Genomic DNA, 53,957 nt, shown 5'->3' with positions numbered 1-53,957 from the left:
CTGGCCGATGATCGTCTGGTGGAGGCAGACGTGGTTGAGGACGGAGCCGAGCGCGTAGTTGGTGTTCTCGTGGCTCGCGGCGTCCTCGACCGCCTCGGAGATCGCGATCCCGAGGGAACCCGGCGTATCCGGGTCGCGATCCAGTATCGCCTGGCCGGACCGGGTCTTCTCCGACGGGCTCGGGATGCACTCGGCGCCGTAGACCTGCATCATGCTTTTGCGGTAGGGCTTCTGGTCGTAGGAGCTCCGGACCATGTAGACAGTGCACTCCATATCAAAGAGGCCTGTTGCAAACGCAAGCGACGAGCCCCACTGCCCGGCACCGGTCTCGGTCGCGAGCCGCTCAATCCCTTCTTCGCGGTTGTAGTAGGCCTGGGGAATGGCGGTGTTGGGCTTGTGCGAACCCGGCGGGCTCACGCCCTCCCACTTGAAGTAGATCTTTGCCGGGGTCTTCAAGGCCGCTTCGAGCCGTCTCGCCCGGTAGAGCGGGCTCGGCCTCCACAAGGTGAGAATGTCGCGGACTTCCTCAGGGATGTCGATGTAGCGCTCGGTGCTCATCTCCTGCCGGATCAGTTCCATCGGGAAGATATGGCGGAGGTCGTCGGGAACCGCCGGTTTTCCGGTACCCGGGTGAAGGGGCGGATCCATGGGCGTCGGGAGGTCTGCCTGGATGTTGTACCACCGTTTTGGCATCTCCCCCTCGTCAAGGAGGATCTTCGTCTGCATGCATCACGGTGTACCTTGCACACATATATACATTATTCAACATTATTGATCACTTTAGATCTCTCTGGTGCTCCACGGACCCGGTCTCTGCCCGATCCGCACTGGAAAAGAGTATATGCATGCTCCGCCACGGAATAGCGATGTACCTCCTCGCCCACGCCATGGTCGGTCTCCTCATAGGCGTCGTGCTCGCGGCGATCGCCAGCGATCGGCGGGTTATCGCGCTCACCGTGCTGGGCGCCGTGCTCCCCGACCTGATCGACAAGCCGCTCGGGCACATCATCCTCGCCGGAACCCTGGGCTACGGCAGAATCTATTTCCACGGCCTCACCGTCCTCTTCCTGGTCGTCATCGCCGGGCTCATCCTCTACCACTACCGCCGACGGATCGGCCTCTTCGCCGTTGCCGCCGGGATGGCGAGCCACCAGTTCCTCGACGGGATGTGGTGGCACCCGGTCGAGTGGTTCTGGCCGTTCCTCGGCCCTCTTCAAAATCACGGCTACTCGGAAGACTACTTCTGGGAGTCGGTTCTCCGGGAGCTCGCCCAGCCGAGCGAGTGGCTCTTTTTCCTCCTGATAACAGGGTTGTTCGCCTACATCTACCGCCAGGAACTCACGACCGTCCTCACGCGGCTCGCAAATCCATCCTTCCGCCTGGCGCTCGTCGCCGCACTCGGCCTCGCCGTCCTCGCTGCGCTGGCTGTGGGTGGGCGACTCCTGTTGTGAGGCCGTCACCCCCGCTTCCGCCACCAGATCGTGGCGTAGGTCGAAGAACCGGTGAGAACAAGCCCACCATCGCGCCGGACGAGATGCTTTTCAAAATAGTTGTACAGGATAGCCCGCTGTCGCGGAGTCTCTGCACTCATCCGGGGTGCGAAATGCTCGACCGCACCCTCAACGGTCGCAAACGTGGTCGCCCCCTCGAGCGGGCGCATCAGGACGTTCGGGTAGATCCCCATACCAAAGAGGACGTTGAAGAGACAATCGGCCTTTGGCTTCGGGTGATAGGGTGCCCTGTGCAGATCCTCCCAGAGCGCAAGGTAGATCCGTTCCCAGAGTGGCTCGTCGGCGAACCAGTAGAGGTGAACCGAACCGGAGGCGGCCGCATCCATCGCGGCAAGTGCCGACCGGATATCGGGCATGCCAAGGGAGAACGAGGCAACCACCCGGTCGTAAGGCGGGTCAAGGTCGCGGTCAGGATTAATCTCCTCCCAGAGGCCCGGGAAGGTGGTGATGTCAGTAATCCTCTCGCGCTTCGCGGCGGCCCGGAGCGCGGCGAGCATCCCTTCCGCCGGGTCGACCGCCGTTACCGATGCCCCGGCCCGGGCAAGCGGCAGGGCGAGGGTCCCAGGACCCGACCCGATATCCAGCACCCGATCACCGGGAGCGACGGCGAGATCCGCCAGGGCCTCCGCGACCCGGGCGTGCCGGCCGGCCTCCGACCGGTCTGCATACCGCCGGGCCTGCTCCCGTCCGCTCCAGAGGTCGGCTCCTTCCCGGAACGCCGGAGTCGAGCGGTTCAGGGCGAGCCTCGTTTTCCAGACCTCGTTCCAATCCTGGACAATAACATCCTCCATCAGCCGTTCGGTCGCCCCGTGAGGGTAAGTAGGTATCCGTCCGCATCCGGAGAGGCATCTGCGGGTGCAAGAAAACCCCAACAATTATATACGTGGCCGAAGAGTGGATTACCTGTGGTGAATAGTATGACTGGCGAATCAATGCTCCAGATAACCGTCGATCAACTTGCACGCACACTCTGCGCGAGTGCGATCCTCGGTGCCCCGATCGAGGCCGGCGAGCGGGTAATCATCCCGGTCGCCGAGTTCGGGTTCGGGTTCGGCGGCGGGGAAGGTACAGGAGGGCTTAAGGAAGGCAGCCAGCACGGCGGCTCCGGGACCGGTGGCGCAGGCGGCATATCGGCCGTCGCCCTGATCATCATCACCAGGGGTGTCGCCGGTCCCGAGGGTATCCAGGTGGTGTCGCTGAAGAAGAAGAGCGAGATCGCCGAGGTGATCTCAACGATCGGAGAGGCGGTCGGCCCCCACGTCGAGAGGGTGCTCGAGAAGGGCTCCGAGATGGTGCAGCAGCGCAAGAGCGGCAAAACGCCCCCGGCACCGGAAGGTGGAACGGAGATCCCGATCGGCGGTGAAGGAGAGGCCTAGGGTTCTCTTCTCCTCCATTCCATGGCCGCGACCCTTCTCTTCTTCGTCATCCTTGTCGTCGCCGTCATCCTCCTCGCGCTCCTGCTTGCCCTGTACCTGGTCCCGGTGACCGTCGAGACGGTCGCTGACTGCAGACAGGAGGGTGCGCGGGCGACGGCAACCGTAGCCTGGGGCATCGCGGCTGCAAGGGTCCGGGTCGCCGACGGGGTGCAGGTGCTCGATATCCTCCTCGCCGGCCGGCGGGTCATGACCAGAGACCTCCGGGAGATGGCGGCACCGGAACCGGAGGAAGAAAAAAAGAAGAAGGTGGAGGAGCCAAAACCGGCTCTTCCGTTGAGAGAATACCTCGATGCCGCCGGCGATCTCTGGCCCCATCTCCAGAGAATCCTCGCCGCCTTTGTCCGATCGCTCTGCCTCGAGACGCTCCGGGGGGACGTCACCCTCGGCCTCGAGAGCCCCGCCGACACCGGTGTCGTCTACGGCTACTGCACCGCCGTCCGCTACGCCCTCTGGCCGGCCGAGGCGATCGATTTCGTGATGACCCCCGTCTTCGACCGCGAGGTCTTCGAAGGCACGTTCACGCTTAAGATGCAGATCCGCCGCCCGCTCCTGATCCTCATACCGGTGGTGCGGGCTCTTTTGCAGAAACAGGTACGGCAGCGGCTCCGCCAGGTACCGGGAAGAGGTGCTCCGGGTGCATAAAGAGCCTGATCTTGTCGTCGGCGGCGCCCGCAGGGTAGATGGTCGGTGCATCATCCCCATCGTCAGGGCGTTCACGCTCTGCATGGGAGGGGTCGCCACAGTCAGCCTGACGCCGGTTGCGCTCCTCATCGCTGAAGGGGAGCACGAATACCTCGCCCTCCTCCCGGGCGCGCCCCCGAAGGCCGGCGATCTCATCGACACGCTTCGCGACGAGATCGAACGGGAAAAAGAGAAGTGCTCGGGGTAACCCGTCACTCGTGGCGCAATGCCTGGATCGGGTTCAACTGCGCCGCCTTCCAGGCCGGGTAGAGGCCGGAGGCCACGCTCGTGATGACACCGAACGCCATCCCGAAGACGATGTAGAGAAGGCTCATCGGGTGGAAGAGGTAGTCCGCGTTCCCGGCGAAGACCACGGTCACCAGATACCCGGTGCAGAAACTGAGCACCCCCCCGATGGCGGCGCCCGCAAGGCCGAGGACAAGCGCCTCATAGATGAACATCCGCATCACCTCGCCCCGCCGGGTGCCGATACTCCGGAGGACGCCAATCTCCTTGATCCGCTCGGTGACAGACATCAGCATCACGTTCAGGATGGAGACACCGGCGACGAGGAGCGATATCGCGCCGATACCCGCCAAAAAGACCGTGATCGACTCGGTTGCCGCAAAGACGCTCTCGAGGATCCCGCGGGTGTCCATGACGTTGACGACGTCCTCCCGCCGGTTCATCCTCTGCTCGATCGACTCCTTGACCGCGTCGATATCGTTGACGTCCCTGACCTTCACGATCACCTGGTCGTAATCGTCCTCGTCGTAATGGCTCGAGTACCAGGAGTAAGGCACGATGATGGCGTAGTCGGGGTTGATGTCGAACCCCATCCCCCGCTCCTTGAGCACGCCCACAACACGCAGGGTCTCGCCGCCCACCCTGACCCGGGCACCGAGCTTCAGGCCGTTCTCCCTGCTGTTCGCGGCAAGCTGGCTCCCGATCAGGCATCCGGCGCCGGTTTCCTTTGGGTAGCTCCCCGACTCCACATCGAGCAGAGCGGGGATATCCCCGGCGGGGATCGCGTAGATCATTGCGGCGCTCTCCTTATCGCCGACAGATATCCTGTCGCCGGTGCTCGAGAACGGTATGACCACGTTGGATCCGACCGCCCGGGTGATATCGGTCACCTGCCGGTCGGTGAGTTTCCCGCCGCCTACACCCGTCGCCGGGGAGACGATGAGGGTGTCGCCGACGTCGCTGACCATGTCGCCAAACATCAGGCCGATACTGTTGCCCATGATGCCGAGAGAGGCGATCGCGATGACGCCGATGACGATCCCGATGACCGCAAGGGACGAACGGAGCCAGTGGCGGGTGACGTTTCGGCGGGCGAGGTCGAAGAAGGTCATTCAGCCACCCTCCCGTCGACGAGGCGGATCGTGCGGTCGGCGTATTCGGTCATCCGGGGGTCGTGGGTGACCATGACGACGGTCTTGCCCTCCTCGCGGTTCATCTTATCGAGGAGGGTCATGATGGCGGTGCCGGTCTTCGAGTCCAGGTTCCCGGTCGGTTCGTCGCAGAGGAGGAAGTCGGGGTCGTTCACGAGCGCCCGGGCGATGGCGACCCGCTGCTGCTGCCCGCCGGAGATTTCACCCGGCTTGTGGGTGAAATGGGTCTTCTCGATTCCGACTGCTTTGAGTACTTCTTCTGCTCGTTCCCGGGTGCCGTTCTGCCGGCCCTTCAGAATGAGCGGGTATTCGACGTTCTCGACGATCGAGAGCAGCGGGATCAGGTTGAACTGCTGGAAGACGAACCCGATATGGTCACGCCGCAGAAGGGTCAGGTCGTCGTCGTCCATCCCGCCGATGCGCTTTTCGGCGATCGTGACCTCGCCCGAGGTCGGGACGTCGAGCGACCCCATGATGTTTAAGAGCGTCGACTTCCCCGACCCCGAGGGCCCCATGATCAGGACGAACTCGCCCTGCTCGATGGCGAGATCGACGCCGTCGAGTGCCACGACGTCGCCCGCCGGAAGGGGGTAGACCTTGCTCACGTTCTCGAAACTGATGACCGGCATCGTCGTTACGTCCGCTTCCACGAGTAGTAGATTGCTCCGGCGATCCCGAGCGCGACGAGCGCAACGATCACGATCCCGACAACCGGGAACCCGCCGTCTTCCCGCTCCTCGAGCGGGGCGGCCATCGTGCCGCCGAGCCCGACCATCCGCGTCGACGTGTAGCGGTTCCCGTCGTCGTCCCGGTACTCGACGACGACCGGGATCTCCTCCACGGTTCCGTCGGTCGTAAACGTCACCTCAAACGACGAGATGTCGTCGGAATCAAGCGTCCCGACGACGTAGACCCGGAACGGGTCGATGGGCGTCGCGGGCGCCCCGGGGGTGACGAGCACCGACCGGGCGGACTCGAGGCCGGCGTTCATGACGTCGCCCACGATCCGGTAGCCCCCGGCGATCGGCGTGACCTCGACGTTGGTGATGACGGGGTCGGCCTGTTTCTTGTCCTCGCCGAACGCGACCGGCAGCACGAGGTCGGCGGTGTGGGTGTTGATCCCGTTGCGCCAGACCACCTGGAATGTGACATCCGTTTCCGCAGTGGGCGTCAGGTTGAACGTGACCGTCCCGGACGCATCAGGGGCGAGCGCCCCGATGAACCCGCCGGTCGGGGTGACCGAGAAGCCGGTCCCCTGCGGGACGACCTGGACGCCCGAGGCGGCGTTCGGCCGCGGGTTGCCCACCCGGACGGTGATGTCGGCCGTCCGCGACGCGGAGAAGGCGTCCGGCTTCTCGATCACCGACGCGCTGAGCGGGGTGTCCTCGACCTGGACCGGAACCGGGTAGCGCAGGCTGCCGGCACCGTCGCGGAAGTCGAGCACGAATGTCGGGTAGAACGTCCCTTCGCCCCCGTCCGCCCGGACGGTGAAGGTGAACGTCTTGCTGTTCCCGGCGCCGAGCTCCCCGACCGAGGGGTAGGGGTCGCTCAGCGGCACGACCCCGCTGCCGTAGAGCCGGGCGTTCCGGATCGCGACCGGGACGGCGCCGTTGTTCTGGAGCACCACCGTCAGCGTCCCGGTGTCGCCCTTCATCAGGACCGGCGGGTCCAGCGACGAGGAGACGACGGTGATGTCTGCAGGGGCAGCGCTGGCCGGTGCGGCGAACGCTATCACGGCGCAGAGGAGGGTTATGATTGCAAGGTAGATTGGTTTCATGTTACAGCCATCCGGCAAGTGTGATGAGCCTATAAAGGATGTAGAGGCCCACGGGTATCCCGACGGTGAGAACCGCGTCCCGCGTGGAGAGGTTCCGCGCGTACTTCATACCGAAGACCCATATGTTCGCGCTCCAGATCACGAAGAAGATGCTCACGATCCCGGCGATCTGTGCCAGGGGATCGGTCGAGAGAATGGTCACCAGGTTCTCGGAGAACTCCACCATCTGCTCGGGGTTCGTCATGGGCGGGATGTTCAGGCCCGAGAGGAGCTGGAAGGAGAAGTACGTCCCGATGATACCCCCAAAAACCTGAGGGAGGAGACCGTAGCCGGTGAACTCCATCGTCCGCTCGAGATCGCCCTGACCCTTGAAGATCATCGAGACGAGGTAGAAGACGAAGCCGTAGATGACCCAGGCCAGGAACCCGCCGACGAAGGCAAAGGCTGCGGAGATGATCGTCATGAGCACCCCGAGACCCTGCATCTCCGCGGGAAGCATGGCCATGGTAATATCCGTCATCGGTATGACCGAGACCGCACCGATCAGCCCCATGACGACCGCGATCAGCGCCGGAATCTTCAGGCTCGGCTTTTCCTGCATGCGCGCTTCAAAGAAACGCCCGGGATCAAGCAACACCCGGAGAAATCCAGTATCCATATAGGTATGCCTCTCATACTCTTGGCAGAGGAGATGAGATAAACTTTTTCAGGATCTCGGGGCGAATGTCGGGGAATTTACGGGATTTACGGGATCCTTCGGAGGCGTTCAGCCCGAACCAGGGGAGAAGGCCGGCCCGTCACGGAACCCCCGGTGCCCCACGACAACCGCCGCGGGGAGCACCGCGCCGATCTCCCGGGGGTCGAGAAGCGCACCTCTGTCCCGCCAGCAAGAGACAGGAGGAAGATGCCTGTAGCGCCGAGAACCACTCCCCGGGAGTTAAAGATGCCCGAGCTCCTTTAAGCTCACGTAACTCTTCTTCGTGACGATGATATGGTCGAGCACCCGGATGCCGAGGATCGACCCGGCCTCGACGAGCTGCCGGGTGATGCCGATATCCTGGGTGGAGGGCTCGAGCGTGCCCGAGGGGTGGTTGTGGACCAGGATGACCGAGGCGGCACGGTCGGTGATCGCCTCGGAAAAGACCTCCCGGGGATGGACGAGACTCTGGTTCAGGATCCCGACGGTGACGGTCCGCCGCTCGATCACCTCGCCGGCACCGTTCAGCGTTATACAGAAGAAATACTCCTGCTTCTTATCCCGCCACTCCGCGACCAGCGGGAGCACGTCCTCAGGGCGGGTGACCCGGTGCCCCGAGACGCCGTCGCCCTCGAGATACCGGCGCCCGAGTTCGAAGCAGGCCATGATCTCGCAGGCTTTCGCCGAACCGATACCATCTATTTCCAGGAGAGTGTCATAAGAAGGGCAACCTTTAGCACTCTTCAGATAGTGTTCGACGTCGCTCGCGACCTGCCTGACGTCCCGTTCTTTTGTGCCGCGTCCGAGAAGGAGAGCAATCAGTTCGGCATTGGAAAGTGCCTGTGGTCCCCGTGTTGCCAGTTTCTCACGCGGACGATCGTGATTCGGGGTATCGCGCATCTTCTTCATGCTCATCCAACCCGATCGGGTACCCTGATTTCGGTTTTGCCCTCAGAGCATGTATACGTTACCAATCGGCCCCGCATCCCGAACGCAGCCGGTTCCGGAAAGGAAGATCTGCAGAGAGCGGCTTTTCTTCCGGCCGGAGAAATCTCCCAGTGCGTAATCGAAATCCTTTTTACCAGAGGACCGCTATCAATCACAAAATGGAACTCCCCTGGAAGAGCGTCGAGTCCTGGTGCAGGAAGGGACGGTCATACGCCGAGCAGGGGCAGTACAACCGGGCCATCGAGTGTTACGATCAGGCGATTGCTCTGAACGCCAACGTCGCCGACGCCTGGCATCACAAGGGGCTCGCACTCACTACCGCCCGGCGCTACCGCGAGGCAGCCGAGTGTTTCGACCAGGCCGTCAGCATCGACCCGACCTCTGCAGACTTCTGGCACGCCCGGGGGCAGGTGCTCTACGACCTTGGGGAGTACCGGGAGGCGGCTGGCTCCTGCGGCCAGGCGGTAAAACTTGCACCGGAAACCGTGAACGCCTGGCTCACCAGAGGCCACGCCTTCCGAAAGATGGGACGAGGCCATGACGCAGTAGCCTGCTACGACCGGGTTGTCATGCTCGAGCCGGGCCGGATCGATGCCTGGCTCGCCCGCGGAACGGCACTTGCTGCAGAGCGCCGGTACGATGCGGCAATCGACTGTTACGACCGGGTCATCGCGCTCGATCCCGAGAACGCAAACGCCTGGTACGCCAGGGGAACGATCCAGATCCTCCTCTCCCACTACGAGGACGCGCTCGCCTCCTATGACCGGGCCGTCGCCATCAACCCGAATCACGCCGACACCTGGTACACCAAAGGATGCACGCTTTCTGCGCTTCACCGCTATGACGAGGCTATCGGGTGCTTCGACCGGGTGCTCGTCCTCAGTCCCGACAATGCCAATGCCTGGTACAACCGGGGACGGGCACTGCAGAATCTGGAACGTTACGAGGAGGCGCTCGACTGCTACGACCGGGCATTCCGGATCAGTCCCGATCATTCCGGGATCTGGTTTCAGAAGGCTCTGGTGCTGAAGAAACTGAAGCGCTACGACCTCGCACTTGCCTGCTTCGACCGGGCGCTCAGAGAGAACGCTGTCAATGCAGATATCTGGCACCAGAAGGGTTCCCTCTTCTTTATCATGAAGCGCTATGGGGAGGCGATAGAATGTTTCGACCAGGCGCTCAGGATCCAGTCCGACCACACGGATGCACGCTACTACCGGGGCGAAAGTTACTACGCCCTTCGGAACTACGCAGCGGCAATCCCCTGCTACCAGGCTATAGTCCGCACGGACCCCAGGAATGTGGTCGCCTGGAACAACTACGGCAACGCACTCTACCAGCTCGAACGCTACGAAGAGGCGCTCGTCTGCTACGAGCGGGCGCTTGAGATCGACCCGGAGAACCGCCAGATCTGGAACAACAAAGCAAGTGTCCTCTCTGTTCTTTCGCACTATGACAAGGCGCTCGTCTGCTATGACCAGGAACTTCGGACCCATCCGGAGAATGCGGACGCCTGGTGCAGCAAAGGCCTTGCACTCTTCATTCTTGGGCGATATGGCGAAGCCGTCACCTGTTATTCGCACGCACTCGAGATCAACCCCGCGAAACCTGAGGTCTGGAGCACGAAGGGGAACGCTCTCGTGATTCTGGAGCGCTGTGAGGAGGCCCTCGACTGCTACGACCGGGCGCTCGCCATCGACCCCGAAAACGGTGAAGCGCTCAAAGGGAAGGCAATGGCGCTCATGTATCTCGACCGCCATGACGAGGCAGCGAGATATTACGAGAGAGCGCAACGGTCGTTTAACAGGATTTGAGGGAAAAACGGTGGTTTAAACCCGTGCAATCCGCCCGACAGCTTCCTCGAGGTTCTCCATCGAGGTCGCATACGATACGCGGAGCCAGCCGGGAGTGCCGAACGCGGTTCCCGGGGTGACCGCCAGATGAGCGTCCCTGAGCCACGAGCGGGCAATCGCCATGTCGTCACCGTCGACCCGCACGTAGGCGTAGAACGCGCCGTCCGCCGGTGCGGTGGTGTAGCCGAGACCCTTGAGCGCCGGAATGAGGTAGTCGCGCCGGCGCTCGAACTCACGGCGCATTGCTTCGACGCAGTCCTGGCCGCCCCGGAGCGCGGCGAGGGCACCGAACATAGCAAACGTCGTCGGGTGCGATATGGTGTGCTGCTGCACCTTCTCCATCTGCCGGATGATCGGCCGGGGAGCAACCGCGTAGCCGATCCGCCACCCGGTCATCGCGTAGGCCTTCGAGAACCCGTTGATGGTGATCGTCCGCTCCGCCATCTCCGGAAGAGAGGCAAGGGAGATGTGCTCCTTGCCGTAGACCAGCTTCTCGTAAATCTCATCAGAGAGCACGTAGAGGTCGTGGTCACGGCAGATATCGGCGATGAGCCGGAGCGAGGCCGCATCCAGCACCGCGCCGGAAGGGTTCGAGGGGGAGTTGACCACGACCATCTTCGTCCGGGAGCTGACGGCCTCAAGAAGAGTGTCGTCGACCTGGAAGGTCTCGGGAGAGAGGGGGTGGTGCCGGGCGACGGCGCCTGCAAGCTGAGCGCAGGGTTCGTAGGAGACCCACGCCGGATCGAGGATAAGCACCTCATCGGTGGGGTTCAGGACGGCCTCCATCGCCTCGTAGATGGCGTCTTTCGCCCCGCAGGTGACGATCACCTCGTCGGGCTGCACGGCAAAACCGTTTTCTCCGGCGATCTTTTCCGCGATCGCGGACGCCAGCGCGGGTATCCCGGCGCTCGGGGCGTAATGGGTCTCCCCACGGCGGAGGGCGTCAATGCAGGCATCCTTGATGTGGGCCGGGGTATCGAAGTCCGGCTCCCCGATGGAGAGGCTGATGACGTCGACCCCCTCCTGCGCCATCCGCTTTGCGGCGTTCGAGATCTCGATCGTCGCGGAGGGGGCGATGGCCGCAATCTTCTCCGAGAGGTCTCTCATTCCAACCGCTGGACCATCTTCACGGCCGATTCAACGGCACGCTTCGCGTAGTCGATGCGCTCGGTCGCTTCCATCCGGGTCATCCCCGGCCCGGAGATGCCAAGAGCGACGGGCTTGCCGAACTCCAGGGAGAGGTCGATGATCTTACGCGCCGCATGCTGGACGACGATCTCGTCGTGCTGGGTGGCGCCCTCGATGACGCAGCCAATGGTGACAACCGCATCGATGTCATCTTCGGTGAGCAGTTTCTTGATCGCAAGCGGCATATCGTAGGCGCCGGGGACGTAGATCGTGTCGGCAACCTCCGCACCGAGGAAACCGGCGTGCTCCCGGGCCTCGATCTCCATCATGTAAGTGATGTCGCGGTTGAACTCCGCGACGACGAATCCAAGTTTTACCGTCATTCTTAATCCTTCCTGTGGTACTACTCGCACCGGTTGTTGATAATCCTCACTTTTTGCGTCAGGGGCGTGCGGGCCCGACGTCCTCGAACCCCTGCCGCTGGCCGGTCCCGGCGAGCTTCTCGAGGTCCTTCGGGCGGAGGGCGAGCCGGACGGCGTTTACTGCGTGTTCGCGGGTCCGCTGCTCCATCAGCCAGGCAAGCTCTTTGGCGTTCCTTGCCTCGTCCTCGTGGACGAAGACCTCGATGATGTGCTTGTTCGTCATCAGCTGGCAGAGGATGAGGCCCTGGGAGGCCTCGTGGGCGCAGACCTTGTCCTTCTCCGCTCCCCCGGGCATCCCGAGCGCCATCACGAGGTCGCACCCGCGCTCCTCAATCAACTTCTTGCACGCCACCGGGAGATCCTTGATCCCGGGGACGACGTAGCGTTCCAGTCCGACGCTCGCGTGCTTGCGGATCTCATCGATAGCGATCCCGCCCATGTCAATCCGGGCAAACGTCGTGTCGGCGATCCCGATCTTCATCCGAGGAGCACCTCTGCAGCGGCCTCCACCCCGTCGCCGGCCGCAACGTTGGACTTTTTCAGGGCGAACTGGACGGCCGCGAGGGTGGCGAGGATCTCCTGCGCCCCGACGCCGCCCATGGTGCCGATCCGGAAGATCTTGCCCTTGAGGTGGTCCTGGCCGCCGGCGATCTCGATGCCGAACTGCTTGACGGTTCCCCGGAGATCCTTGTCGGTGACACCTTCGGGGAGCCGCATCGCGGTCACGGTGTTCGAGTAGGCATGGTATTCGTCGAGCTGCGGGAAGAGGTCGACGCCCCATCCCTTCGCCGCGGCGCGGACGGCTTCGGTCATCCGGCGGTGGCGGGCGGCCCGGGCGGGGACACCTTCTTCCTCGATGATCTTGCAGGCCTCGCAGAGCGCGAGAAAGAGCGGGACCGCCGGGGTGTAGGGGGTCTCCATCGGGGTGCCGCTCCCGCTCTTTCGGTAGGCAGCCATATCGAGGTAGAACGGCCGCTTCTCTGAGATCCGGTCCCAGGCGCGCTCGCCGACGGCGATGGCGGCGAGGCCTGCAGGAGCCGCAAGGCACTTCTGCGACCCGACGACGGCGATATCGACGCCCCATTCGTCCATCCGGACGTCGTCGCCGCCGATGGAGGTGACCCCGTCCATGATGAAGAGCGCGTCGTGCTTCCGGGCAAGTTTGCCGACTTCGGGTGCGGGGTTCTTAATCCCGGCGCTCGTCTCGTTGTGGACCATGGTGACGACCTCGGCCCCGGCCTCGAGTTCTCGCTCAAGGGCCGCGAGATCGAGCGGGGTTCCCCACCCGGACTCGAGGACGGTGACGGTGCCGTAGCGTGCGCCGATCTTGGCAAAGCGGTCGCCGAACTTGCCGTTTACGAGCGAGACTATTCGCTTATCCCGCGCAAAGTTCGCGACGCCGGCTTCCATGCCGGCGCTCCCCGAGCCGCTGATGATATAGAGCTCGTTTGCGGTGCCGAAGAGGGTCTTTAACGTCCGGACACAGTCCGCGTATGCGGCGCCGAACTCGGGGCCGCGGTGGTTGATGGCCTGCCGCGTCATGGCGGCGCGTACCCGCTGCGGAATGGGTACCGGGCCCGGGATCATCAGGAGTGGTTCGTGTTCCATAAGATATCAGTCCGTATTGTCTTGTTAAGGACAGACGCTGTTTCTGCAAGGAACTTGGATGTAGATTCATATCAACCTCACCACCGTGCAATATCGACAGGGTGAAAAAGAGGCGGGGCATAATTCAACGTAGATATGGCAGACGTCACGGTTATCTGCGGTTCCGCCTCGGACGGCCCCGTCGCAGAGAAAGTCTTTGAAACCCTGAAGCAGCACGGCGTGTCCTACGACTACAAGGTGATATCGGCGCACCGCGACCCCGACAAACTCGACGAGTACGTGAAGGCGAGCACCGCCCGGGTCTTCATCGCGATCGCCGGGCTCGCGGCGGCCCTCCCGGGAGTGATCGCCTCGAAGACGAAGCGGCCGGTGATCGGCGTCCCGGTGAGCGGGACGCTGATGGGCCTCGATGCCCTCCTCTCGATCGTCCAGATGCCGAAAGGTGTCCCGGTGGCCTGCGTCGGGGTAGACAACGGCGTGAACGCCGCCCTGCTCGCGGTCCGGATCCTCGAGGCAGGACGCGCCTGATACACCCTCTTTACGCCAGTTCGGAGGAGGAACACACCTCACGCGAAGCCGCGAAGGCGCGAAAATGAGAGGATCTTTAGGGTGCTTTCGCGTTCTTCTCACCTTCGGTGCTCGAACTCCCGTTCGAAACCCTTCGGGTTTCTTAAGCTCCGTTCTGTTGGACCGTCGCACCTTCGGTCGCACTCCAGAGCGTCGTTCTTCGCATGAGCCAGCGGTATATACCGGCAACCTTTTTCCACCCGGCCGTGCAGGGAGGGGCATGAAGCAGAGAGTGCTCTTCATCGGCACGAACAACGCCGCCCGGACCCAGATGGCGGAGGGCTACCTCCGCGCCCGCTACGGCGACCGCTACGAGGCCTGCTCCGCCGGGATCGCCCCCACCGTTCTCGACCCTCTTGCCGTACGGGTGATGGACGAGATCGGGATAGACATCTCGAAGCAGCGGGCGAAGGACCTCGCCCTCTTCGACGGAAAAGAGATGGACTACGTGATCGCACTCTGCAGCGGGGGCGTCTGCCCGATGTTTCCCTGGACGAAGGAGACGATCCACGTCGACTTCCCTGACCCGGCGAAGGCCACCGGAACCCCCGACAGGGTGCTTGAGGCCTACCGGCGGAGCCGGGACGCGATCATCGCCTGGATCGACGGGCGGTCCGGGGTGAAGTGAGGAGACGTTTTCACGATCCGGGACACCCCGGCTCCGGTGCGGCTCCGCAGCCAGTCGCTCCTTCTCACGGCTCCATCCGCTCTTCCGGCACCGGGAGGATATCCCGCACCATCTTCACGGCGCAGAGGTCGCCGCACATCGAGCAGGTCTCGATCTCCCCGTCGCGCTCGTGGATGCGCCGCGCCTCCCCGGGGGCAAGCGCCGCCTCGAACTGCTTCTCCCAGTCGAGCGCCCGGCGCGCCTCCGCCATCCGGATCTCGCGGTTCTTCGTGTGTGCGGCGGCGCGGGAGAGGCTCCCGACATGCGCCGCGATCTTCGCCACCCGCGTCCCTTCCACGATATCGCGGACGTCAGGCAGCGCCAGGTGCTCGCTCGGCGAGACCATGCAGAGGAAGTCGGCGCCGTTCATGCAGGCGATCGCGCCGCCGATCGCCCCCACGACGTGGTCGTAGCCCGGCGCCACGTCGGTGACGAGCGGGCCAAGCAGATAGAGCGGAGCGCCGTCGGTCAGTTCCTTGATCATCCGGACGTTGTAGCCGACCTGGTCGGCCGGGATATGCCCCGGCCCCTCGATCATCCGCTGCACCCCGGCGGCGAGCGCCCTTTTCGCGAGATGCCCGAGCGTCAGGTACTCGGTCGTCTTCGCGAGGCGGCCGGCGTCCACGAGCGCGCCAGGGCGCATCCCGTCGCCGAGGCTCACAACAACGTCGTGCTCGCTGAGGATCTCGAGCAGGTAGTCGTACTCCGCGTAGAGGGGGTTCTCCTCGCCCGTCGCAGCCATCATCGCCACGTGGAACGCCCCACCCCTGCTGACGACGCCCATCGTCCGGGGGTCGGCCTTAAGCGACGCGAGCGCCTGGTTGTTCACGCCGCAGTGCAGGGTCAGGAAGTCCACGCCCTGCCGGCAGTGCTCCCGGATAACCTTGAACAGCAGATCGGTGTCGACGTCCGCCGCACTCCCCGCCCGCCGGACTGCCTCGTAGACGGGGACGGTGCCGACCGGCGCATCGAGTTCGAGGATCCGGCGCCGGATGCGGACGAGATCGCCGCCGGTCGAGAGGTCCATCAGCGCGTCCGCACCCTCCCGGAGTGCCGCCTTCGCCTTCTCGACCTCGAGGTCCTCGTCGCACCGGGTTCCCGACGTCCCGATGTTCACGTTGACCCGCACCCTGCAGCCCTCCCCGATGGCGCAGAGTCGGTGCGGCCTCGTTGGGTTTGCTGGAATGACTATCCGGCCGCGGGCGACGGCCCGCGCGGCGGCGTGGGGGGCGAGATCCTCTTCCCGGGCGATCGTCTCCACCTCAGGAGGAACCCCGCGCAGGCACGCTAGAGCAAGGGTATGCATAAGAACCATTTGCCCGGAAGCCATATTAGTCTGCATGCCAGTCCGGTGGATCACGAGCGGCGCGACCTACGCCAATTCGTTTGTTTACGGAAACATCCTCATCGACGCGGGTGTTCTCCCGATGGTGGTGGAGCCGTATGCCGTCGAGATCGACACGATCGTCCTCACCCACGCCCACTACGATCATATCGCCCATGTGAGAGAGATCACCCGGCTTTGCGGCGATGCCACCGTCTGCATCCACGAGGCGGATGCACCCGGCCTCATCGACGACACCAGGAGTCTCGCGATGCATTTCGGGGCAAGATCGCCTGGAATCGTCCCCGACATTGTTCTTGCCGACGGCGACCGGGTAGGGAGCCTTCGCGTGATCCACACCCCCGGGCACACGCCGGGCGGGATCTGCCTCTACGATGAGGGGGAAAAACTGCTCTTCTCCGGAGACACCGTCTTTACCGGCGGATCCTTCGGGCGCTACGACTTCCCGGGGGGCGACCGGACGGCACTCGCGGCATCCATCGAGCATCTCGCGGCGCTGGAGGTCGTTGGCCTCTACCCCGGACATGGGGAGCCCGCCCTCCGCGACGGCGGAAGGCATATCGCGGCCGCACGGGAGGCGCTCCGATTCTATGGATAAGGGGATCTACGCCCTCATCCTTGAGAACGACCATTGCGTAGTCCGCGTCGGCGCTCTCGGGACACGGGAGTTTGCACCCGGCAGCCACGTCTACGTGGGCTCGGCGCTAGGAAGCGGCGGGCTTGCCCGCGCAGACCGGCACGTGAGGCTCGCCCTCCGTCGCGACCGCCCTCCCCGGTGGCACATCGACTACCTCCTCCTCGACCCGCATTTTTTCCCCGCCAGCGTCGTCACCGCCGCGACAGACCGGGACTGCGAATGCGACCTCGCCCGCGCTATCGGCGGGGTATACGTCCCCGGGTTCGGGTGTAGCGACTGCGCCTGCCCTTCGCATCTCTTCCACCGTTCCGGCGACCCGGTCCCCGAGATCCTCGCTCTCTTCCGGAGTCTGGATCTGGATGCCCGGATCACAAGAATCAAGAACGAGGGGCGCGAGCATAGGATATGAATGTTCTCGGTATCTCCGGAAGCATGCGCAAGAACGGCAACACCGCGCTGCTGGTCACCACCATCCTCGACCGGGTGCGGGAGGCGGGCATCGAGACCGAGTTTCTCTCGCTTGCCGATATGGATATTCAGCCCTGCACAGGTTGCGAAGCCTGCAAGGACGCAAAGTGGTGCGTAACGGAGGATGACGACTGGAGCAGTGTGGCGGAGAAGATGGTCGATTGCGAGGTGCTGATTCTCGGCGCCCCGACCTACTACTACGACATCAACGGTCAGACGAAGAACCTGATCGACCGGACTTACTCCCTCTATCACGACCGGAGGCTTTCGGGGAGGAGAGCCGTCGCCGTCGCCGTCTGCGCCGACCGGGGGTGTGAGCGCTCCCTCGAGACCATTGAGGGGTTCTTAAACACCCACGAGTTCTCGTACCTTGGCTACGTCTGCGGGAAGGGCTACGCGCCGGGAGATATCCGCAACGACGAGCAGGCGATGAAGAAGGCCGCGGAGGTTGCGGATACGATCGTCAGGTATCTCAGGCCGGAGGATTGAGAAGCGGATCTTGCGATGCGGGGAAAATCCGCCGGGAAAAAGGTGTCCCAGCCGAACGCCCCGCATCCCCCGCCGGGTCAGAGCAGCAACGATATTATCGCGAGGACTATGAAAATGATAACCAGCCACTTCGCGACCGACATCGACATCCCTGCAACGCCCCGTGCCCCGAGTATGGCAAATATAAGTGCCAGTACGAAGAAGAGAATTGCAAGGCCAACAAGACCACCGCCTAACATATACCGTTCTCCTCCCAATCGCCGGTATCAGGCCGGTGTTGGGGAGCCACAATCTATTTTCGGGTATTTATAATTATCCAGAGATATTTGGGGGCCAGGCAGATCGATCCGGCCCTTCCCGGGGATCACCCCGGGAGAAGATCATAGATCGTTGTCCGCTGTCGAAGCGTCCGGCCGAGATCCGCGGTCATCCGTTGCATATCGGCCGGATCCAGGTAATCGGTGTCCCGGGCGCCCGCCTCCCGGGAGATGCTCTCCTCAAAGAGTGTTCCCCCGAGATCGTCCGCACCGGAGAGGAGCGCCATCCCCGCCATCTTCGTTCCCAGCTTCACCCAGGAGGCCTGGATGTGGTCAAAGTTGTCCAGGAAGAGGCGCGCGACCGCAAACATCAGGAGATCCTCCCTGCCGGTCGCCCCGGGCCGGGCGAGCCCCGCGCGGTAGAGCGGGGTGTTTTTGTGAATGAACGAGAGAGGGACGAACTCAGTAAACCCTCCGGTCTCGTCCTGGATCTCCCGGAGAACCGCAAGATGTCGGGCGCGGTCCGCCTCGCTCTCGCAATGGCCGTACATAATCGTCGCCGTCGACCGGATACCGATGCCGTGCGCCTCCTTGATAATCCGGCCCCAGGTTGCGGTATCGACCTTGTCCGGGCAGATCACCCGCCGAACGTCGTCGACCAGGATCTCGGCCGCCGTCCCGCAGAGGGTGGAAAGACCCGCATCTCTCATCATCTCCAGGACTTCCCGGGTGGAGATGCCGCTCTTTCTCGCGCCATAGGCAACCTCCATCGGGTTGCTTGCGTGGATATGTACGTCGGGAGCCTCGTCCCGTATCCAGGAGTAGATACCGACGTAGGATTGGGCGTCGAATCCCGGGTGGAGACCGCTCACCGTGCAGATTTCGGTCACATTACGCTCGCGCGCCGCCCGCGCCTTCTCCCGTACCATGGCCTCGTCATAAAAGAAGATGTCGGCGTCGCCCGGTTTCCGGGAGAAACCGCAGAACCCGCAGGCATTCACGCAGAGGTTGGTGACGTTGATGTTCTGGTTGCGGACGTAGGTGACGATGTCGCCGACTTTCTGTTCCCGGAGTTCGTCCGCGGCGGCAGCGATCTCCCAGACGCCGCGGTCGCGCGTCGAGAGGAGACGGATGGCCTCCTCCTCCGTGAGCCGATGGCCGGCAAACACATCTTTGAGTAACCGTCGCAGTCCTGGTGTCACGCGCCTCATCTCTCCCCGATACGATACGTTGATCTGGCGCGGTCAGGACAAGAACCTTCGGGTGCTTCTGATGGTGGTGCATACACTTATCAGTTCCCGGGAGTATTCCGGCGGCCATGGCGCAACAGATTCTGTGCCACCAGCGCACAAGGCTCAGCTACAAGGATGCATACGGCTACGTCATCCCGGTCGGGAACACCAGCCTGATGACCTGGGTGACCGACGAGGGGATGATCGGGACAGAGGGGTTCGATATCGAGGCGCTGGCGAACGTCGGAGTCCCCGCGGCGATCGTCGGTGTCTCGGAAGAGTCGACCCTCGATACCCTGGATGGCCTGTTGGTTGCCGAGGTAAAGGCAGCAAACCTCTCGGCGATGCAGCGCCGTGTCGAGATCGGGATGCCGGGGAGGGAGGCCCTGAACCGGATGTGACGCTACCTCAGTAGTTCGCTGATTCTGGCGTCCGGCAACGATGGAGCGTCGCTACTTAAAAACGCTTCGCGTTGTCTCATGCTCCGGCCCTTCGGCCCGTCGCACCTCACACCAGCTCATAGGTCGTCGTCCGCTGGCGGAGCGTCCGGCCGAGATCCCCGGCGATCCGCTGCATCTCCGCCGGGTCCAGGTAATCGGCGCCCTCGCCGCCGGCATCCGTGCTGACGTCGTCGCAGAACATCGTCCCGCCGAGGTCGTCGCCGCCCGCGAGCAGCCCCAGCTGCGCCATCTTCGTCCCGACCTTGCCCCAGGAGATCTGGATGTGGTCGAAGTTGTCCAGGAAGAGCCGGGCGACCGCAAAGAGCAGGAGGTCTTCCCGGCCGGTGGCACCCGCGGTCGCGAGGCCGCTACGATAGAGGGCCGTATTCTCGTGGAGGAAGGAGAGCGGGACCAGTTCGGTGAACCCGCCAGTCTCGTCCTGGATCTCCCGGAGGATCGAAAGATGTCGGGCACGATCCGCGGCGCTCTCGCAGGAGCCGTACATGATCGTCGCCGTCGACCGGAGGCCGAGACGATGCGCCTCCTTGATTATCCGGACCCATGTCGCCGTGTCGCACTTGTTCGGGCAGATCACCCGCCGGACGTCGTCAACCAGAATCTCAGCCGCGGTCCCCTGCAGGGTTCCGAGCCCCGCGTCGCGCAGGCGCTCGATCGCATCCTTCGTCGAGACGCCGCTTCGTTTCGCCGCCCAGACAATCTCGTCCGGGCTCGCCGTGTGGATATCCACACCGGGAGCCTCGTCCTGCACACAGGAGATGAGGTCGACATAGGAGTCGAGGGTGTAGTCCGGGTGGACGCCGGAGAGAAGGCATATCTCGGTGACGTTCCGCGCCGCGGCCGCCCTGGCCTTCTCCCGGATCGCATCGGTATCGTCGTAGAACGCCTCCGGATCGTCCGCCCGCCGCCCGAACCCGCAGAAGCCACAGAGGTTCTTACAGATGTTGGTGACGTGGATGTTCTGGTTGCGGACGTAGGTGACGACGTCGCCGACTTTCTGTTCCCGGAGTTCGTCCGCGGCGGCAGCGATCTTCCAGACGCCCCGGTCGCGCGTCGAAAGGAGACGGACGGCCTCCTCCTCCGTGAGCCGGTGGCCGGCGAGTGTATCGTCGAGCAGGGTATGCAACGAGTTGGGCATCGTAAACAGCTCTCTTGTAGTCCCGGATTTATTCCTCTTTCTCTTTGCGCCGCGCAAGGACGAAGTCGTGGATGAGGATGACCAGGATGACGACGACGGCAAACTCGGCGAGGTGCAGGGGCAGGTAGCCGACGAGCGGCACCGCGACGAGCGCTTTCCCCACAATCCACTCCTTCTTTACCGGCTCGATCACCCCGATGCCGGAGATCCGGAGGTTCGGTTGGTCGGTGTAGGGGTTGTTGTCCCCTTTGGTGATGTAGCCGCCGTGCGGGTCATCGTAGTAGGCCCCGAGCCCTGACTCCTCTACGGCGGCGGTATCGACGAACGTCATCGCCCGATGGATGATCGGATGGACGGAATCGGCGCCGTTCGGGCGGTAGACAATCACGTTGCCATAGTTCCCGAACGACGATTGACCCGTCCGCTGCCCTTCGGCCCAGGTCGCGAGCCCACCGAACCGGTCCTCGTCAACGACGAGCACCAGGTCGCCGACGTTCATGTTCGGGACCATGCTCTCCGACTCGATCGTGACCACCGCCGGCCAGGTGCCGGCGAAGAGGTAGAGAACAAGGGCGATACCCCCCACGACCGCGACAACCCAGAGGAGGTCGCGGGCGAGCGAGATGATCGGGCGGTCGCTCTCCCGGAACGCTCGCATAGCCGATACTGCACGCTGCAGCCAGGTGGTATCCGACATCTGTTCTAAAGAGATTGATATCCTTCATATACATAGATTCCCCGGATATCCCGGACCGGGAATGGAGCGCGAGAAAGGGTTCTGCAGACTGCCTCCCCCGGGGCGGCATCGGCCTGTATTCCGTCGACAACGTGAGACACGAGGGTAGTGCGAACTACTTCCCCGGAGCATGAAAAAAGATAAACCCATATTGCTCGGGGGAGAATATGTTGAAGTCCATGCTCGCCAACGCCGAGATTGTACGCCGGTTCCTTGAGCTGAAGCATCAGGTCCATCCTGACGTGGTGAGTTACATCCGGGAGCAGAACGACCCGACGCTCATCGACCGGATAGCAGCGGGGGTCCCGGGGGACACCCTTGTCATCTCCGCGGAGCATATCCCGGGCTTGAAAAAGGTCCGGGACGGTACCCGGTTCCTCGTCGACCCGGAACTCGAGGTGATTATGGGGAGCGCCGGGACCACAGGGAGCGTCAGCGGTCACGAGGACGCTGTCCACTACTTCCGGGACCGCTACAACTGCCTCTCCTCGATGCTCCGGGCCCGGATGAACGTGATGCCGATCGAGGCGCTGGCGAAGTCCCCCCACCGATACCGCGATGAGGAGTGCAGCGTCATCGGGATGGTGGCCGACGTGCGGACGACCGCCAAAGGGCACCGGCTCGTCGAGGTGGAGGACCCCACCGGGGCCATCCGGGTGCTCTTCAACAAAGGGCGGGACGACTCGTTCGCAGAAGCGGAGCGGATCCTCCCCGACGAGGTGCTCGGGGTCAAAGGAAAACTCTCAAACGACGGCGGGCTCTTCTTCGCCGAACAGCTCTTTCGTCCGGACGTCCCCATCAACAACGCCCCGTTCAAGAGCGACAGGCCAGGGAAGGCGGTCCTGATCTCCGACGTGCACGTCGGGAGCGACACCTTCCTCGAAGACGGATGGAACCGGTTCGCCGACTGGCTCCAGGACTCCGACGCCGGCTACCTCCTGATCGCGGGCGACCTCGTCGACGGTATCGGGATCTACCCCGGACAGGATAACGAGCTGACGATCAAGAACATCTACGAGCAGTATGACGTCTTTGCAGAGATGCTCCGTGACCTGCCCTCCCGGATCCGGATCGTCGCCGCCCCGGGGAACCACGACGTCGTCAGGATGGCCGAGCCGCAGCCGGCGATCCCGCCGGAATTCACCGCAAAGTTCCCGTCAAACTGCACCCTCGTCGAGAACCCCTGCCTCTTAAACCTCCAGGGCGTCCGGGTCCTGATGTACCACGGCCGGTCGATCGACGATATGATCGGGCTCATCCCGGGCGCGAGTTACGAACGGCCCGGCGAGATCATGGAGGAGATGCTCAAACGCCGGCTGCTTGCCTCTCCCTACGGCATGCGCACCCCCATCGCCGCGATGAAGAACGACCGGCTCGTCATCGATCCGCTCCCCGAGATCCTCCTCACCGGGCACGTCCATATCTGCGGCATTACCCGCTACCGGGGTGTTCTCGGGGTGAACGCCGGAACCTGGCAGGCCCAGACAGCGTTTCAGAAACAGATGAACATCCACCCCACGCCCGCGCGAGCGTTCATCGTCGATCTTCAGACACTCCAACCGGAAGTGATGGATTTCAGTTGATTTTCCGTCAGATATCCCGGATCTTTTCCACATATTTAAAAATGTTGAATTCCTCTGTATATGGTACTCAATCGGAGGAATGCAAAGAGATGGATCTTGTGTATCTGGCACCCATAGGTGCCATCCTTGCTCTCCTGTTCGCAGGATACTCATTCATGAGTATCCGGCGGGAGGGGACGGGTACTGAACCGATGCAGAAGATCGCTGCCGCCATCCACACGGGGGCAATGGTCTACCTGAACAGACAGTATCGTGCCATAGCAATATTCGTCGTCGTACTTGCCGTCGTCCTCGGCGTCTGGATTAACCCCCTCACCGCGGCCTGTTTCGTGCTCGGTGCTGCGCTCTCGGCGACTGCCGGCTACATCGGCATGTTCACCGCCACGGCCGCAAACGTCCGGACGACGAACGCCGCGCGGCGTGGGATCGCGGATGCGTTCAAAGTCTCGTTTGCGAGCGGTTCGGTCATGGGCATGGCCGTGGTCGGGCTCGGGCTTCTCGGGCTCACGATCGCCTATATGGCCATCAGCACCTTCTCGGGGCTTCCCCAGGCTGAAGTCCTCACCATCGTGACCGGCTTCGGCCTCGGTGCAAGTTCGATCGCCCTCTTCGCCCGTGTCGGCGGCGGTATCTTCACCAAGGCCGCGGACGTCGGTGCCGACCTCGTCGGCAAGGTCGAGGCAGGCATCCCCGAGGACGACCCCCGCAACCCTGCCGTCATCGCCGACAACGTCGGTGACAACGTCGGCGACGTCGCCGGCATGGGCGCCGACCTCTACGAGTCCTACGTCGGCTCGATCATCGCTGCGATGGTTCTCGGCGTCGCCGTCGCGGCCACGCAGTTCCCGAACGCCGACGTCATGAACGTGATCCTCCTCCCGCTGCTCATCGCCGCGGTCGGTATCGTCGCGTCCATCATCGGCTCGTTCTTTGTGCGGACGAACAAGACCGAGAGCAGCGCCATTCACATGGCCTTCAATAAGGGTTTGCTCGCCGCGATGGTCGTGACGGTCGCCGCCACCTACTTCCTCGTGACCCAGCTCCTCGGGGCGGAGTACATCGGGGTCTTCTACGCCACCGTCGCCGGTCTCGTCGCAGGGTTCGCCATCGGCCTGATCACCGAGTTCTACACCTCCTTTGACCGGAGCCCGACCCTCGCCATCGTCAAGTCGACCGAGACCGGGGCCGCGACCACCATCATCACAGGGTTTGCAAAGGGGATGGAGAGCACCATCTGGCCGGTCCTGATCATCTCCGTCGCGATCTTCATCGCCTACCAGGTCGCAGGTCTCTTCGGTATTGCCATCGCCGCCGTCGGCATGCTCGCGACGCTCGGGATCTCCCTCTCCGTCGATGCCTACGGCCCGGTCGCCGACAACGCCGGCGGTATCGCCGAGATGTCCCACCAGAAGCCCGAAGTCCGCGAGATCACCGACACGCTCGACGCCGTCGGGAACACCACCGCCGCCATCGGCAAGGGGTTCGCCATCGGCTCTGCGGCGCTGACGGCGCTCGCCCTCTTCGCCGCCTACACTCAGGCGGTCGGCCTCTCGGTCATCGACGTCTCTGTCCCGAACGTCTTCATCGGTGTCCTGATCGGAGCAATGCTCCCGTTCCTCTTCTGCTCCATCACGATGATGGCGGTGGGTAAGGCCGCATACAGCATCGTCCACGAGGTCCGCCGCCAGTTCAAGGAGATCACCGGCCTCATGGAGGGAACGGCCGAGCCCGACTACGCCTCCTGTATCGCCATCTCCACCAAATCGGCGTTGCGTGAGATGATCCTGCCCGGCGTCCTCGCCGTCGCCGCCCCGCTCGCCGTCGGGATCGTCCTCGGCCCCGAGGCGCTCGGTGGCCTGCTCGTCGGTTCGCTTGCGGCCGGGTTCCTCCTCGCCGTCACGATGGCGAACTCCGGAGGAGCCTGGGACAACGCGAAGAAGTACATCGAGCAGGGCCACCTTGGCGGCAAGGGCTCCCCGGCCCATAAGGCGGCGGTCGTCGGCGACACCGTGGGCGACCCCTTCAAGGACACCTCGGGCCCCGCCATCAACATTCTCCTGAAGCTGATGTCCATGGTCGCGCTGGTCTTCGCGCCGCTGATCCTGGTCGTCTAATCTTACCCACCTTTTTTGAAACCCCGGCAGTATCACGGATTACAACGAGAACTCCTTTCTTTGCAACCTATCTCTTCCGGAACCCGTGTATTCCTTCAACCCGGGCTGCAGACCTCTACCCCCGTTCAGGCTGACCGCAACGTTTATCACCGAGTTGCACATTATTGATCGTGATAAATTGTTCATGATTTATCATGACAAATCCCGGAGATGACCGCGCTCCCGGCGGAGACCGGTAACGAGAGTGCCGGCGACCGATACGGACGGCAGCACGAACACGGGCCGACAGGTCGAAATGACAGCGGACCCGAAGATCAGCCGTTTTTGCACGGAATCGAGACCCGTACGGGGATCGACCGGAGCAATTCGGCATGATTAATCATGTAGAAGAGTGGGAAGATGGCAGAGACGTTTGCCGTGAAACTGGAGGAGAAACGCTACCTCCCCGACCCCCGGTGTAAGGCGACCGCCTGGACACCGGATTACGCACAGGCGTATCAGGAGTTCATGCGCGACCCGGAGGCCTTCTGGGACCGGGTCGCTCGTGAACTGGACTGGTTCGAACCGTGGGACCAGATCAGGGAGTGGAACTACCCCTACGCGAAGTGGTTCGTCAACGGAAAACTGAACATCACCTACAACTGCCTGGACCGCCACGTCACCAGCGACCGGAAGGATAAGCCGGCGATCGTCTGGCGCAGCGAGGAGGGAGAGGAGCGGGTTTTTTCCTACGAAGGCCTCTACCGCGAGGTGATGCGGTTTGCAAACGGACTCGCGCACCTCGGTGTCGGGAAGGGCGACCGTGTCTGCATCTACATGCCGCTCGTCCCCGAACAGGTCGTCGCGATGCTCGCCTGTGCCCGGATCGGGGCCGTCCACTCGGTGGTCTTCGGCGGGTTCGGGCCCGATGCGCTCGCGATGCGGATCAACGACGCGAAGGCAAAGGTCCTCATCACTGCAGACGCCGGCTACCGTCGTGGAAAAGCCATCCCTCTCCTGGGGATCGCAAGAGAGGCACTCGGCCATGCGTCGTGCGTCGAACGGGTCGTCGTCCTCCGGCGTGAGACACCGGCCGTCGACCTCGATCCCGCCCGGGAGGTTGCCTACAGCGACCTCATGGCCCACGCCGCACCGGACTGCCCGGCAGAGGCGATGGACGCCGAGGACCCGCTCTTCATCCTGTATACGAGCGGCTCGACCGGCGCACCGAAGGGTATCGTGCATACCTGCGGCGGGTATGCAGTCGGAACCTACTACACCACCCGCCACGTCTTCGACGTCAAGGAGAACGACGTCTACTGGTGCACCGCCGACACCGGCTGGATCACCGGCCACAGTTACATCGTCTACGGCCCACTCAGCGTCGGCACAACCGTCGTCCTCGTCGAAGGGACGCCTGACTACCCGGATCCCGGCGCATACTGGCGGCTGGTCCAGGATCTGGGGGTGACGATCTTCTACACCGCGCCGACCGCCATCCGGATGTTCATGCGCTACGGCGACGAGTGGCCGGCGAAGTACGACCTCTCGGGGCTGCGGGTGCTCGGGTCGGTCGGCGAACCGCTCAATCCCGAGGCGTTCGAGTGGTATTACCGCGCGATCGGCGGCGGGCGGTGCCCGATCGTGGACACCTGGTGGCAAACCGAGACCGGGATGCACATGGTGACCACGATGATCGGGGAGGCGATGAAACCAGGGTTTGCCGGAAAGCCCGTTCCAGGCGCCGTCGTCGACGTCGTCGACAGAACGGGCAACCCGGTCCCGCCCGGCACCGGCGGGTTCCTGGTCATCAGGGAGCCCTGGCCCGCGATGCTCCGGACGGTCCACGGCAACGACGAACGCTACTGCGTCTACTGGAACACCATCCCGGGCTGCTATACGGCAGGCGATCTCGCGGTGAAGGACGAAGACGGCTACATTATGGTCATCGGGCGGGCCGACGACCTGATCGTCGTCTCCGGGCACAACATCGGGACCGCGGAGGTCGAGAGCGCGCTCGTCTCCCACGACGCAGTGGCTGAGGCTGCCGTCATCGGGAAACCCGATCCCCTGAAGGGGAACGTCATCAAGGCCTTCGTCACCCTCCGCATGGGTGCGGACCCCGGCGACGGCCTCTCCGACGACCTTGCCCACCATGTCAGGAAGAGCCTCGGGCCCGTCGCGGTGCCGGCCGAGATCGAGTACATGGACCGGCTCCCCAAGACCCGGAGCGGCAAGATCATGCGCCGGGTCCTGAAGGCCCGGGAGCTCGGCATGGACCCGGGGGACATCTCCACCCTGGAGGAGTAACCCTCCTCTTCTTTGAGGAAAACATCCATGCCCGACACACCGAAGGTCTTTGGCATGCCTGCAGAGAAGGGGCGATGGGGGCTTGTCGCCCTCGGCCTCGTCATCAACCTCTGCCTCGGGAGCATCTACTCCTGGAGCGTCTTCGTCGCGCCGCTTGCGGCGCACTTCACCGCGACGCTCGGCCGGGAGGTGGCGGCGGGAGAGGTGCTCCTCCCGTTCTCGGTCTTCCTCGCCTTCTTCGCGATAGCGATGCCGCTCGCCGGGAAATACATCGAGCGCTACGGCCCGCGGAGGGTGACGATCGTCGGCGGGCTCCTCACCGGCCTCGGGTGGCTCCTCGCCTCGACGGCGACGTCGGTCGAAGCCCTCTACGTCGTCTACGGGGTTGTCGGGGGGCTCGGGGTCGGGATCGCCTACGGGGCGCCGGTCGCCGTGGCCGCCCGATGGTTCCCGGACCGGCGGGGACTCGCGGTGGGGCTCGCCCTGCTCGGGTTCGGGTTCTCGGCGTTCATCACCGCGAACGCGGCAGGTGCCCTGATCGCCGCCTACGGGGTGATGGCGACGTTCCGCATCTTCGGGGCCGCACTAATCGCCGTGCTGGTCCTCTCGGCCCTGCCGCTCCGGTTCCCGCCGCAGGGCTGGCGGCCGGCGGGATGGTCGGCGCCCGCACCCGGGGTCGGAACGGCGCCGGTCTGCGAGTGCGACCGCAGCGCAATGCTCCGGACGGGGACGTTCTACGGCCTCCTCGCCTGCTACTTCGTCGGCTGCCTCGCAGGGCTCATGGCGATCTCGATCGCAAAACCGGTCGGGACCGAACTCGCCGGGGTCGATGCGGGGCTCGCGACGCTCCTCGTCGGGTTCTTCGCCGTCTTCAACGGGCTGGGCCGGCCGGCGTTCGGCGGGCTTGCGGACCGGATATCGCCGCAGAAGACGGCGATGATGACGTTTGCGCTGATTGCGGCGGCATCCGTGCTGATGTGGCTCGCGCCCGGCGTGCCCGCCTACATCGTCTCGTTCGCCGTTCTCTGGGGCTGCCTCGGGGGCTGGCTTGCGATCGCGGCGACGGCGACGGCCTCCTACTTCGGGACATGCGACTACCCGCGGTGCTACGGGGTCGTCTTCCTCGCCTACGGCGCAGGCGCCATCGCCGGGCCGCAGCTCGCGGGGTTCATCCGGACAGCGACCGGGACCTACCTCGGGGTCTTCCCGTGGGTCGCGGCCCTCGCCGCCGTGGGGTTCGCCGTCGCCTGGCTCCTGATGCGACCGCCGGCCGGTGTCCCGGCGAGAGAGCCCCTGCCGGTAACGGCGGGGGAAGAATGAAGGCGAGAACTTACCCCTTCTCCGTGAGCCCGAGCCGCCGGAGCACCCCGGCGGCCGCACTCATCCCGCCGTCCAGGTAGACGGCGCCGACGAGCGCCTCCAGGCACTCGGCGAGGACCCGGCCGGAGGTCCAGACCCTCTGGGCGGCCTCGCCCTTCCCCCACCGGACGTAGTTCCCGAGATCGAGGTCTTCTGCGAGCCCGCGGAGCCGGGTCATGTTCACCAGGTTCATTTTTCGGTTGCTGATCGCGCCCTTGTCGTGCGCCCCGCCCGCGACCACCGCCTCCACGACCGCCACGTTGATGACCGCATCGCCGAGGGTGGCGAGAGCGTCCATGTGGGTCTCGGGGGGGAGGCCCGCCTCCAGGGTGTAGGCGAGACGGGTGAGCGCCCGCGTAAGAAGTGCGCGGTCATTGAAGGTGTAGCCGATCCGCTCCTCGATCGCGCCCGGGTCCCGGCAGCCGGTGCTGTTGCGGTTCATAAAAAAGGGGTTACTCCAGGACTTCGGCCTTCTCGATCCGGACGGGGACCTTCGGCTTATCGGCGGAGTTCGTCTTCACCTTCCCGATCTTATCGACGACGTCCATCCCTTCCACCACTTCGCCAAAGACCGGGTGAGCGCTCGGCGTCCTGGGGTTGTCCCAGTCGAGGAAGTCGTTGTTCACCAGGTTGATGAAGAACTGGCTGCCGCCGGTGTTCGGGCGTCCGGTGTTCGCCATAGCGATCGTGCCCCGCTGGTTCGAGTGGCCTTTCACGAACTCGTCGGTGATGGTGTAGCCCGGTCCGCCCGTCCCGGTGCCGGTGGGGTCGCCGCCCTGGATCATGAAGTTGGCGATGACCCGGTGAAAGATCGTGCCGTCGTAGAACCCGGACCGGACCAGTTTCTCGAAGTTCCCGGCGGTCACCGGCATGTCGTCGTAGAGGCGGATCGTGATGTCTCCCATGGTCGTGTGGAGCACGACGTTCTTCTCTGTCATAATCATTAACTCCGTTATGGTATTGTCCGTCGTTGCTACTTATACTGATGGAGGGCGGCATGCCAGGAGGCCCGGCAGCCTCGGCCCCGGTTCACCCGGTCAACTGAATACCCTAAACAAACCCAATAAGTAAAAATGATTTATATGATTAGCCCGGAAGTATATGCATGTACTCCGGAGCGAACATTCCCCGTCCGGCCTCCGGCGGCGGAGGGGTCCCCGGATGAACCACCAGACACCGGTCTTCATCATCACCGGCGGGCAGGGCCAGTGCAAGACGACGTTCCTGCACCTGGTCCTCGGGCTCATCGTCGGGCTGAACGTGCGTGTCCGCGGGGTCATCGCACCCGGACACGTGCGGGACGGCCGCAGGTCCGGGTTCACCCTCGTCGACCTCGCCACCGGCGAGCACGAAGAACTCTGTTCGATCGACCCCGATCCCCGGTGCGAGGCCCACGGCCGGTTCTACTTCCAGCCTGTTGGGCTCGCGTTCGGCCGTCGGGCACTCGCGCCGCCGGATCCGCGGGGGACCGATCTTATGGTCATCGACGAAGTGGGGAGGTTCGAGCTTCAGGGCGTGGTCTGGGCGGATCAGCTCGACCGATTGACCGCGCACCCGCATCCGCCGATGATCTGGACGGTCCGGCGCAGGCTCCTTGATACGGTCGTCGAACGGTGGAATATCACGAACCCTGTCGTGGTGGACGTCGGGACCGCGAGCGCCATGGCGACGGCGGACGCCGTGATGGACGCCGTCTGGGCGTGGCGCGAGGCGCAGCCGTTCTCCCCGATCACGGCGGCGCCGGTTCCGGGGGATCGCGTCGCCCCTCCAGCGCTCTTTGCGGATGCAGCCGCCGGAGCGCCACGGAGCACCCCGGTCATCCTCCGGCGCTGTTACGGCCCGGAGGGGTGACGCGCCCGGCCGCGCCTCACTCCATCTCGAGCGCTTTTGCGGCGGCCCGCCCGATCAGTTCCGGTGGGATCGCCTCGTACTCCTCGCCGTTGTAGCGGAGCGTCCGGCACTCCGCCTCCTCCTCCCCGCAGGTCTCGCAGGATTCACATGATGCGCAGGCACAGGCCGTCGCGGTCACCTCGACCCCTTCGAGGAGCTTCTCGACCGGGATCCCGTTGAAGAGGAGGCACTCCGACTCTGCGGCGGCATCGTCGGGGAGGACCGTCTCGATCACCCGGACGCCGACCCCCTCCATCTCGAGGAGCATGCGGATCTCCGCGAGGACCGCCGCAAGCGTCATCCCGGTCTCCTCGAACTCTTCAGGGGTCTTTTCGACGTTCCCTTCGGCGTGTTTCCATTCGATGACGAGTTCCTTCTTCATGGTGCACCTCCACTATTGGCACCGACCCGACATCTTCCTGTCGCTGCACCGATCACAGCCTCCGCGGCATGCTCCGCCTGTGCAGGCGCATCGCGGCGGCGGTGAAGACCAGGGCAAAGAGGGCGAGCGCCGCGATATCGACCGCCACCGGGAAGTAGTGTGCGCCGGAAAAAGCGTAGCGGACGACGTCCGTGAAGTAGGTGAGCGGCGAGCAGGCCGCAAGCGTAAGCCCCCACGCCGGCATCTGCTCCAGGGGGACGAAGATGCCGGATATGAAGACGAGCGGGAACTTCAGGAGGGTGGAGAGCATCATGATATTCGAGGGCAGGTTCGTGGGAGGGACTGCAAGGAGCATGCCGAGGCCTGAGAAACAGCATGCGGCAATGAGGATTCCAAAACCAAGCACGATGCCGTGCAGGAGGGGAAGGCCGAGTCCGAGGCCAATGAGGAGGGTGATTGCCGTGACCCCGATCCCGAAGAGGGTGGAAGCAATCATGTCCCCGAGGACGATCGCCTCGACGGTGACCGGGCAGGCTGCAAGTCGTTCGAGCGTCCTTGCCTGACCCTCCCAGGGGAAGATTGCCGGCGAAACGGCGGTCGAAGTGAAGAAGAGGGTCATCCCCACAAGCCCGGAGACGAGAAACGCGAGAGGAAGCTGCCGGCCGCCCAGGAAGAATGCCAGGAACAGGAAGACCGGCATGAAGATCCCGAAGATGAGCACCGGGCCCTTAAGGTAGTAGACGCGGATGTCTTTCCTCGCGATCACCCAGGCCCGCCGCACCTGCTCTCCGTACGCCGCCGGGTTCACGGTCGCTCCTCCCCTGTCAGCCGCAGGAAGGCCCTGTCAAGCGACGGGGCAAGGGTGTTTAGGGTGAGGATCGTCACACCGCGATCTCCGCTGAAGGCCACCAGGGACCTGATGGTTAGGTCCGGATTTCCTGTGGTGATCTGCCACACATCTCCCGTCCGGCTTGCCCCGGCCACGCCGTCGAGCCCTGCAATGGCTTCTGCAGGCACCGGCCGGTCGAAGCTCACCTCGACCTGGTGCTCGCGGTCGATTGCGGTCTTCAACCTCTCGGGGGCATCGATCGCGACCATCTTCCCGCTCCGGATGATGCCTATGCGGTCGCAGAGCCGGTTCGCCTCCTCCATGTTATGGGTGGTGAGAAAGATGGTGGTTCCGTCCGCGTTGAGATCACGCAGCAGGCCGAGGATCATCTGCGTGCTCTGCACGTCAAGCCCGCTCGTCGGCTCGTCGAGGAAGAGGAGCTCGGGCTCGTGGAGGAGCGCCATGGCGAGGATGAGCCGCTGTTTCATGCCTTTCGAGTAGCCCTTTACTTTCTGGTCCCTTCTCCCGGAGAGGCCGAGGGTCTCGAGGAGGTCGCTTGAGCGCCGTTCTGCCCGGGGGCGGCCGAGCCCGTAGAGGTCCCCCACCAGCATGAGGTTCTGCCACGCGGTAAGGTCGACGTAGGCGTTCGAGGTCTCGGGCACGACGCCGAACCGCTGTTTCGCCAGAACCGGCTCCTTCTGGATATCATGACCGAAGATCCTCACACTCCCACCGTCAATCGGGACGACGCCGGTCAGCATCCGCGTGGTCGTGGTCTTCCCGGCGCCGTTCGGCCCGAGGAACCCGAAGATCTCGCCCCGGCGAACCTCGAACGAGATGCCGTCCACGGCGGTTATGGCGCCGAAGGTCTTTATGAGGCTTTCGACCTCGATCACGTTCGGCATGCCATCTCCTCCCGACCAGCCCGGCCGCCGGCGAAAGACGCGGACGTCTGTGCGCAGCTCAGTATTTCGTTAACGATCTCCCCAGTCACGGCGGGACCCAACCTGGAGAATACTCTAGAGTTGAAATATAAAAACACACGTTATCAGGCGAATACGGGCCGTAGGTGATGCCATGGAACTGTCAGGGTATTCCGGCCCACTGAGGCCGCCAGCGTTCGCACGGTCTTCCGCTCAAAGACTGCGGAGAGGAGGGATGTGCCCTCGACCCCGCACTACCCGTCTACTCCTCTTTCGGCTCGGATACTTCCGTCTTCGGGACGATCCATGTTCCGCAACCGCAGCCGGAAGAAAAGAGTTTCTTTACTCCTGAGCCGGTGCATCCTTCGTCTTTTTTCTCGCTCCCGCCTGTCACGCGACCAGCATTGCCACGAGAAGATAGGCCCCGATCCCGATGAAGAGCACCCCGACGATCCGCCGCGTCCAGTATTCGAACTTCTCCGCCGCCTTCATCGCATTCCCCACCTTCGCGATCCCGGTCACCATGATCAGCGAGAACGCGATCACCGGCAGAGCGGTCGCGACGGCAAAGACCGCCGGCACCCCGAGTGGGTCGGAGGTCCGGAGCGCCAGCGGGATCAGCATCGCAAAGAAGAGAACCGCCGAGAACGGGCAGAAGGTCAGTGCGAAGAGCACGCCGAGGATGAAACTCCCTGCGAGGCCCTTATCGGCGATCCGCTCCTTGAACGCGGCAAACCGCCCGCTGCCGCCGCCCCATGAGGGGAGCGGGACGAGATCGAGCATCACGACCCCGATGGCGATCAGCAGCGGGCCGACCAGCATCTCCCCCCAGGACTGGAGGAAGAGCGAGATCCCCTGGACGGAGAGGCCGAAGATGACGATCAACGCCGCGAGCCCGACGTAGACGACCATCCTCCCCGCGCTGTAGAGCGAACCGGCGAGGAGGGTCTGCCCCGGGCTCCCTATCCGGCGGGAGAGATAACCGATCGCGGCAATGTTCGTCGCGAGCGGGCAGGGCGAGAGAGCCATCATCAGCCCGATGAAGAACGCGGCGACGAGAGGAACGTTGCTCGTCCCCATCGTCTCCATGAACCCCATCAGGCTCATTGCGAGAAGTCCCCTGCAAGGCGCATCTCGATCAGCGCATTGAGGTACTGCATGAATCCGGGTTTATCGTTGAGTTTGTACCAGACCCGCGTATCCTCTTCTTTGTAAAATCCGCCCTGGTCGTCGTAGGTGCCGAGCCAGAGCGACGAGCCGGTCGCACCATAGCGCTCGACGATCTCCTTCTTTTCCGGGTCGCCGATATCGATGTGGTCGAAGATCACCTTCCCGGAGCCGAGTTCTTCGGGGAAGTGTGTTTTCACGGTCTCTTCGGCGTAGTCACCGAGCACCACGCAGGAGTAGCACTGGTTCGGCGCGGTGAAGTGGATGACCTCGACTTTCGTGACGGTGCCGTTGATCGGCGGGACGGTGGCGGCATCCGCTCCGCCGGGTGCTGTCGTGCATCCTGCAGAGAGGGCGTTCAACGCCAGGAGGACCGACAGCGCAACGATCGGCAGGATCTTCCGGGCGGGGGCGCTGCAGGGGAACTGTTCCTGTGTGCGCCCGGGTTCGGAGTTACTCATGTGTGTTCGTCTCATCAGGGACACCCCTGGTGCCGGGATATCATTACAAGATATCTTGAAATTGCGCTGACCTGTTGTTCAACCGGATATATATTTCATTCGGGGGAGCACCGGGAGAAGTGATCGCCGCCGGTGGGAAAGCAGCCTGCCCGAGCTGGCATGGAGAGCAAAAGAGCCGGTCAGACTCCTGCCAGCAAAAGAGGTCTGGAGCCGGCATTCATCCCCTGATCGCATCCATAACGGCGGCCGAGAGGCGCTCGATCTCGTCGAACCGGGGTTCGGCCATCCCGTTCTTTGCGATGCCGCAGTCGGTCGCGACGATGTGCAGGTGCGGCTCGACCCCGAGCGCCTGTAACTTCTTCCTCCCGCAGCAGTCGCCGCACCCGTCCAGCACCAGGATGCGATCCGCGTGCCGGACCGCAGCCTCCAGCGCCGCCGTCGGCCGGGTGGCCGCGATACACGCCTCGACCATCCTGCAGGAGCAGCGGAGGAGCATCGCACCGGTCTGGGCCGTCAGTTTCCCGGTATTCGAGACCCCGGAACAGGTGATGACGGTGAACGCCATTCAGACCGCCCCGAACGTCGCGTCAATCCGGATGGTGACCTCGTCCCGGATCCGCCGGACGTCGGCCATGATCTCATCATCGGTGCCGGCGAGGTTCAACGGATCGGGAAACTCCCGCTGGATCTCCCCATTCGCCCGGGGGAAGAAGGGGCGGATCCCGCCCTCCACCACCTGTGGGCGTGCAGAACGATGGGTGCAGACGAAGACAGTCCTCTTCTTCACAGTATCACTCCAGCCCAAGCGCCTTCAGCACCGCCCGGGCGATCAGTTCGGGCGGGATCGACTCGTAACGCTCGCCGCCGTAATCGACCGCACGGCACTCGACATCATCCTGCCCGGTGATACAGGCACAGGAGGAGCAGGGCGTGCTGGTAACTTCCATGCCTTCGATGAGATCCTCGAGTGGTACGCCGTTGAAGAGGATGATGTTTGAGTCTGCTATCGCATCGTGTGGAAGGACGTTCTCGACGAATTTGACCGTGATGCCCGCGTCTTCAAGGGCTGCGCGAATCTGATCGACTGTTTCCCTCACCGCCTTCCCGGTTTCGCTGCACCGTTCGCAGGTGTTCTCGATGTCTCTTCCGATATGCCGCCATTCGATGACGAGGGTGTCCGTCGATCCTTCGCATCCACAACCGCAGCCGTACCCACCGGACGGCCTGCGCTCCTTCTCCTCCTCCGTTCTCCCTTTGCCCTCCCAGGCGGCGGAGACAACCGTCTCGACGTCCTCTTCGGGGAGGTCGAGGCTCCCGCCCTTCCCGATCCCGAAGTCCGTGACCAAGATCTCCTGGTCGGGCGTGATGCCGGCCTTCTCAGCGATCTGGCGGGCGCAGCCGACCGGGCAGCCGTCGATGACGACCACCTCGTCCGCCGCCTCGACCTTCTTCTTGATCGAGGGCATCCCGACGGCGAGGGAGGCCGTGCAGGCGGTATTCCCGTATCCTTCCTTCGTTAACCGGACGGCAGCCTCGTTTGTGAGCTGTCCTGCCTTCGATGCGCCGGCACAGGCGAAGATGATCCGTTTCGGTCCGCCTGCCGGCTCTATCCCGGATTCACAGACGCACCGGGGTGTGTTCTGTTCCGTCATCTCACTTCACTCCAAGCAGTATCTGTTTGATATCCTCAACGCAGGGGACGTGGCCGACGACCTTGGCCTCGCCGTCGACGTAGAGCGCCGGCGTCAGCATCACGCCCCGCTCGATCATCGCATCGAGGCTCTCGATCGTGCGGATCTCCGCATCGATCTCGAGCTCCCCGACCGCGATCTCGACGTTCCTGTTCATCCGCTTGCACCTGGCGCAGCCGGTTCCGAAGATTTCAACCAGCACCATCTCTCAGACTCCACTGCAGGGGAAAAGGGGTCTCACCCCTGCAGGATCTCCTTGATCTCTTTGACATCCGCCACCCGGCCGGAGACCTTGAGTTCCCCGTCGACGGCGAGGGCGGGGGTCAGCATCACGCCGCGGTCCATGATCTCGGTGATGTCGTCGACCTTGACGAGTTCGGCCTCGATGCCGAGGTCTTTGATCGCCGCTTCAACGTTCTTTGCAAGCCGCTTGCACTTGGCGCAGCCGGTTCCGAGCACTTCAACCTTCATTGTTTCTTCACCTCGTTCTGGTAATCTAAAAGGAGCGCCGCCCGGTAGAGCGGTTCCGCTTCCTTCGGGATGTAGTTGTAGATCTTTACCTGTTTGATGAGTTCGTCGCCGATAGCGGTCTCGGCCGTGATACCGCTATCGATAACGTCGGCCAGGATGTCGTCGAGCATCGCGAGCCCGACGACGACCCCGCCGACCTCGATCCGGCGGACGCGGCGCAGGGCTTCGGCGGCGCAGCAGGGTTTCTCTCGCTTCTTTGGCTCCATGGGTTCTCTCCTAGATAAGCAGCATGCCGTTCCCGTACAGGAACCCGGCGACGGTCGCGAAGACCACCACCAGCCCCACGTAGGCCGCCGTCTTCTTCAGCCCGACGATCCGGTAGATGACGAGAACGGAGGGGAGGCTGATCGTCGGGCCCGCGAGCAGGAGGGCAAGCGCCGGTCCCGGGGCCATGAGGCCTGCCGAGTAGCCGAAGGTCGTACCGATGATCGGGACCTCAAGCAGCGTCGGCATGTAGAGGATCATCCCGACGATCGCCGCAAAGAAGTTCGCGCCGAGCGAGTTGTTCCCGAAGAAGGGCTGGAAGGTCTCGGGCGGGAGGAAGAAGGCGATGATCCCGACGAGGAACGTCCCGGCGATCAGGATGGGAAAGATCTTCTTTGTGAGATCCCAGGTCTCCAGCCCCCAGTCGGTCACCTCGTCGCGATCGAAGTAGTAGATGAGCAGGACGGCGATCGCGAGCGTGAGGATGTAGACGATGCCGAGCCGGAGCGCCCACTCGAGCTGCGACGCCCCGAAGACCAGTATCCCTGTCAGGAGGGCGAAGAACGCCGGCGTGACCCAGCGCGGCTTCTCCTCCTCGCACGCCCCGGCGACGGTCGGCGCCATCGCCCTCTGCTTGAGCGTCTCGACATCCGTCGACCGGAAGATCAGCGCCATGAAAAGCCCGATGACGATGGCGAGAACGACCGCAAAGACCGCCCGGGCTATCCCGAGGTCGAACCCGAGCACCCGGGCGGTGTAGATGATCGCGAGGATGTTGATGGCCGGTCCGGCAAAGAGGAACGTCGTCGCCGGCCCGATGCCGCTCCCCTTCTTGAGGATACCGGCGAATATCGGGAGGATGGTGCAGCTGCAGACGGCAAGGACCGTACCCGAGACCGATGCCAGCCCGTAGGAGATGTATTTTGGAGTGTCCGGGCTGAAGTACTTCAGGATCGCGTCCTTCTTGACGAACGCGGCGATGGCCCCGGCGATGAAGAACGCCGGGACCAGGCAGGTGAGGACGTGCGCCGAGAGGTAGTCGAGCACAGATGCAAGCCCTGACGAGAGGGCGCCGATGAGCAGGTCGATCATGGGTGTGCGGGGTCGGGCCAAGCGATTCAAATTTATTTGAATTAGAGTGTGCGGGGTCGGGCATAAAGGTTACGGTTTCACCAATTTTTGAAATAGTCCTGCGGACGCCTGAAAAAAGAGCTGTCGTGCCGGGCAGTTCAGGATGGAATGGGTCAAAGCAGGCATTTAAATCGGGAATGGCCCCTACCCGCCCCAACCGTGGTCGCAAGGGGAATAGCGCCGATGCCAGACACCCCTCCTTAAAATATTGCAACCCCGAAATACGCCAGTATAAACTTCACCGAGACGTACAAAAAGTAGACGCCGAAGATCAGTTTCAACGTTGCCGGGTGGAATTTCTTGATGACGGCAGCACCGAGCTGTGCACCCACGATCGTTCCGGCGGCCAGGATCAGTGCAGCGCCGATTGCAACGTATCCCTCCGCGAGCTTGATGCCCCCGCCGACGACGGCCAGGGGGATCATCGTTGCCAGTGACGTTCCCATCGTGACATACACCGGCGCGTTAAACAGGTAAATCAGACCGGGAACAAGAGCATATCCTCCGCCCAGTCCGACAAGCCCCGTCAGAATACCGACGACAAACCCGAGCAGCCCTTTTCTCCCTTCCGAACCGGGGATGACATTGCCTTCCGGCTGGCTTTTCTTTCGATGCGCAACCCCTTCGACGATCATGCGCACCGCAGGCAGAATGAACGCTATGCCCAGTATCAGTCCCAGAAGAGCCGTCTGATCCGAGAGGAGGTTGAAGGCATACGAACCGATAACCACCCCGATAATGCCAAACCCGCCAAGCCATGCGGTTGTTTTTACATCCAGGTTTTTCCGTATCAGATGGCCGTATCCCCCGGATATCGCTGTAAAGATGACAGCGAACAGCGTGGTACCTATGGCGATGGGCACCGGATACCCCAGGTAAAAATGGAGGATCGGCAGCATGACGCTGCAGCCGCCGGTCCCGATGATTCCGCCAAGCATTCCCGCGGCCAGTCCGACAACGATGAGCAGGATTACCGCCGTCAACGTGATAGCGGGCGCCCCTTCTTTTGCTGCCATGCCGGTCGAAAACGACCATACGGTCAGGCCGACGATGACGGCTAACAGAACGATTGTCGGCGCGTGCTTTTTCAATACACTGGCGATATCAACGCTCTCGGTTACTCTTTCAGTCATTCGATCGCACCCGAAGGGTATTTTAAATTTGTTTGAATCTTAGGTTAGCAGCATGCCGAGATTATGGTGAAGGTTTCTGCAATGTTTGAAATAGGTCCGGCCGGGGATGGAAAAAAGGGGAATTAGCCGGTGGGGCAGCGCAGGCTTTCCCGGCGGATCGGTGTCTATATATCGGCTGCCATTTCATAATTGCTTGAAACATGGGGTCTGAGTCCGGGTTGGAAAAGAACACTACGCGCAGGCAGGAATCGATGGCCCTCCCGGAAGGGATCGAGGAGGCGCTCTGCCGGTGCGGCGGCATCGCGGGACTGATGGAGCGGCTGCCGGGGGACGAGGCCCTGGAAAGGGAGAGCGCCCTCTTTCGCGCACTCGCCGACCCCCTCCGCTTAAAGATCCTCGCGATGCTCGCCGTCCAGCCCCTCTGTGTCTGCGTCGTCAAGGCGGTGCTCGGCATTGCAGACTCGAAACTCTCCTACCACCTTGGTGTCCTGAAGAAAGCGAACCTGATCGCCGGTGAGGCACAGGGGAACTGGATCATCTACCGCCTGACGGCCGAAGGTGAGGCGTGGGCGCAACTGATCGTAGATGACGACGGAAGTTGAAAGATAGGTGGATGATCCGGGGCCCTTATACCCCGATCCCCTCAAGAAACATCCGGTGCAGGCGGAGATCCCCGCCGAGTTCCGGGTGGAAGGCGAACGCCATGTGCCGGCCGCTCCTGACGGCAACAATCCCCTCCGTGATGCGGGCGAGCACCTCGACGTCGGGGCCGACGTCCGTCGCCACCGGCGCCCGGATGAAGATTGCCCGGAAGGGTTCGGCAAGCCCCGCAACCTCGAGCATCGCCTCGCGGGAGTCGACCTGCCGCCCGAAGGCGTTGCGCGCCACGTGCATCGGGATGCGGGAGAGGGGCCGGATCCGGGGGTCGTCCACCCGGTCCGAGACGAGGACCATCCCCGCGCAGGTGGCAAAGACCCCGCCCCCAAACTCCGCGAGCGGCTCGTAAAGCCCGTTCTTCTCGATCAGCCGGGAGATGGTGGTGGACTCCCCGCCCGGTATCGCGAGCGCGTCCAGGTCCGTGAGGTCTTCCGCGCGCCGGACCGCCGCGACCGATGAACCCGGCCTCTCCGCGAGAGCCTCGCGGAACGCCGCGATATGCTCGGCGACGTCGCCCTGGAGCGCGAGAACGCCGACCTTAACGCCCACGGGTCTGCAACACCTCGTCTTCCCGGAGGAGATGGACGTCGAGGCCCTTCATCGCCTCTCCAAGGCCCTTGCTCACCTCGGCGATGACTTTTGCATCTTCATAGTGGTTGACCGCCTCCACGATCGCCCGGGCGGTCGCCTCGGGGTTCGTGGACTTGAAGATGCCCGATCCGACAAAGACACCGTCGGCACCGAGCTGCATCATCAGCGCCGCGTCTGCGGGGGTCGCGATGCCGCCGGCGGAGAAGTTCACGACGGGAAGACGGCCGAGGTTTGCGCACTCGATGACGAGCTCGACCGGCGCCTCGATCTCGCGGGCCCGGTCGACGAGTTCCTGGCTGGAGAGGCCGGCGAGCGCCCGGATCCCGCCCATTATCGCCCGCATGTGGCGGACCGCCTCTACGACGTTGCCGGTGCCGGCCTCGCCCTTTGTCCGGATCATCGCCGCGCCCTCGTTGATACGGCGCAACGCCTCCCCGAGGTTCCGGGCGCCGCAGACGAACGGGACACCAAACCCGGTCTTATCGATATGAAACTGCTCGTCGGCGGGGGTCAGGACCTCGCTCTCGTCGACCATATCCACGCCGAGCGCTTCCAGTATCTGGGCCTCGACGAAGTGGCCGATCCGGGCCTTCCCCATCACCGGGATGGATACCGCATCGATGATCTCGACGATCTTCTGCGGGTCGGCCATGCGGGCCACGCCCCCGGCCGCTCTGATATCGGCAGGGACTCTCTCAAGCGCCATGACGGCGACGGCACCGGCCTCTTCGGCGAGCTGCGCCTGCTCTGCGTTGACGACGTCCATGATGACGCCGCCCTTCTGCATCGACGCAAAGCCGCGCTTGATCAGCTCGGTGCCAAATCTCAGTTCCTCGAGTTTCATTACTCTTATGTATAGCTCATGAACCCCAATAAAAATAGTGCGGCTATCTCTAAGATTGCAAAGGTGATCGTCGCTACCCGGACCGCGCGGACGATCTCGCCGCCCGCCTCCGCGAGCGTCCGCTCCGCATCGCCGATCGTGTAGATACCGGGCTTCTCGAGCCGGATACCGACCCCGCCGGCGATGATGGCCATCGGAATCCCGCCGTTGAACCCAGGGCGTTTCTTCGCATCCCGCCGAAGCGCCGCCCGGGCCGGGGCGAACCGGCCCTTCGCCGCAAAGTAGGCGAGCAGGATAAGCCCGGTGATCCGCGCCGGGATGAAGTTTGCAACATCGTCGGCGCGGGCCGGGAACCACCCCAGCCGGAGCCGCTCGTCCCGGTAGCCGAGCATGGCGTCCAGAGTATTGACCGCTCTGAAGGCTGCGGCACCCGCGAGCCCGAAGAGCCCGAAGTAGAAGAGCGGGGAGACGATGCTGTCCACCAGGTTCTCCGTCATCGACTCGTAGGCGGCCGAGAGGACGTGCTCGGGATCGAGGCGCGCCGTATCCCGGCTCACCATCATCCCGACCCGGCGGCGGCCCGCATCGATGCCCCCGTCACCGAGCGCCCGGACCACGGCAGCGGCATGCTCCTCGAGCGCCCGCCAGGCAAGGCAGACCTTGAGGAGGAAGGGTGCGAGAACGAGATAGAGGTACCACGGAGCCGCGAACTGGATGAGAGCAAAGGGAGCGGCAAAGAGAGCCACGGTCAGAACGGTTCCTGCAACCCCGATAGCCCGCTGGAGACCGGCCGGGTAACGGCCCGGGACCCCCCACCACCCGATGAACCGGCCGAGAGCCGCTACCGGGTGGTACCGGGACCGGGGGTCACCGATCAGCCGATCCACCAGCAGCGACGTGGCGACTACGACCGCTGCTGCAGCCATGTGAGGATGACCCCGATTAACAGCGCCGCAAACGCAGCGGCGTTCAGGAGATCAACCCGGTATACAAACCATAGCCCATACAACACCAGAGCGGCGGCGAGAGTGAGGGGCAGGATGGAGGATCGCCACCGGAACGGAACCAGAGGGGCGGCCGGAGTTGCCGGGACCTCGACCGGTTCGGGCTCCGGTGCCGGGCGCTCCCTGACGACAACCCGGAACTCCGCCCTCCGGGCACCGTATCCGGCGATGACCTCGACGTTGAAGACGCCGGGGTAGACGTTCTCCCGGATGGGGATGCGGAACTCCTCGGTCCCGTTCACGTAAAGGTTCTCGTGGAAAAAGCCGGTGAAGGCCGAGGAATTTGAGGAGGCGAGGGTGATGTGCAGCGGCGACCCGTGGTTGACGATCCGGAGGACAAGGTCGCTCCCCGGTACCGCCTCGACCTCGGCCGGAACCTCAATGGCGTTAATCCCCCGGCGGTTGAGATGGATCTCCGTCATCGACGCACTCAGTCCTCACAGGCGGTCTGCGGGAGGAGGTTCGGGATGCCCTCGCTGATGGGGTAGTCGACGCTGCACGCCGCGCACCGGAGAGTCCCCTCCAGCACCTCCTCACCGCCCTCCTCGGTCACGGTCAGTTCGAGTTCGCCCTTGCAGACCGGACAGCAGAGTATCTCCATCAGGCTTTTTCTCATAATTTGCCCCTCAGATCGATGATCTGAGACATCTCGGGACCCGTCGAGATCAGGGTGACGGGTTTGCCGATGTCATTCTCGGCCTGCGCGATGAAGTCCCGTGCCGCTTTGGTCAGCTGATCGTACTCCGTCGCGCCGAAACAGGCCGGGTCGATCCGGTCGATGCCGGTGATCGCCGCCTGGGTACACCCGTTGATCATCGCCGAGTAGCGGGCCATCTTTCCGTCCCAGGTGCCGATGCGGCGCTGGCGATGGGTGACGGTGCCGAACTCCTCGATCCCGAGCTCGTGCGATCGCTCCGCCGTCATCTCGGTGGAGAAGGGACCCTCCCCGACCCGGGTCGGGTAGGCCTTGAAGACGACGATGACATCGTCGATCCGGGTCGGGCCGACGCCGTTATCGGCGGCGATCTGCGAGGCGGAGGTGTCCTTGCTCGTCACGAACGGGTAGGTTCCGAAGTAGAGCGAGATCCCGAAGCCCTGGGTTCCTTCGAGGAGGACCACCTCATCCCGGTCCAGGGCGCTGTTGACATCCTCGGCCACGTCGGTGATGAAATCCGCGAGCTCCGGGACATCTTTCGCCTGCCGCGACGTTCGGAGAACACGATCCGCGTTGGCCGGGCCGCACCCGGTTCCGGTGCTCCCGATCTTATCCCTGAGGTGGCCGCTTGCCTTATCCCGGGCGATATGCTCCTCCTCGATGACGCCGCAACGCCCGTCGACAAAGATCCTGCCCTGGACGTCGACCAGGTCGACCTCCCGCAGGAAGACCCGGGGGTCGACGAGCACGCCGCTCCCGATCATGAGGGCCGCTTCCGGGTAGACGAACCCCGAAGGGACCATCCTGACACCGTACTCTTTCTCTCCGACTTGGACAGTGTGCCCTGCGTTCGGGCCGACGCCGCCTCGGGCGATGATGGATGGCCTGTCCTGATGAGCGATGTGGGCGACTATCTTTCCTTTTCCCTCATCACCAAAGAACCCGCCGACGATAATAGTACAACTCATTGTTCTATCAAGTAGGATGGAGCGATACTGGGTGATAAACGTTACAATGTGATACCGGGAGAACGGCCACCACCCTTAAAGGCAACCGAATTCTGGCAATGCCCGTACCGCCCGTTCCGGGCCGTTCCGAGCCCCGAGCGAGAGCGCCGGCCCTGAATACCCCGGAGTGCGGGCAGGGGAAGGATTGTCTTCGCCCGGACGGGTCTTTTAGCAGGCGCGGGATGCCGGGTATGTGTCTGCGCCGCGCCACGATATTCCCATATATTCCGGATATCCTGCATTTCCAGCAACGCGTTCATCATATATCAATCCTGGCACCCGTCGATCATCTTCGGTTCGGCTGCCGCCAGGATCTGAACCCCTTCATTTCCAGTGGAAAATTCTTCCCGGCGATATTCCAGACTGCTACATCGGGTTTTCCCTCCGGAGCGGCATGATAATCTGATTACAGATTATGTACCGGAGCGCGGATGCGAGCCCGAAGATCTGCCCGGGGTTCAGGAGGGCGGGTGCATATTCCGGTACAAGTGCGACGGGATCCCGACCAACCAAAATCCCAGAATAAATCCACATCTCCAGTGGAAATAAAGGGGTTGTCCGACCGTCGTTTTTCTGTCCGACATCAGACAATCGGTTGCTCGGGAAGAGGATTGCCATAAAAGAGTTTCGATTTTCGTTTGAATATTTATGGGGATATTTTTATTTTATCGATTCAAGAAAGGTCCCCATCCGGGAGAGGGCCTCCTTGAGATCGTCGCGCGAGACTGCATAGGCGCACCGCACGTGCCCGACGCCGGAAGGCCCGAGAACGCTTCCGGGGACCACCGCCACGTGCTGCTCGCGCAGAAGTGCCTCTGCAAATTCGGTATCGTTCATGCCGGTGCTCTCCACCGAGGGGAAGGCGTAGAACGCACCCCTGGGGACGTGGCAGGCAAGACCGAGCTTGTTCAGCCCGTCGACGAAGAGGTTGCGCCGGAGGCGGTACTCCCGGACCATGGCATCCTTCTCGGCCTCCCCGTTCCGGAGTGCTTCATAAGCCGCGATCTGCCCCATGACAGGAGCGCAGAGCGCGACATACTGATGGATCTTCAGGGCCGCCGCGGCGATCTCCGGGGGAGCGCAGAGGTAGCCGATCCGCCACCCGGTCATGGCAAAGGCCTTCGAGAACCCGTTTAAGGTGATCGTTCGATCACGGAGTTCGGGGATCGCTGCCGGTGAGAAATGGTCGCCGTCGTAGGTGAGCTCGGCGTAGACCTCGTCGCTGATGAGGAGGAGGTCGTGATCGACCAGGAGATCGGCAATAGCGCGCCAGTCCGCCTCATGCATCACCCCGCCGGTGGGGTTGTTCGGGAAGTTTGCTACCAGGGCCTTCGTCCGCGCCGTGATCCGTTCCGCGAGTGCATCGGCCGTCAGCCGGAACTCGTTCTCCGCCCGACAGGGGACGGAAACCGGGGTCCCGCCGGCGAGGGAGACACAGGGGGTGTAGGAGACGTAGCAGGGCTCCGCAACCAGCACCTCGTCTCCCGGATCCGTGATGGCCCGGATAGCGATATCGGCCGCTTCCGAGACGCCGCAGGTCACGATGATCTCCTCTTCGGGGTCGTAGTGGGTATTAAACCGGGTATCAAGGTAGCGGCTGATAGCGCCCCGGAGCTGGGGCGTCCCCGTGTTCGAGGTGTAGGCAGTCGACCCCTGCTCGATCGAGTAGATGGACGCCTCGCAAACGCACCAGGGGGTCACGAAGTCCGGTTCGCCGACACCCAGGGAGATGACGTCCTCCATCGTCTGGGCGATATCGAAGAATCTCCTGATGCCCGACGGCGGTATCGCGCGGACCCGTTCCGAGATGAAATCTCTCACGTATCTCACCTCAGAACGAGTAGGGGAGACGCTCAACCTCTTCGCGCTCGGCGAAGACAGTGCCGTTCTCCTTGTAGGTTTTCATGATGATATGCGTCGCCGTCTCGCGGATCCGGTCCATCGGAGCGATTTGCTCGGCGACGAACCGGGCGATCTCGTGCATGCTCGGCCCGGCGACCAGGAGCTGGAGGTCATAGGCCCCGGTCATGAGCCGGAGCGACCGGACCTGCGGGAACCGGGATATCCGTTCGGCAATCCGGTCGTAGCCGAAGTCCCGCTCGGGTGAGACCTTCAGCTCGATCACTGCTGCGACATTGCCGTCGCCGGCCCGCTCCCAGTCGACGACCGCCCCGTAGCGGCAGATGGCACCTGCCGCTTCCAGCCGACCGATCCGGTCATTCGCGTCCTCTTCACTCACCTCGGCCAGCACCGCAAGTTCGCTTAACGGGGTGCGGCAGTTCTCCTCCAGGAGCTGGAGGAGGATACGATCCTTCTCTTCCATAGTTTCACCTAAACATTGATCTTAAACGGTTGATGTCGAGTTCCTTAAGTCTCTGGTCATCCAGCCTCGGATCGCGCGTGACGACCTCCTCGATCTTGCTTGTCGCTGCATCGAACCACATCTCCTTCGTCCGGCCATAGCGGCCTCGCGAGACGACCCGGGTGTTGATGACACCGAGCATGTTGAGTTCAGAGATGAGGTCCGTGATCCGGCGATGCGTCAGGATGTCGAGATCGATGATCCGGGCGATCTCGCGGTAGACTACTGTGACCTCGCCGCTTGTGAAGATCCGTTTGCCCATCTGCTCGAGGATCAGCATCGCGTAGAGAACCGCCTTGCTCTGGGTCGGGAGGGTGGAGATGCACTCGACCATGCTGTCGGTCTCGATCTTCTCCTGGGCCATCCGGACGTGCTTCTCGGCCACACCAGCGGCGTTTGCGCGGTCCGCGAGTTCGCCCGAGACCCGGAGAAGGTCGAGCGCCCGCCGGGCGTCGCCGTGCTCCTGCGCCGCGAGCGCCGCACAGAGCGGGATGACTGTCTCGCCGAGTGCTCCCTCGACGAATGCCAGATCGGCCCTCTGCTGGAGGATATCGCAGAGCTGCGGTGCGTTATAGGGCGGGAAGACGATCTCCTCTTCAGAGAGCGACGAGAGCACCCTGGGGTCCAGGAAGTCGGTGAACCGGAGGTCGTTTGAGATGCCAATGATGCTGACCTTGGCGAACTTGAGGTCGGAGTTGATCCGGGTGAGATTGTAAAGGGTGTCGTCGCCGCTCTTCTTGACGAGTTTGTCGATCTCGTCGAGGACGATGACCATGACCCCGCCGCTGCTCTCAAGCTGGTTTTTGAGCTCCGCGTAAACCTGATCGGTCGGCCACCCGGTCATAGGGATATGGCTCCTCGTGCTGTCGCTCGGGTGCTCGTCGGCGTCGTCGAGGCCGTTTGCTATCTGGGCGAGGACCCGGTATTGGGTATCAATCACCTCACAGTTGAGGTGAACGATCCTGCACTTCGTCCCGGCGAGGGCGCTGGCGTTCTCGAGCTCCGTTCCCACGTACCGGGCTGACGCCGTCTTCCCGGTCCCGGTCTTGCCGTAGATGAGGATGTTTGACGGGGTCTCGTTCGTGAGGGCCGGCGCAAGAATTGAGGCGAGCTCATCGATCTGCGGCTTCCGGTGAGGGAGGATCTGAGGACGATAGCTGTGTCGGAGCACTTCCCTGTTTTTAAATATACGTCTATTGGTCAGGTATTTCTTGAATAATCCCATTGGGTTTGTTTTATCGTCCGACATGATGTCACCGGAGGGGGTTGCCAGGACAGGTAGTTTTCGTGCCAAGGACCCTTAAGTTGATCGTTTTCAGGACAGATAACCCCTTCGTTTCCAGTGGAACAGAGGACCGTTGAATACCGGTGGAATGTCGATGAGCTGTTCAGGATAGCGACGGCATCAGGGGACATGGCGGGAGAAAATCCTGGATCGCCCCCACCCCTTTGTTTCGACTGGAAGGTGATGATGATACGACCTGTATCATTCAATCAAAAAGTGATGACGATAGTCATGTGTACCTCTTCAACTCAAACTATATAATTTTATGGAAAATGTACAGGACAGGAAGAAACGGCTGCAGAGCAGGTAAACAGAAGCATAGAGCGAGGAAAGAGGAGGATTAGGTAGAAAAAGAAGAGTTCGGGGTAGAGGGATAGGCGTACGGAACCGGAAGAAAAGAGTTCGAAAATGGGGAGATAGGTGTACGAACCAGAAGGAAAAAGTTCGAAAATGGGGAGATAGGTGTACGAACCAGAAGGAAAAAGTTCGAAAATGGGGAGATAGGTGTACGAACCAGAAGGAAAAAGTTCGAAAATGGGGAGATGGGGGTACGGAACAGGGAGGAAGAGTTCAGAGTGAGAAGAGGATGGCACAGTACCCATCCCCGATCATCCTGTCGCCGGACCGATCAACTGTCAGTCAAGACCGCGCTTACTCTCCTGGACGGATCGGTACTCCTCCGGGACCAGGTTCCCATCAAGGTGAATCGAGTTGTTGCTCCAGACAGGTTGCATCTCCTCCCTTGAACAGGTCCGGTGGATCGGATCGAAAAACTCTCCTGCCGGCCCGGATCCTGTTAACTATCTCCTATGAACTGGATTCGTCAATCAGGGATCCGCAGATCCTCTCCTCCCGTCCTGCACCGTCGCTCCCTCCAGCCCGGGGTGAACCGTCATAGTTCCAGTCGAAACAAAGGGGTCGGGGATTGCATCCCGCTTTGCGGGGGGATACAAAGAAGTAAAATACGCGGTACAGGGGTACTGGAAGATTCTCTATGGAAAGTAATCACCTAAAACCCCTCACCGTGAACGGTGCCGTCATCACCGTCTCTTCAACCCGGACGCCCGAGACCGACACCAGCGGAAAGGCGCTCATCGACCTCCTCTCCGCCGCGGAGATCGAGGTGACCCACTACGCCATCGTTCCCGACGACCTCGCGCGGATCCGCTCCGAGGTCCGGGCGGCGCTCTCGTGCGCCAACTGCGTCATCGTCACCGGGGGCACCGGCCTCACCTCCGACGACGTGACCATCGAAGCCGTCGCGCCGCTTCTTGAAAAGATAATCGACGGGTTCGGGGAACTCTTCCGGCTGAAGAGCTACGAAGAGATCGGGACCGCCGCGATCCTCTCGCGGGCGATCGCAGGCGTCGTCGACGGCCGGGCGGTCTTCTGCATCCCGGGTTCGACGAAGGCGGTCACCCTCGCCGCAAAAGAGATCATCATCCCCGAGATCCGGCACATCCTGACCCACGCCGGGGCTGGCCGGTGAGAGCAGGCTGTTTCACTTGCGGAGGGTGGCCACCTCACGCGAAGTACGACTATCGTCAGGATAGGGGCTCGAGCGCCGGAGGTGTGAAGAATACGGGTCTTCGCGTTCTTCGCGGCTCGAAGCCTATGGCTTCTCAAACTCCTTCCCCAAAGGGGAAGTCGTTCTTCGCGTGATCTGACGGGTGCAGATAGCGATATAGCCTCACGCGAAGGACGCGAAGCCGCGAAGGGGAGTTCCTCTCGGATAAACCAATCTTCGCGCCTTCGCGCCTAACGGTGTTCAAGCTCCGGCCCTTCGGGCCATCGCTCTTCGCGCGAGGCAACCCATGGCGTGAGCGACGGTGATCTGGCCGCTCCCGTTGCCGCGAAGAGTGCGTAAAATCGGTTGGAGGTCAGCGGTAGACGTCGAGGAGCGCCACCCGCTCAAGCACCAGGTCGCGGAACCGCCCCTCCCCGACCACTGCGACCTCCTCGGGGGTGATCGAGAAGAGGTCCGCGAGGCGCGCCCGTTTCACGGGGTCGATCTCCTCCTCCAGGTCGTCATCGAAGAACGTCACGAGATCGGCAAGGCGACCCTGGACGCCGGGCGCCGGGGGACAGACGGCGACGTACGACCGGTTCTCTCCCGGGTGAATCCCGAAGGACGAGGCCACCTGGCACTGCCGGGTTCCCGCGGCGTAGAGGAGCGCCTCCATCTCGATTGAGTTTGCGATCGGGTCGCCCCGGGTCCACGACCGCCAGGCGTGCCGGAGTGCCGCCTCCACGTGATCCCGCCCTGCCAGGCGGTCGGCGTCGAAGAGGATGATGTGCGTCTCAAACTCGTCGGCGATCTCCCGGATCTCGTTTAAAAACCCGATCTTGTCATCGATCGTAAAGACCGCCCAGTAGACTTCGCATGCTATCTCTGGTTCTGCCATCTTCCATTCACCCGAACCGGGAGAGGGTCGACTGCTCCTCGCCGGCATTCGCGATCTCGTCACGGACACCATCGAGCTGCTCGAAGACCTGTGCGGCGATCCCCTGCCCGAGAACCTTCCCGACCTTCTCCGGCCCCGCCTCCCGGAGCGCCTCGATCGAGTCGATACCGTTGTTGAAGAGCCGGCGGGCCCGGACCCGGCCGATCCCGCGGATCCTGATGAGGGGCAGGAGCTCCTTCTTGATACCGTGCTTCGTCCGGAGTTCCATCTCCTCGATGGGGGCCTTGAGGTGCGGGGCGAAGAGCCCGGCGAGTTGCCGGCTCGCGTGGACCAGCCAGGCAACGCTCTCGACCATCCCGTAGACGTCGCCCGGGCCGACGCTGTAGCGCTCGCAGATCACGTCTTCACCCACCTCGTCCGCCCAGTCGGAGAGGAGGAGCGCGGTCTTGAGGCTCCGGTCGAACCCCTCGCCCGCGTCCCAGGGGATCTCCATCCAGAGGTCGTCCCGGTGGTCGGCGAGGAACCGGTCGAGGACGTACATGTCGTTTCTCCTGACATAGAGCGTCGGCATATCCGGTGTCGAGCAGAGGAGGTGCAGAAGGCCGATGTCGGTGTAGTCCTTCTGGCCCGTCATCGCCGTCACGATCACCTCCGCGCTCCGAGGATCGATGTAGAGCCGGGAGACGAGCGAGCCGTACTCGGTGGCCTCGAGCCACTCCCCCACCTCGGTGATCATCTCGCTCTCGCGCAGGAACTCGAGCACCCGGTCGACCGCCCGCGAGAGCGCCCGCGGGCTCTCGCCCTGGTGGGCGTAGAACGTCCCGTCCATGAACCCGAGCACCTCGCCGCGTTCGCGGGCGAAGTTGGTGGCGATGAGCGAGAGGATGTGGGTGCAGAGAACCGCCTCGTCCGCGCACCGGCTCCGGACGTCTTCCGCCGGCGCCTCGATGTAGCAGTCGAAGAGCTCGTCAACCATCTCCTCGGACTTCGCGATCAGGACGGCCTCGCCGTAGGGGTCGAGGCGCGGCCGCCCGGCCCGCCCGGCCATCTGCCGGTACTCCCGGACCGGGATCGGGACCATCCCTTCCCCGGCGTTGAACCGGAGGTAGTCGCGGACGATCACCCGCCGGGCGGGCAGATTCAGGCCGGCCGCGAGCGTTGGAGTCGAGGCGATCGCCTTGATCTGCCCCTCGCGGAATCCCGCTTCAACGATCTGGCGCTCCTCCCGCGAGAGCCCCGCGTGGTGGAACGCCGCTCCCTGGGCGACGCAGGCGGCGAGGGTCTTTCCCATATCGGTCGCGGCGTTCGACCGGAGCTTGTCGGCGTAGCCGGCGAGGACGGGGTTTGCGAGTTTCAGCCCTGAAGCGGCCCGTTTCGCAAACGCCTCGGCGTTTTTGCGGGAACTGACGAAGACCAGGCATTGCCCCCCCTCCGCGACCGTGTCGAGGACGAGGTCCAGGTCCTCGTACTTGCTCCGGCGCTCGACCTGGCGGGTGCTGTCGGAAAACCGGATGCATTCCTCGAAGAATACTCCTTCCCGGAGGTCGACCGGCCGCCACTCGCTCTCGACGAGTTCGGCATCCAGCCACCCGGCGAGATCGGCAGGGTTCCCGATGGTCGCCGAGAGGGCGATGATCTGCATATCCGGGTTCTTGTGCCGGAGTTTTGCGATCACCATCTCGAGCGTCGCCCCCCGTGAGGGGTCGTCGATCAGGTGCGCCTCGTCGACGACCAGCAGGCTGATCTCCGAGAGCCACGGTGTCCGGTTCCGCAGGAGCGAGTCCACTTTCTCGCTTGTCGCGACGATGATGTCGTTCCTTCCCAGGTACTCGTCCCGCCGGTCGAAGTCGCCGGTTGCGATCCCGACACGAAGGCCTTTCCCCGAGAACTCCTCGAACTTCTCGCTCGCGAGCGCCCGCAGAGGAACGATGTAGAGGCACTTGCCGCCCCTCCCCACCTGGTGGTGCATCCCCATCTCGGCGACCAGGGTCTTGCCGCTCGCGGTCGGGATGGCGATCAGGAGGTTTTTCCCCGAAAAAAGGCCCGCTTCGACGCAGGCGGCCTGCGGCGGGTAGAGTTCCCTGATTCCGCGGTCGATGTAGCCGTCCGCGAGATCCGGCGGAACTGGGAGGTCGGCTATCTCCATGTACACCCCTTCATTTCCACTGCAAACCGCACATTCCACGTATCGTCATGGCCATGGGCAGGGTCGACCGTTCCTGCCCCTATCACGAGTAATACTCCAGCATCGACTGTTTGGCTTCCTTCTTCTTCCGATCGAGGAACCCGTAGACGTGCTCGTGGGGTACGCCCTGGATCAGCATCTCGATTGCTTTTCTCGCGGTCTCGGCCTGGTCCGGGAGCCCGATGATTGCGACGGTCTTCCCGTGGACCGAGATCTCCGTGCTGGTCATATCCTCGATCTGGGCGCGGGACGTCCCCGCCTTGCCGATGATCCGGCCCCGGAGCCGCTCGAGCTGCCGGGTCGTCCCTGAGAGGTCGGCGAGGTCGAGGATATCGAGCATCATGTCTTCGTCTTCGAGGAGCCGGAACGCACGCTCCGGCGAGAACCCCCGGTTGATCGCGGAGACGACGTTTGTCGCCGTCATGACGGCGACGGGGTCCTCCCCCTCGATCGTCACCATCCCCTCCTCGCTGTCGACAGAGAGGGTTATCCCGGTCTTCTCCTCAATTTCGCGTTTCGTGGACCCGCTTTTGCCGATGAGTACACCGATTCTCGCCGTTGAAACTTTTATCTCCTGTGTGGTCATGGTTGCATCCCTTCTCCCGGTGTTCAGGGCTCCCGGCGTTCGGTGCCGACGAGCGTTTTGATGATCTCCTGCTCGTCCTGCACGTCGCAGTAGCGGGAGAAATATCGATTAAGGTTCTTGATATCCCGGATCAGAAACACGGGCGCCCGCGGGTGATCCAGGGTGACCGCCTGCCCCATATCGATCAGGTATGGTTTCTCGTGGTAGAGGATATTGTATTCGGAGAGATCGGCGTGAACCAGGCGAGCCTCCTGGTAGAGGCGCTCCACGTAACCGAGGACCTGCCGGTATACTGCCCCGTAATCCTCGACCTCGGCGTTCCGGAGCTGCGGATACGGCACCTCGTCACGCCCGAGGAACGTCATCAGGAGGATGTTTCGATCGAACGCAAGCGGTTCGGGGACCGGGATCCCCGCCTCGTGCGCCCGGGCGAGGTTGCTGAACTCTTTCTTCGTCCAGGCGAAGATGAGGCCCTTGCGCGTTCCCCGGACGTTCGAGAACCGGCGGTCCCCTGCGAGGTACTCGGTCATCGCCTTGAAGTTCGCGGTCTGGATACGGTAGATCTTGATGGCAAGCCCCCGCCCGTCGCGCTCGCCATAAAAGACGTTCGCCTCTTTCCCGGTGCTGATCGGCCCCCCGATGACCGTGATCAGTTTCTTGTGGACGAGCTTGTAGAGCGCGAGGAGGGTGACCTCGTCGAAGACATCCTCCCGTACCTTCACCGTATCGGCGTCTTTTATCCTGACGCCCATCGCCTCGATCTTGCGGTCGAACCGCTCATGTTCGTCTTGCTGGCCCACGGCCGGTTCACCTGTTGCAGACGTAATCGTGTACGGGGGCGAGGATATCGATGAGATGGTCGGCGGCGGCGGTCTTGAGGTCCAGCGGGTGAATCTCGCCAGCCGCGTAGGCACGCTCGAGGTCCTCGTAGGCAGCAAACTCCCGGTCGCCGCCGAACTTCGCGGGCCGGCGGATGGCGACCGCCCCGGTCCGGGGGAAGACGTGGTAGCGCAGGATCTCGAGCACGGGGTTGTTCTCGACCTCGGGCGGGCAGAACGCCTTCTTCATCTTCTTTTTGATATCCTCCTCGGAGTCGGCGACCGATATGACGTTTCCGGCCGACGACGACATCTTCTTCCCGTCGAGGCCGTTGATGATCGGCGTATGGATGCAGACCGGCGCCGGATACCCGATCGAGGGGAGGTGTTCCCGTGCGAGCATGTGAATCTTTCGCTGG

At 63.2% G+C, this 53,957-nt stretch carries 63 protein-coding genes (2 of these 63 running past the window's edge); 18 read left to right on the top strand and 45 right to left on the bottom strand.

Features of this window, described 5'->3' with window-relative positions; all coding sequences use genetic code 11:
• Positions 1-726, bottom strand: the 5' portion of a protein-coding gene (locus HL657_RS01535; RefSeq protein WP_317295092.1) for a TrpB-like pyridoxal phosphate-dependent enzyme. Its footprint begins 633 nt before the window's first position; only the first 726 of its 1,359 coding nucleotides appear in the window; it begins with the start codon at positions 724-726; its stop codon lies beyond the left edge, outside the window.
• 119 nt (positions 727-845) lie between these two features.
• Here HL657_RS01535 and HL657_RS01530 point away from each other — a divergent pair, with 119 nt between their 5' ends.
• Entirely contained in the window at positions 846-1,451 is a 606-nt protein-coding gene (locus HL657_RS01530; RefSeq protein WP_317295091.1) for a metal-dependent hydrolase, read from the top strand.
• Between the two features lie 5 nt (positions 1,452-1,456).
• On the opposite strand, the gene HL657_RS01525 is transcribed toward HL657_RS01530, so the two are convergent.
• Entirely contained in the window at positions 1,457-2,302 is an 846-nt protein-coding gene (locus tag HL657_RS01525; RefSeq protein ID WP_317295090.1) for a methyltransferase domain-containing protein, read from the bottom strand.
• 126 nt (positions 2,303-2,428) lie between these two features.
• Here HL657_RS01525 and HL657_RS01520 point away from each other — a divergent pair, with 126 nt between their 5' ends.
• Genes HL657_RS01520 through HL657_RS01510 form a run of 3 tightly spaced genes read left to right on the top strand, consistent with a single transcriptional unit; the run spans position 2,429 to position 3,836 of the window.
• Entirely contained in the window at positions 2,429-2,887 is a 459-nt protein-coding gene (locus HL657_RS01520) for a spore germination protein GerW family protein (RefSeq protein ID WP_317295610.1), read from the top strand.
• Between the two features lie 21 nt (positions 2,888-2,908).
• Positions 2,909-3,589, top strand: coding sequence for a DUF2953 domain-containing protein (locus HL657_RS01515; protein ID WP_317295089.1), 681 nt, complete (start codon positions 2,909-2,911; stop codon positions 3,587-3,589).
• A complete protein-coding gene (locus HL657_RS01510) occupies positions 3,582-3,836 on the top strand; it encodes a hypothetical protein (protein WP_317295088.1) in 255 nt (84 codons plus the stop codon). The genes HL657_RS01515 and HL657_RS01510 overlap by 8 nt, the downstream gene beginning before the upstream one ends.
• Positions 3,837-3,840: 4 nt before the next feature.
• Here HL657_RS01510 and HL657_RS01505 read toward each other — a convergent pair whose 3' ends face one another.
• From HL657_RS01505 to radC, 5 genes are all read right to left on the bottom strand, one after another.
• A complete protein-coding gene (locus HL657_RS01505; protein ID WP_317295087.1) occupies positions 3,841-4,986 on the bottom strand; it encodes an ABC transporter permease in 1,146 nt (381 codons plus the stop codon).
• The gene (locus tag HL657_RS01500) at positions 4,983-5,654 is read right to left on the bottom strand and encodes an ABC transporter ATP-binding protein (RefSeq protein ID WP_317295609.1); all 672 of its coding nucleotides are present in this window, start codon (positions 5,652-5,654) and stop codon (positions 4,983-4,985) included. The genes HL657_RS01505 and HL657_RS01500 overlap by 4 nt, the downstream gene beginning before the upstream one ends.
• Positions 5,655-5,659: 5 nt before the next feature.
• Positions 5,660-6,802, bottom strand: a complete 1,143-nt coding sequence (locus tag HL657_RS01495; RefSeq protein WP_317295086.1) for a COG1361 S-layer family protein — start codon at positions 6,800-6,802, stop codon at positions 5,660-5,662.
• 1 nt (position 6,803) lies between these two features.
• Positions 6,804-7,460 (bottom strand): Yip1 family protein, encoded by a 657-nt coding sequence (locus HL657_RS01490; RefSeq protein WP_317295085.1) that lies wholly within the window; start codon positions 7,458-7,460, stop codon positions 6,804-6,806.
• A 279-nt stretch (positions 7,461-7,739) separates the two neighbouring features.
• On the bottom strand, positions 7,740-8,408 hold the full coding sequence (gene radC, locus HL657_RS01485; RefSeq protein ID WP_317295084.1) for a RadC family protein: 669 nt from the start codon (positions 8,406-8,408) through the stop codon (positions 7,740-7,742).
• A gap of 197 nt (positions 8,409-8,605) precedes the next feature.
• Between radC and HL657_RS01480 the strand changes: the two genes are divergently transcribed.
• Positions 8,606-10,261, top strand: a complete 1,656-nt coding sequence (locus HL657_RS01480) for a tetratricopeptide repeat protein (protein ID WP_317295083.1) — start codon at positions 8,606-8,608, stop codon at positions 10,259-10,261.
• Between the two features lie 15 nt (positions 10,262-10,276).
• Here HL657_RS01480 and HL657_RS01475 read toward each other — a convergent pair whose 3' ends face one another.
• From HL657_RS01475 to HL657_RS01460, 4 genes are read right to left on the bottom strand one after another with little or no spacing between them, the layout of a single operon-like run.
• A complete protein-coding gene (locus tag HL657_RS01475; RefSeq protein ID WP_317295082.1) occupies positions 10,277-11,407 on the bottom strand; it encodes a pyridoxal phosphate-dependent aminotransferase in 1,131 nt (376 codons plus the stop codon).
• The gene (gene ribH, locus HL657_RS01470; protein WP_317295081.1) at positions 11,404-11,811 is read right to left on the bottom strand and encodes a 6,7-dimethyl-8-ribityllumazine synthase; all 408 of its coding nucleotides are present in this window, start codon (positions 11,809-11,811) and stop codon (positions 11,404-11,406) included. Before ribH ends, HL657_RS01475 begins: the two co-directional genes overlap by 4 nt.
• A gap of 58 nt (positions 11,812-11,869) precedes the next feature.
• A complete protein-coding gene (gene ribC, locus HL657_RS01465) occupies positions 11,870-12,331 on the bottom strand; it encodes a riboflavin synthase (RefSeq protein ID WP_317295080.1) in 462 nt (153 codons plus the stop codon).
• Positions 12,328-13,458 (bottom strand): pyridoxal-phosphate-dependent aminotransferase family protein, encoded by a 1,131-nt coding sequence (locus tag HL657_RS01460; protein ID WP_317295079.1) that lies wholly within the window; start codon positions 13,456-13,458, stop codon positions 12,328-12,330. The genes ribC and HL657_RS01460 overlap by 4 nt, the downstream gene beginning before the upstream one ends.
• A 135-nt stretch (positions 13,459-13,593) precedes the next feature.
• Here HL657_RS01460 and purE point away from each other — a divergent pair, with 135 nt between their 5' ends.
• Positions 13,594-13,986 carry a 5-(carboxyamino)imidazole ribonucleotide mutase gene (gene purE / locus HL657_RS01455; RefSeq protein ID WP_317295078.1) on the top strand — a complete coding sequence of 131 codons (393 nt, stop codon included), beginning with the start codon at positions 13,594-13,596 and terminating at the stop codon, positions 13,984-13,986.
• 259 nt (positions 13,987-14,245) lie between these two features.
• Positions 14,246-14,653: an arsenate reductase ArsC gene (locus HL657_RS01450; protein ID WP_317295077.1), complete on the top strand. Its 408-nt coding sequence runs from the start codon at positions 14,246-14,248 to the stop codon at positions 14,651-14,653.
• 64 nt (positions 14,654-14,717) lie between these two features.
• Here the strand turns inward: HL657_RS01450 and thiC are convergent, their stop codons facing one another.
• Positions 14,718-16,007, bottom strand: a complete 1,290-nt coding sequence (gene thiC, locus HL657_RS01445; RefSeq protein ID WP_317295076.1) for a phosphomethylpyrimidine synthase ThiC — start codon at positions 16,005-16,007, stop codon at positions 14,718-14,720.
• Positions 16,008-16,032: 25 nt separating this feature from the next.
• On the opposite strand from thiC, the gene HL657_RS01440 reads away from it, so the two are divergent.
• From HL657_RS01440 to HL657_RS01430, 3 genes are read left to right on the top strand one after another with little or no spacing between them, the layout of a single operon-like run.
• Complete coding sequence (locus HL657_RS01440) at positions 16,033-16,635, top strand: MBL fold metallo-hydrolase (RefSeq protein ID WP_317295075.1); 603 nt, start codon at positions 16,033-16,035, stop codon at positions 16,633-16,635.
• On the top strand, positions 16,628-17,083 hold the full coding sequence (locus HL657_RS01435) for a GIY-YIG nuclease family protein (protein WP_317295074.1): 456 nt from the start codon (positions 16,628-16,630) through the stop codon (positions 17,081-17,083). The genes HL657_RS01440 and HL657_RS01435 overlap by 8 nt, the downstream gene beginning before the upstream one ends.
• Positions 17,080-17,631: a flavodoxin family protein gene (locus HL657_RS01430; protein ID WP_317295073.1), complete on the top strand. Its 552-nt coding sequence runs from the start codon at positions 17,080-17,082 to the stop codon at positions 17,629-17,631. Before HL657_RS01435 ends, HL657_RS01430 begins: the two co-directional genes overlap by 4 nt.
• 77 nt (positions 17,632-17,708) lie before the next feature.
• Here the strand turns inward: HL657_RS01430 and HL657_RS01425 are convergent, their stop codons facing one another.
• Both HL657_RS01425 and cofH (HL657_RS01420) read right to left on the bottom strand, forming a co-directional pair.
• Positions 17,709-17,870, bottom strand: coding sequence for a DUF1328 domain-containing protein (locus HL657_RS01425; protein WP_011842905.1), 162 nt, complete (start codon positions 17,868-17,870; stop codon positions 17,709-17,711).
• A gap of 125 nt (positions 17,871-17,995) precedes the next feature.
• Positions 17,996-19,099, bottom strand: a complete 1,104-nt coding sequence (gene cofH, locus HL657_RS01420) for a 5-amino-6-(D-ribitylamino)uracil--L-tyrosine 4-hydroxyphenyl transferase CofH (protein ID WP_317295072.1) — start codon at positions 19,097-19,099, stop codon at positions 17,996-17,998.
• 107 nt (positions 19,100-19,206) lie between these two features.
• Between cofH (HL657_RS01420) and HL657_RS01415 the strand changes: the two genes are divergently transcribed.
• Complete coding sequence (locus HL657_RS01415; protein ID WP_317295071.1) at positions 19,207-19,521, top strand: YunC family protein; 315 nt, start codon at positions 19,207-19,209, stop codon at positions 19,519-19,521.
• Positions 19,522-19,627: 106 nt separating this feature from the next.
• Here HL657_RS01415 and cofH (HL657_RS01410) read toward each other — a convergent pair whose 3' ends face one another.
• A complete protein-coding gene (gene cofH, locus HL657_RS01410) occupies positions 19,628-20,716 on the bottom strand; it encodes a 5-amino-6-(D-ribitylamino)uracil--L-tyrosine 4-hydroxyphenyl transferase CofH (RefSeq protein WP_317295070.1) in 1,089 nt (362 codons plus the stop codon).
• Between the two features lie 28 nt (positions 20,717-20,744).
• Positions 20,745-21,413 (bottom strand): S24/S26 family peptidase, encoded by a 669-nt coding sequence (locus HL657_RS01405; protein ID WP_317295069.1) that lies wholly within the window; start codon positions 21,411-21,413, stop codon positions 20,745-20,747.
• Between the two features lie 218 nt (positions 21,414-21,631).
• Here HL657_RS01405 and HL657_RS01400 point away from each other — a divergent pair, with 218 nt between their 5' ends.
• The 4 genes from HL657_RS01400 to HL657_RS01385 all read left to right on the top strand — a co-directional run bounded on the left by HL657_RS01400 (position 21,632) and on the right by HL657_RS01385 (position 28,758).
• Positions 21,632-23,035, top strand: a complete 1,404-nt coding sequence (locus HL657_RS01400; protein WP_317295608.1) for a DNA-directed DNA polymerase II small subunit — start codon at positions 21,632-21,634, stop codon at positions 23,033-23,035.
• Between the two features lie 89 nt (positions 23,036-23,124).
• Positions 23,125-25,149: a sodium-translocating pyrophosphatase gene (locus HL657_RS01395; protein WP_317295068.1), complete on the top strand. Its 2,025-nt coding sequence runs from the start codon at positions 23,125-23,127 to the stop codon at positions 25,147-25,149.
• Positions 25,150-25,548: 399 nt separating this feature from the next.
• Complete coding sequence (gene acs, locus HL657_RS01390; protein WP_317295067.1) at positions 25,549-27,438, top strand: acetate--CoA ligase; 1,890 nt, start codon at positions 25,549-25,551, stop codon at positions 27,436-27,438.
• A gap of 27 nt (positions 27,439-27,465) precedes the next feature.
• Positions 27,466-28,758: an L-lactate MFS transporter gene (locus tag HL657_RS01385; RefSeq protein ID WP_317295066.1), complete on the top strand. Its 1,293-nt coding sequence runs from the start codon at positions 27,466-27,468 to the stop codon at positions 28,756-28,758.
• A gap of 10 nt (positions 28,759-28,768) precedes the next feature.
• Here HL657_RS01385 and HL657_RS01380 read toward each other — a convergent pair whose 3' ends face one another.
• Together HL657_RS01380 and HL657_RS01375 are read right to left on the bottom strand one after the other, a co-directional pair.
• A complete protein-coding gene (locus tag HL657_RS01380) occupies positions 28,769-29,239 on the bottom strand; it encodes a ribonuclease III domain-containing protein (RefSeq protein ID WP_317295065.1) in 471 nt (156 codons plus the stop codon).
• 10 nt (positions 29,240-29,249) lie between these two features.
• A complete protein-coding gene (locus tag HL657_RS01375) occupies positions 29,250-29,735 on the bottom strand; it encodes a peptidylprolyl isomerase (protein WP_317295064.1) in 486 nt (161 codons plus the stop codon).
• Positions 29,736-29,958: 223 nt separating this feature from the next.
• Here HL657_RS01375 and HL657_RS01370 point away from each other — a divergent pair, with 223 nt between their 5' ends.
• Positions 29,959-30,648, top strand: coding sequence for a nucleoside-triphosphatase (locus HL657_RS01370; RefSeq protein ID WP_317295063.1), 690 nt, complete (start codon positions 29,959-29,961; stop codon positions 30,646-30,648).
• A gap of 16 nt (positions 30,649-30,664) precedes the next feature.
• On the opposite strand, the gene HL657_RS01365 is transcribed toward HL657_RS01370, so the two are convergent.
• The 13 genes from HL657_RS01365 to HL657_RS01305 form a co-directional block, all read right to left on the bottom strand.
• Positions 30,665-31,069, bottom strand: a complete 405-nt coding sequence (locus HL657_RS01365; RefSeq protein ID WP_317295062.1) for a DUF2703 domain-containing protein — start codon at positions 31,067-31,069, stop codon at positions 30,665-30,667.
• 52 nt (positions 31,070-31,121) lie between these two features.
• The gene (locus HL657_RS01360) at positions 31,122-31,877 is read right to left on the bottom strand and encodes an ABC transporter permease (protein ID WP_317295061.1); all 756 of its coding nucleotides are present in this window, start codon (positions 31,875-31,877) and stop codon (positions 31,122-31,124) included.
• Complete coding sequence (locus HL657_RS01355; RefSeq protein WP_317295060.1) at positions 31,874-32,803, bottom strand: ABC transporter ATP-binding protein; 930 nt, start codon at positions 32,801-32,803, stop codon at positions 31,874-31,876. The genes HL657_RS01360 and HL657_RS01355 overlap by 4 nt, the downstream gene beginning before the upstream one ends.
• A gap of 408 nt (positions 32,804-33,211) precedes the next feature.
• Positions 33,212-33,928, bottom strand: a complete 717-nt coding sequence (locus tag HL657_RS01350) for an aromatic aminobenezylarsenical efflux permease ArsG family transporter (RefSeq protein WP_317295059.1) — start codon at positions 33,926-33,928, stop codon at positions 33,212-33,214.
• Entirely contained in the window at positions 33,925-34,464 is a 540-nt protein-coding gene (locus tag HL657_RS01345; RefSeq protein ID WP_317295058.1) for a nitrophenyl compound nitroreductase subunit ArsF family protein, read from the bottom strand. The genes HL657_RS01350 and HL657_RS01345 overlap by 4 nt, the downstream gene beginning before the upstream one ends.
• Before the next feature lie 202 nt (positions 34,465-34,666).
• A complete protein-coding gene (locus HL657_RS01340) occupies positions 34,667-35,014 on the bottom strand; it encodes a putative zinc-binding protein (protein ID WP_317295057.1) in 348 nt (115 codons plus the stop codon).
• The gene (locus HL657_RS01335) at positions 35,015-35,236 is read right to left on the bottom strand and encodes a low molecular weight phosphatase family protein (protein ID WP_317295056.1); all 222 of its coding nucleotides are present in this window, start codon (positions 35,234-35,236) and stop codon (positions 35,015-35,017) included.
• A 4-nt stretch (positions 35,237-35,240) separates the two neighbouring features.
• Positions 35,241-36,101: a putative zinc-binding protein gene (locus HL657_RS01330; RefSeq protein WP_317295055.1), complete on the bottom strand. Its 861-nt coding sequence runs from the start codon at positions 36,099-36,101 to the stop codon at positions 35,241-35,243.
• Between the two features lies 1 nt (position 36,102).
• Complete coding sequence (locus tag HL657_RS01325) at positions 36,103-36,345, bottom strand: thioredoxin family protein (RefSeq protein WP_301676391.1); 243 nt, start codon at positions 36,343-36,345, stop codon at positions 36,103-36,105.
• Between the two features lie 32 nt (positions 36,346-36,377).
• On the bottom strand, positions 36,378-36,611 hold the full coding sequence (locus HL657_RS01320; protein WP_301676390.1) for a thioredoxin family protein: 234 nt from the start codon (positions 36,609-36,611) through the stop codon (positions 36,378-36,380).
• Complete coding sequence (locus HL657_RS01315) at positions 36,608-36,877, bottom strand: hypothetical protein (RefSeq protein ID WP_317295054.1); 270 nt, start codon at positions 36,875-36,877, stop codon at positions 36,608-36,610. The genes HL657_RS01320 and HL657_RS01315 overlap by 4 nt, the downstream gene beginning before the upstream one ends.
• 10 nt (positions 36,878-36,887) lie before the next feature.
• Positions 36,888-37,967: a permease gene (locus HL657_RS01310; protein WP_317295053.1), complete on the bottom strand. Its 1,080-nt coding sequence runs from the start codon at positions 37,965-37,967 to the stop codon at positions 36,888-36,890.
• A gap of 239 nt (positions 37,968-38,206) precedes the next feature.
• Complete coding sequence (locus HL657_RS01305; protein WP_317295052.1) at positions 38,207-39,139, bottom strand: sulfite exporter TauE/SafE family protein; 933 nt, start codon at positions 39,137-39,139, stop codon at positions 38,207-38,209.
• A 200-nt stretch (positions 39,140-39,339) separates the two neighbouring features.
• On the opposite strand from HL657_RS01305, the gene HL657_RS01300 reads away from it, so the two are divergent.
• Positions 39,340-39,741: an ArsR/SmtB family transcription factor gene (locus HL657_RS01300; RefSeq protein WP_317295051.1), complete on the top strand. Its 402-nt coding sequence runs from the start codon at positions 39,340-39,342 to the stop codon at positions 39,739-39,741.
• Positions 39,742-39,766: 25 nt separating this feature from the next.
• On the opposite strand, the gene pdxT is transcribed toward HL657_RS01300, so the two are convergent.
• The 9 genes from pdxT to HL657_RS01255 all read right to left on the bottom strand — a co-directional run bounded on the left by pdxT (position 39,767) and on the right by HL657_RS01255 (position 47,508).
• On the bottom strand, positions 39,767-40,345 hold the full coding sequence (gene pdxT, locus HL657_RS01295) for a pyridoxal 5'-phosphate synthase glutaminase subunit PdxT (RefSeq protein WP_317295050.1): 579 nt from the start codon (positions 40,343-40,345) through the stop codon (positions 39,767-39,769).
• Positions 40,335-41,231 (bottom strand): pyridoxal 5'-phosphate synthase lyase subunit PdxS, encoded by an 897-nt coding sequence (gene pdxS / locus HL657_RS01290; RefSeq protein WP_317295049.1) that lies wholly within the window; start codon positions 41,229-41,231, stop codon positions 40,335-40,337. Before pdxS ends, pdxT begins: the two co-directional genes overlap by 11 nt.
• A 5-nt stretch (positions 41,232-41,236) precedes the next feature.
• Positions 41,237-42,157: an adenosylcobinamide-phosphate synthase CbiB gene (cbiB, locus tag HL657_RS01285; RefSeq protein WP_317295048.1), complete on the bottom strand. Its 921-nt coding sequence runs from the start codon at positions 42,155-42,157 to the stop codon at positions 41,237-41,239.
• Positions 42,136-42,657, bottom strand: a complete 522-nt coding sequence (locus HL657_RS01280) for a DUF7524 family protein (protein WP_317295047.1) — start codon at positions 42,655-42,657, stop codon at positions 42,136-42,138. Before HL657_RS01280 ends, cbiB begins: the two co-directional genes overlap by 22 nt.
• Positions 42,658-42,665: 8 nt before the next feature.
• Positions 42,666-42,851, bottom strand: coding sequence for a methytransferase partner Trm112 (locus HL657_RS01275; protein WP_317295046.1), 186 nt, complete (start codon positions 42,849-42,851; stop codon positions 42,666-42,668).
• Positions 42,848-43,858, bottom strand: a complete 1,011-nt coding sequence (locus HL657_RS01270; RefSeq protein WP_317295045.1) for an adenylosuccinate synthetase — start codon at positions 43,856-43,858, stop codon at positions 42,848-42,850. Before HL657_RS01270 ends, HL657_RS01275 begins: the two co-directional genes overlap by 4 nt.
• A gap of 699 nt (positions 43,859-44,557) precedes the next feature.
• On the bottom strand, positions 44,558-45,718 hold the full coding sequence (locus HL657_RS01265) for an aminotransferase class I/II-fold pyridoxal phosphate-dependent enzyme (protein WP_317295044.1): 1,161 nt from the start codon (positions 45,716-45,718) through the stop codon (positions 44,558-44,560).
• A gap of 10 nt (positions 45,719-45,728) precedes the next feature.
• The gene (locus HL657_RS01260; RefSeq protein ID WP_317295043.1) at positions 45,729-46,220 is read right to left on the bottom strand and encodes an Lrp/AsnC family transcriptional regulator; all 492 of its coding nucleotides are present in this window, start codon (positions 46,218-46,220) and stop codon (positions 45,729-45,731) included.
• A 4-nt stretch (positions 46,221-46,224) separates the two neighbouring features.
• Complete coding sequence (locus tag HL657_RS01255; RefSeq protein ID WP_317295042.1) at positions 46,225-47,508, bottom strand: ORC1-type DNA replication protein; 1,284 nt, start codon at positions 47,506-47,508, stop codon at positions 46,225-46,227.
• A gap of 1,030 nt (positions 47,509-48,538) precedes the next feature.
• On the opposite strand from HL657_RS01255, the gene HL657_RS01250 reads away from it, so the two are divergent.
• Entirely contained in the window at positions 48,539-49,033 is a 495-nt protein-coding gene (locus HL657_RS01250; protein ID WP_317295041.1) for a MogA/MoaB family molybdenum cofactor biosynthesis protein, read from the top strand.
• A 391-nt stretch (positions 49,034-49,424) separates the two neighbouring features.
• Here the strand turns inward: HL657_RS01250 and cgi121 are convergent, their stop codons facing one another.
• From cgi121 to HL657_RS01225, 5 genes are all read right to left on the bottom strand, one after another.
• Positions 49,425-49,949 carry a KEOPS complex subunit Cgi121 gene (gene cgi121 / locus HL657_RS01245; protein WP_317295040.1) on the bottom strand — a complete coding sequence of 175 codons (525 nt, stop codon included), beginning with the start codon at positions 49,947-49,949 and terminating at the stop codon, positions 49,425-49,427.
• Between the two features lie 7 nt (positions 49,950-49,956).
• Positions 49,957-52,095: an ATP-dependent DNA helicase gene (locus HL657_RS01240; protein ID WP_317295039.1), complete on the bottom strand. Its 2,139-nt coding sequence runs from the start codon at positions 52,093-52,095 to the stop codon at positions 49,957-49,959.
• A gap of 82 nt (positions 52,096-52,177) precedes the next feature.
• Positions 52,178-52,720, bottom strand: coding sequence for a KH domain-containing protein (locus HL657_RS01235; protein WP_317295038.1), 543 nt, complete (start codon positions 52,718-52,720; stop codon positions 52,178-52,180).
• A gap of 23 nt (positions 52,721-52,743) precedes the next feature.
• Positions 52,744-53,520 carry a serine protein kinase RIO gene (locus HL657_RS01230; protein ID WP_317295037.1) on the bottom strand — a complete coding sequence of 259 codons (777 nt, stop codon included), beginning with the start codon at positions 53,518-53,520 and terminating at the stop codon, positions 52,744-52,746.
• Between the two features lie 7 nt (positions 53,521-53,527).
• Positions 53,528-53,957, bottom strand: the final stretch of a protein-coding gene (locus HL657_RS01225; RefSeq protein WP_317295036.1) for a tyrosine--tRNA ligase. It continues 518 nt past the right edge of the window; the window shows 430 of its 948 coding nt (coding positions 519-948); its start codon lies off the right edge, out of view — the gene reads right to left on this strand; the stop codon is at positions 53,528-53,530.

The organism is Methanoculleus nereidis, from assembly GCF_032944295.1.
Classification (GTDB): Archaea; Halobacteriota; Methanomicrobia; order Methanomicrobiales; family Methanoculleaceae; genus Methanoculleus; species Methanoculleus nereidis.
Note: the sequence above shows the minus strand (reverse complement) of the source record. Positions and strands in the feature narration are given on the sequence as shown.

What these genes read in the sequence shown, in the direction of transcription:
- HL657_RS01505 (WP_317295087.1), bottom strand. Translation starts at nt 4,986, where the DNA reads ATGACCTTCTTCGACCTCGCCCGCCGAAACGTCACCCGCCACTGGCTC.
- purE (WP_317295078.1), top strand. Translation starts at nt 13,594, where the DNA reads ATGGCAGACGTCACGGTTATCTGCGGTTCCGCCTCGGACGGCCCCGTC.
- HL657_RS01415 (WP_317295071.1), top strand. Translation starts at nt 19,207, where the DNA reads ATGGCGCAACAGATTCTGTGCCACCAGCGCACAAGGCTCAGCTACAAG.
- HL657_RS01310 (WP_317295053.1), bottom strand. Translation starts at nt 37,967, where the DNA reads ATGATCGACCTGCTCATCGGCGCCCTCTCGTCAGGGCTTGCATCTGTG.
- HL657_RS01495 (WP_317295086.1), bottom strand. Translation starts at nt 6,802, where the DNA reads ATGAAACCAATCTACCTTGCAATCATAACCCTCCTCTGCGCCGTGATA.
- HL657_RS01475 (WP_317295082.1), bottom strand. Translation starts at nt 11,407, where the DNA reads ATGAGAGACCTCTCGGAGAAGATTGCGGCCATCGCCCCCTCCGCGACG.
- HL657_RS01435 (WP_317295074.1), top strand. Translation starts at nt 16,628, where the DNA reads ATGGATAAGGGGATCTACGCCCTCATCCTTGAGAACGACCATTGCGTA.
- HL657_RS01325 (WP_301676391.1), bottom strand. Translation starts at nt 36,345, where the DNA reads ATGGTGCTGGTTGAAATCTTCGGAACCGGCTGCGCCAGGTGCAAGCGG.
- HL657_RS01340 (WP_317295057.1), bottom strand. Translation starts at nt 35,014, where the DNA reads ATGGCGTTCACCGTCATCACCTGTTCCGGGGTCTCGAATACCGGGAAA.
- thiC (WP_317295076.1), bottom strand. Translation starts at nt 16,007, where the DNA reads ATGGTTCTTATGCATACCCTTGCTCTAGCGTGCCTGCGCGGGGTTCCT.
- HL657_RS01500 (WP_317295609.1), bottom strand. Translation starts at nt 5,654, where the DNA reads ATGCCGGTCATCAGTTTCGAGAACGTGAGCAAGGTCTACCCCCTTCCG.
- HL657_RS01450 (WP_317295077.1), top strand. Translation starts at nt 14,246, where the DNA reads ATGAAGCAGAGAGTGCTCTTCATCGGCACGAACAACGCCGCCCGGACC.
- HL657_RS01330 (WP_317295055.1), bottom strand. Translation starts at nt 36,101, where the DNA reads ATGACGGAACAGAACACACCCCGGTGCGTCTGTGAATCCGGGATAGAG.
- cbiB (WP_317295048.1), bottom strand. Translation starts at nt 42,157, where the DNA reads ATGGCTGCAGCAGCGGTCGTAGTCGCCACGTCGCTGCTGGTGGATCGG.
- HL657_RS01425 (WP_011842905.1), bottom strand. Translation starts at nt 17,870, where the DNA reads ATGTTAGGCGGTGGTCTTGTTGGCCTTGCAATTCTCTTCTTCGTACTG.
- pdxS (WP_317295049.1), bottom strand. Translation starts at nt 41,231, where the DNA reads ATGAAACTCGAGGAACTGAGATTTGGCACCGAGCTGATCAAGCGCGGC.
- HL657_RS01300 (WP_317295051.1), top strand. Translation starts at nt 39,340, where the DNA reads ATGGGGTCTGAGTCCGGGTTGGAAAAGAACACTACGCGCAGGCAGGAA.
- ribC (WP_317295080.1), bottom strand. Translation starts at nt 12,331, where the DNA reads ATGAAGATCGGGATCGCCGACACGACGTTTGCCCGGATTGACATGGGC.
- cofH (WP_317295072.1), bottom strand. Translation starts at nt 19,099, where the DNA reads ATGAGGCGCGTGACACCAGGACTGCGACGGTTACTCAAAGATGTGTTT.
- HL657_RS01305 (WP_317295052.1), bottom strand. Translation starts at nt 39,139, where the DNA reads ATGACTGAAAGAGTAACCGAGAGCGTTGATATCGCCAGTGTATTGAAA.
- HL657_RS01525 (WP_317295090.1), bottom strand. Translation starts at nt 2,302, where the DNA reads ATGGAGGATGTTATTGTCCAGGATTGGAACGAGGTCTGGAAAACGAGG.
- HL657_RS01405 (WP_317295069.1), bottom strand. Translation starts at nt 21,413, where the DNA reads ATGTCGGATACCACCTGGCTGCAGCGTGCAGTATCGGCTATGCGAGCG.
- HL657_RS01375 (WP_317295064.1), bottom strand. Translation starts at nt 29,735, where the DNA reads ATGACAGAGAAGAACGTCGTGCTCCACACGACCATGGGAGACATCACG.
- HL657_RS01515 (WP_317295089.1), top strand. Translation starts at nt 2,909, where the DNA reads ATGGCCGCGACCCTTCTCTTCTTCGTCATCCTTGTCGTCGCCGTCATC.
- radC (WP_317295084.1), bottom strand. Translation starts at nt 8,408, where the DNA reads ATGAAGAAGATGCGCGATACCCCGAATCACGATCGTCCGCGTGAGAAA.
- HL657_RS01395 (WP_317295068.1), top strand. Translation starts at nt 23,125, where the DNA reads ATGGATCTTGTGTATCTGGCACCCATAGGTGCCATCCTTGCTCTCCTG.
- HL657_RS01520 (WP_317295610.1), top strand. Translation starts at nt 2,429, where the DNA reads ATGACTGGCGAATCAATGCTCCAGATAACCGTCGATCAACTTGCACGC.
- HL657_RS01385 (WP_317295066.1), top strand. Translation starts at nt 27,466, where the DNA reads ATGCCCGACACACCGAAGGTCTTTGGCATGCCTGCAGAGAAGGGGCGA.
- HL657_RS01270 (WP_317295045.1), bottom strand. Translation starts at nt 43,858, where the DNA reads ATGAGTTGTACTATTATCGTCGGCGGGTTCTTTGGTGATGAGGGAAAA.
- HL657_RS01440 (WP_317295075.1), top strand. Translation starts at nt 16,033, where the DNA reads ATGCCAGTCCGGTGGATCACGAGCGGCGCGACCTACGCCAATTCGTTT.
- HL657_RS01250 (WP_317295041.1), top strand. Translation starts at nt 48,539, where the DNA reads ATGGAAAGTAATCACCTAAAACCCCTCACCGTGAACGGTGCCGTCATC.
- HL657_RS01430 (WP_317295073.1), top strand. Translation starts at nt 17,080, where the DNA reads ATGAATGTTCTCGGTATCTCCGGAAGCATGCGCAAGAACGGCAACACC.
- HL657_RS01365 (WP_317295062.1), bottom strand. Translation starts at nt 31,069, where the DNA reads ATGAAGAAGGAACTCGTCATCGAATGGAAACACGCCGAAGGGAACGTC.
- HL657_RS01355 (WP_317295060.1), bottom strand. Translation starts at nt 32,803, where the DNA reads ATGCCGAACGTGATCGAGGTCGAAAGCCTCATAAAGACCTTCGGCGCC.
- HL657_RS01480 (WP_317295083.1), top strand. Translation starts at nt 8,606, where the DNA reads ATGGAACTCCCCTGGAAGAGCGTCGAGTCCTGGTGCAGGAAGGGACGG.
- acs (WP_317295067.1), top strand. Translation starts at nt 25,549, where the DNA reads ATGGCAGAGACGTTTGCCGTGAAACTGGAGGAGAAACGCTACCTCCCC.
- HL657_RS01370 (WP_317295063.1), top strand. Translation starts at nt 29,959, where the DNA reads ATGAACCACCAGACACCGGTCTTCATCATCACCGGCGGGCAGGGCCAG.
- HL657_RS01380 (WP_317295065.1), bottom strand. Translation starts at nt 29,239, where the DNA reads ATGAACCGCAACAGCACCGGCTGCCGGGACCCGGGCGCGATCGAGGAG.
- HL657_RS01255 (WP_317295042.1), bottom strand. Translation starts at nt 47,508, where the DNA reads ATGTCGGACGATAAAACAAACCCAATGGGATTATTCAAGAAATACCTG.
- HL657_RS01280 (WP_317295047.1), bottom strand. Translation starts at nt 42,657, where the DNA reads ATGACGGAGATCCATCTCAACCGCCGGGGGATTAACGCCATTGAGGTT.
- HL657_RS01345 (WP_317295058.1), bottom strand. Translation starts at nt 34,464, where the DNA reads ATGAGACGAACACACATGAGTAACTCCGAACCCGGGCGCACACAGGAA.
- HL657_RS01315 (WP_317295054.1), bottom strand. Translation starts at nt 36,877, where the DNA reads ATGGAGCCAAAGAAGCGAGAGAAACCCTGCTGCGCCGCCGAAGCCCTG.
- HL657_RS01260 (WP_317295043.1), bottom strand. Translation starts at nt 46,220, where the DNA reads ATGGAAGAGAAGGATCGTATCCTCCTCCAGCTCCTGGAGGAGAACTGC.
- HL657_RS01235 (WP_317295038.1), bottom strand. Translation starts at nt 52,720, where the DNA reads ATGACCACACAGGAGATAAAAGTTTCAACGGCGAGAATCGGTGTACTC.
- cgi121 (WP_317295040.1), bottom strand. Translation starts at nt 49,949, where the DNA reads ATGGCAGAACCAGAGATAGCATGCGAAGTCTACTGGGCGGTCTTTACG.
- HL657_RS01530 (WP_317295091.1), top strand. Translation starts at nt 846, where the DNA reads ATGCTCCGCCACGGAATAGCGATGTACCTCCTCGCCCACGCCATGGTC.
- cofH (WP_317295070.1), bottom strand. Translation starts at nt 20,716, where the DNA reads ATGCCCAACTCGTTGCATACCCTGCTCGACGATACACTCGCCGGCCAC.
- ribH (WP_317295081.1), bottom strand. Translation starts at nt 11,811, where the DNA reads ATGACGGTAAAACTTGGATTCGTCGTCGCGGAGTTCAACCGCGACATC.
- HL657_RS01320 (WP_301676390.1), bottom strand. Translation starts at nt 36,611, where the DNA reads ATGAAGGTTGAAGTGCTCGGAACCGGCTGCGCCAAGTGCAAGCGGCTT.
- HL657_RS01400 (WP_317295608.1), top strand. Translation starts at nt 21,632, where the DNA reads ATGCTCGCCAACGCCGAGATTGTACGCCGGTTCCTTGAGCTGAAGCAT.
- HL657_RS01275 (WP_317295046.1), bottom strand. Translation starts at nt 42,851, where the DNA reads ATGAGAAAAAGCCTGATGGAGATACTCTGCTGTCCGGTCTGCAAGGGC.
- HL657_RS01350 (WP_317295059.1), bottom strand. Translation starts at nt 33,928, where the DNA reads ATGAGCCTGATGGGGTTCATGGAGACGATGGGGACGAGCAACGTTCCT.
- HL657_RS01460 (WP_317295079.1), bottom strand. Translation starts at nt 13,458, where the DNA reads ATGGAACACGAACCACTCCTGATGATCCCGGGCCCGGTACCCATTCCG.
- HL657_RS01240 (WP_317295039.1), bottom strand. Translation starts at nt 52,095, where the DNA reads ATGGAGATAGCCGACCTCCCAGTTCCGCCGGATCTCGCGGACGGCTAC.
- HL657_RS01490 (WP_317295085.1), bottom strand. Translation starts at nt 7,460, where the DNA reads ATGGATACTGGATTTCTCCGGGTGTTGCTTGATCCCGGGCGTTTCTTT.